This window comes from Streptomyces sp. NPDC030840 (genome assembly GCF_055572015.1).
The window spans coordinates 311,290-368,960 of the sequence record NZ_JBVIEE010000005.1; the positions used below are offsets into that span (position 1 = coordinate 311,290).

The 57,671-nt window shown below is 70.1% G+C and carries 43 protein-coding genes and 3 pseudogenes (2 of these 46 only partly in view); 31 read left to right on the top strand and 15 right to left on the bottom strand.

Annotated features, from left to right (window positions below; translation table 11 throughout):
- From ACZ49J_RS14285 to ACZ49J_RS14300, 4 genes are all read left to right on the top strand, one after another.
- Positions 1 to 28, top strand: partial view of a beta-L-arabinofuranosidase domain-containing protein gene (locus ACZ49J_RS14285; RefSeq protein ID WP_467447978.1) — the 3' portion only. Its footprint begins 2,279 nt before the window's first position; the window shows 28 of its 2,307 coding nt (coding positions 2,280–2,307); the start codon falls outside the window, past its left edge; its stop codon occupies positions 26 to 28.
- 211 nt (positions 29 to 239) lie between these two features.
- Positions 240 to 1,601 (top strand): glycoside hydrolase family 43 protein, encoded by a 1,362-nt coding sequence (locus ACZ49J_RS14290; protein WP_467447979.1) that lies wholly within the window; start codon positions 240 to 242, stop codon positions 1,599 to 1,601.
- A gap of 686 nt (positions 1,602 to 2,287) precedes the next feature.
- The gene (locus ACZ49J_RS14295; protein ID WP_467447980.1) at positions 2,288 to 5,131 is read left to right on the top strand and encodes an RICIN domain-containing protein; all 2,844 of its coding nucleotides are present in this window, start codon (positions 2,288 to 2,290) and stop codon (positions 5,129 to 5,131) included.
- Between the two features lie 29 nt (positions 5,132 to 5,160).
- A complete protein-coding gene (locus ACZ49J_RS14300) occupies positions 5,161 to 6,873 on the top strand; it encodes a ThuA domain-containing protein (protein WP_467447981.1) in 1,713 nt (570 codons plus the stop codon).
- Positions 6,874 to 6,949: 76 nt separating this feature from the next.
- Here the strand turns inward: ACZ49J_RS14300 and ACZ49J_RS14305 are convergent, their stop codons facing one another.
- From ACZ49J_RS14305 to ACZ49J_RS14315, 3 genes are all read right to left on the bottom strand, one after another.
- Entirely contained in the window at positions 6,950 to 8,242 is a 1,293-nt protein-coding gene (locus ACZ49J_RS14305) for a ricin-type beta-trefoil lectin domain protein (protein WP_467447983.1), read from the bottom strand.
- A 74-nt stretch (positions 8,243 to 8,316) separates the two neighbouring features.
- Positions 8,317 to 9,810: an arabinofuranosidase catalytic domain-containing protein gene (locus ACZ49J_RS14310; RefSeq protein WP_467447985.1), complete on the bottom strand. Its 1,494-nt coding sequence runs from the start codon at positions 9,808 to 9,810 to the stop codon at positions 8,317 to 8,319.
- Between the two features lie 71 nt (positions 9,811 to 9,881).
- The gene (locus tag ACZ49J_RS14315) at positions 9,882 to 13,436 is read right to left on the bottom strand and encodes a ThuA domain-containing protein (RefSeq protein WP_467447986.1); all 3,555 of its coding nucleotides are present in this window, start codon (positions 13,434 to 13,436) and stop codon (positions 9,882 to 9,884) included.
- A gap of 664 nt (positions 13,437 to 14,100) precedes the next feature.
- On the opposite strand from ACZ49J_RS14315, the gene ACZ49J_RS14320 reads away from it, so the two are divergent.
- The 6 genes from ACZ49J_RS14320 to ACZ49J_RS14345 all read left to right on the top strand — a co-directional run bounded on the left by ACZ49J_RS14320 (position 14,101) and on the right by ACZ49J_RS14345 (position 22,073).
- On the top strand, positions 14,101 to 15,612 hold the full coding sequence (locus ACZ49J_RS14320; protein ID WP_467447988.1) for a sugar ABC transporter ATP-binding protein: 1,512 nt from the start codon (positions 14,101 to 14,103) through the stop codon (positions 15,610 to 15,612).
- The gene (locus tag ACZ49J_RS14325) at positions 15,609 to 16,580 is read left to right on the top strand and encodes an ABC transporter permease (RefSeq protein ID WP_467447991.1); all 972 of its coding nucleotides are present in this window, start codon (positions 15,609 to 15,611) and stop codon (positions 16,578 to 16,580) included. Before ACZ49J_RS14320 ends, ACZ49J_RS14325 begins: the two co-directional genes overlap by 4 nt.
- 1 nt (position 16,581) lies before the next feature.
- Positions 16,582 to 17,568, top strand: a complete 987-nt coding sequence (locus ACZ49J_RS14330; protein ID WP_467447993.1) for an ABC transporter permease — start codon at positions 16,582 to 16,584, stop codon at positions 17,566 to 17,568.
- An 8-nt stretch (positions 17,569 to 17,576) separates the two neighbouring features.
- Positions 17,577 to 18,749, top strand: coding sequence for a substrate-binding domain-containing protein (locus tag ACZ49J_RS14335; protein ID WP_467447995.1), 1,173 nt, complete (start codon positions 17,577 to 17,579; stop codon positions 18,747 to 18,749).
- A 4-nt stretch (positions 18,750 to 18,753) separates the two neighbouring features.
- Positions 18,754 to 19,632 (top strand): sugar phosphate isomerase/epimerase family protein, encoded by an 879-nt coding sequence (locus tag ACZ49J_RS14340; protein ID WP_467447996.1) that lies wholly within the window; start codon positions 18,754 to 18,756, stop codon positions 19,630 to 19,632.
- A gap of 137 nt (positions 19,633 to 19,769) precedes the next feature.
- Complete coding sequence (locus tag ACZ49J_RS14345; RefSeq protein ID WP_467448278.1) at positions 19,770 to 22,073, top strand: RICIN domain-containing protein; 2,304 nt, start codon at positions 19,770 to 19,772, stop codon at positions 22,071 to 22,073.
- 58 nt (positions 22,074 to 22,131) lie between these two features.
- Here the strand turns inward: ACZ49J_RS14345 and ACZ49J_RS14350 are convergent, their stop codons facing one another.
- Positions 22,132 to 22,902 (bottom strand): FadR/GntR family transcriptional regulator, encoded by a 771-nt coding sequence (locus ACZ49J_RS14350; RefSeq protein WP_467447997.1) that lies wholly within the window; start codon positions 22,900 to 22,902, stop codon positions 22,132 to 22,134.
- Between the two features lie 159 nt (positions 22,903 to 23,061).
- Here ACZ49J_RS14350 and ACZ49J_RS14355 point away from each other — a divergent pair, with 159 nt between their 5' ends.
- The 11 genes and pseudogenes from ACZ49J_RS14355 to ACZ49J_RS14405 all read left to right on the top strand — a co-directional run bounded on the left by ACZ49J_RS14355 (position 23,062) and on the right by ACZ49J_RS14405 (position 34,480).
- Positions 23,062 to 24,333 (top strand): ABC transporter substrate-binding protein, encoded by a 1,272-nt coding sequence (locus ACZ49J_RS14355; protein WP_467447998.1) that lies wholly within the window; start codon positions 23,062 to 23,064, stop codon positions 24,331 to 24,333.
- A 184-nt stretch (positions 24,334 to 24,517) separates the two neighbouring features.
- The gene (locus ACZ49J_RS14360) at positions 24,518 to 25,318 is read left to right on the top strand and encodes a carbohydrate ABC transporter permease (RefSeq protein ID WP_467448279.1); all 801 of its coding nucleotides are present in this window, start codon (positions 24,518 to 24,520) and stop codon (positions 25,316 to 25,318) included.
- The gene (locus ACZ49J_RS14365; protein WP_467448000.1) at positions 25,318 to 26,145 is read left to right on the top strand and encodes a carbohydrate ABC transporter permease; all 828 of its coding nucleotides are present in this window, start codon (positions 25,318 to 25,320) and stop codon (positions 26,143 to 26,145) included. Before ACZ49J_RS14360 ends, ACZ49J_RS14365 begins: the two co-directional genes overlap by 1 nt.
- 3 nt (positions 26,146 to 26,148) lie before the next feature.
- Positions 26,149 to 27,351, top strand: coding sequence for a mandelate racemase/muconate lactonizing enzyme family protein (locus ACZ49J_RS14370; protein ID WP_467448001.1), 1,203 nt, complete (start codon positions 26,149 to 26,151; stop codon positions 27,349 to 27,351).
- Positions 27,348 to 27,665 (top strand): SDR family oxidoreductase, encoded by a 318-nt coding sequence (locus ACZ49J_RS14375; protein WP_467448002.1) that lies wholly within the window; start codon positions 27,348 to 27,350, stop codon positions 27,663 to 27,665. The genes ACZ49J_RS14370 and ACZ49J_RS14375 overlap by 4 nt, the downstream gene beginning before the upstream one ends.
- Positions 27,666 to 27,727: 62 nt before the next feature.
- Entirely contained in the window at positions 27,728 to 28,681 is a 954-nt protein-coding gene (locus ACZ49J_RS14380) for an RNA polymerase sigma factor (RefSeq protein WP_467448003.1), read from the top strand.
- Between the two features lie 480 nt (positions 28,682 to 29,161).
- Entirely contained in the window at positions 29,162 to 29,281 is a 120-nt protein-coding gene (locus ACZ49J_RS14385; RefSeq protein WP_467448004.1) for an endo-1,4-beta-xylanase, read from the top strand.
- On the top strand, positions 29,278 to 29,664 hold the full coding sequence (locus ACZ49J_RS14390; RefSeq protein WP_467448005.1) for an endo-1,4-beta-xylanase: 387 nt from the start codon (positions 29,278 to 29,280) through the stop codon (positions 29,662 to 29,664). The genes ACZ49J_RS14385 and ACZ49J_RS14390 overlap by 4 nt, the downstream gene beginning before the upstream one ends.
- A 154-nt stretch (positions 29,665 to 29,818) precedes the next feature.
- The gene (locus tag ACZ49J_RS14395) at positions 29,819 to 31,300 is read left to right on the top strand and encodes an RICIN domain-containing protein (RefSeq protein ID WP_467448006.1); all 1,482 of its coding nucleotides are present in this window, start codon (positions 29,819 to 29,821) and stop codon (positions 31,298 to 31,300) included.
- Between the two features lie 82 nt (positions 31,301 to 31,382).
- Positions 31,383 to 31,541, top strand: a pseudogene (locus tag ACZ49J_RS14400) (gfo/Idh/MocA family oxidoreductase); the annotation flags it as partial.
- Between the two features lie 83 nt (positions 31,542 to 31,624).
- Positions 31,625 to 34,480, top strand: coding sequence for a glycosyl hydrolase family 95 catalytic domain-containing protein (locus tag ACZ49J_RS14405; protein ID WP_467448007.1), 2,856 nt, complete (start codon positions 31,625 to 31,627; stop codon positions 34,478 to 34,480).
- A gap of 130 nt (positions 34,481 to 34,610) precedes the next feature.
- Here the strand turns inward: ACZ49J_RS14405 and adh are convergent, their stop codons facing one another.
- From adh to xylB, 5 genes are all read right to left on the bottom strand, one after another.
- Positions 34,611 to 36,134: an aldehyde dehydrogenase gene (gene adh / locus ACZ49J_RS14410; RefSeq protein WP_467448009.1), complete on the bottom strand. Its 1,524-nt coding sequence runs from the start codon at positions 36,132 to 36,134 to the stop codon at positions 34,611 to 34,613.
- Between the two features lie 55 nt (positions 36,135 to 36,189).
- The gene (locus tag ACZ49J_RS14415) at positions 36,190 to 37,491 is read right to left on the bottom strand and encodes a winged helix-turn-helix domain-containing protein (RefSeq protein ID WP_467448010.1); all 1,302 of its coding nucleotides are present in this window, start codon (positions 37,489 to 37,491) and stop codon (positions 36,190 to 36,192) included.
- Positions 37,492 to 37,616: 125 nt separating this feature from the next.
- On the bottom strand, positions 37,617 to 38,216 hold the full coding sequence (locus tag ACZ49J_RS14420) for an N-acetylmuramoyl-L-alanine amidase (RefSeq protein ID WP_467448011.1): 600 nt from the start codon (positions 38,214 to 38,216) through the stop codon (positions 37,617 to 37,619).
- Positions 38,217 to 38,522: 306 nt separating this feature from the next.
- Complete coding sequence (locus ACZ49J_RS14425; RefSeq protein ID WP_467448013.1) at positions 38,523 to 39,734, bottom strand: ROK family protein; 1,212 nt, start codon at positions 39,732 to 39,734, stop codon at positions 38,523 to 38,525.
- Between the two features lie 111 nt (positions 39,735 to 39,845).
- Positions 39,846 to 41,291 carry a xylulokinase gene (xylB, locus tag ACZ49J_RS14430; protein ID WP_467448015.1) on the bottom strand — a complete coding sequence of 482 codons (1,446 nt, stop codon included), beginning with the start codon at positions 41,289 to 41,291 and terminating at the stop codon, positions 39,846 to 39,848.
- A 251-nt stretch (positions 41,292 to 41,542) separates the two neighbouring features.
- On the opposite strand from xylB, the gene xylA reads away from it, so the two are divergent.
- Positions 41,543 to 42,709: a xylose isomerase gene (xylA, locus tag ACZ49J_RS14435; RefSeq protein ID WP_467448018.1), complete on the top strand. Its 1,167-nt coding sequence runs from the start codon at positions 41,543 to 41,545 to the stop codon at positions 42,707 to 42,709.
- 300 nt (positions 42,710 to 43,009) lie between these two features.
- Here xylA and ACZ49J_RS14440 read toward each other — a convergent pair whose 3' ends face one another.
- A complete protein-coding gene (locus ACZ49J_RS14440; protein WP_467448019.1) occupies positions 43,010 to 44,275 on the bottom strand; it encodes an SWIM zinc finger family protein in 1,266 nt (421 codons plus the stop codon).
- Positions 44,272 to 47,064, bottom strand: coding sequence for a DEAD/DEAH box helicase (locus ACZ49J_RS14445; RefSeq protein WP_467448022.1), 2,793 nt, complete (start codon positions 47,062 to 47,064; stop codon positions 44,272 to 44,274). Before ACZ49J_RS14445 ends, ACZ49J_RS14440 begins: the two co-directional genes overlap by 4 nt.
- A 291-nt stretch (positions 47,065 to 47,355) precedes the next feature.
- Between ACZ49J_RS14445 and ACZ49J_RS14450 the strand changes: the two genes are divergently transcribed.
- Positions 47,356 to 47,544: a hypothetical protein gene (locus tag ACZ49J_RS14450; RefSeq protein ID WP_366824747.1), complete on the top strand. Its 189-nt coding sequence runs from the start codon at positions 47,356 to 47,358 to the stop codon at positions 47,542 to 47,544.
- Positions 47,545 to 47,584: 40 nt separating this feature from the next.
- Here ACZ49J_RS14450 and ACZ49J_RS14455 read toward each other — a convergent pair whose 3' ends face one another.
- The 3 genes from ACZ49J_RS14455 to ACZ49J_RS14465 all read right to left on the bottom strand — a co-directional run bounded on the left by ACZ49J_RS14455 (position 47,585) and on the right by ACZ49J_RS14465 (position 49,602).
- Positions 47,585 to 48,448, bottom strand: a complete 864-nt coding sequence (locus ACZ49J_RS14455) for a hypothetical protein (RefSeq protein ID WP_467448023.1) — start codon at positions 48,446 to 48,448, stop codon at positions 47,585 to 47,587.
- A gap of 135 nt (positions 48,449 to 48,583) precedes the next feature.
- Entirely contained in the window at positions 48,584 to 48,880 is a 297-nt protein-coding gene (locus tag ACZ49J_RS14460; RefSeq protein ID WP_467448024.1) for a hypothetical protein, read from the bottom strand.
- Positions 48,881 to 49,002: 122 nt separating this feature from the next.
- Complete coding sequence (locus ACZ49J_RS14465; RefSeq protein WP_467448025.1) at positions 49,003 to 49,602, bottom strand: class I SAM-dependent methyltransferase; 600 nt, start codon at positions 49,600 to 49,602, stop codon at positions 49,003 to 49,005.
- Positions 49,603 to 49,753: 151 nt separating this feature from the next.
- Here ACZ49J_RS14465 and ACZ49J_RS14470 point away from each other — a divergent pair, with 151 nt between their 5' ends.
- The 5 genes from ACZ49J_RS14470 (at position 49,754) to ACZ49J_RS14490 (ending at position 54,973) form a co-directional block, all read left to right on the top strand.
- Positions 49,754 to 50,527, top strand: a complete 774-nt coding sequence (locus ACZ49J_RS14470) for an MHYT domain-containing protein (RefSeq protein ID WP_467448028.1) — start codon at positions 49,754 to 49,756, stop codon at positions 50,525 to 50,527.
- 50 nt (positions 50,528 to 50,577) lie between these two features.
- Positions 50,578 to 53,250: a sensor histidine kinase gene (locus tag ACZ49J_RS14475; protein ID WP_467448029.1), complete on the top strand. Its 2,673-nt coding sequence runs from the start codon at positions 50,578 to 50,580 to the stop codon at positions 53,248 to 53,250.
- Positions 53,247 to 53,684 (top strand): roadblock/LC7 domain-containing protein, encoded by a 438-nt coding sequence (locus tag ACZ49J_RS14480; RefSeq protein WP_467448030.1) that lies wholly within the window; start codon positions 53,247 to 53,249, stop codon positions 53,682 to 53,684. The genes ACZ49J_RS14475 and ACZ49J_RS14480 overlap by 4 nt, the downstream gene beginning before the upstream one ends.
- A 19-nt stretch (positions 53,685 to 53,703) precedes the next feature.
- Positions 53,704 to 54,117: a DUF742 domain-containing protein gene (locus ACZ49J_RS14485; RefSeq protein WP_467448282.1), complete on the top strand. Its 414-nt coding sequence runs from the start codon at positions 53,704 to 53,706 to the stop codon at positions 54,115 to 54,117.
- A gap of 250 nt (positions 54,118 to 54,367) precedes the next feature.
- Entirely contained in the window at positions 54,368 to 54,973 is a 606-nt protein-coding gene (locus tag ACZ49J_RS14490; RefSeq protein ID WP_467448031.1) for a GTP-binding protein, read from the top strand.
- Positions 54,974 to 54,982: 9 nt separating this feature from the next.
- Here ACZ49J_RS14490 and ACZ49J_RS14495 read toward each other — a convergent pair whose 3' ends face one another.
- Positions 54,983 to 55,411, bottom strand: a complete 429-nt coding sequence (locus ACZ49J_RS14495) for a PPOX class F420-dependent oxidoreductase (RefSeq protein ID WP_467448032.1) — start codon at positions 55,409 to 55,411, stop codon at positions 54,983 to 54,985.
- Positions 55,412 to 55,504: 93 nt separating this feature from the next.
- Here ACZ49J_RS14495 and ACZ49J_RS14500 point away from each other — a divergent pair.
- From ACZ49J_RS14500 to ACZ49J_RS14510, 3 genes and pseudogenes are all read left to right on the top strand, one after another.
- Positions 55,505 to 55,900, top strand: a pseudogene (locus tag ACZ49J_RS14500) (roadblock/LC7 domain-containing protein); the annotation flags it as partial.
- A 221-nt stretch (positions 55,901 to 56,121) separates the two neighbouring features.
- Positions 56,122 to 57,156 (top strand): DUF6397 family protein, encoded by a 1,035-nt coding sequence (locus tag ACZ49J_RS14505; RefSeq protein WP_467448034.1) that lies wholly within the window; start codon positions 56,122 to 56,124, stop codon positions 57,154 to 57,156.
- A gap of 164 nt (positions 57,157 to 57,320) precedes the next feature.
- Positions 57,321 to 57,671, top strand: a pseudogene (locus ACZ49J_RS14510) (response regulator) (its annotated part continues 240 nt past the right edge of the window); the annotation flags it as partial.

Consider the following 57,671-nt stretch of genomic DNA (forward strand, 5'->3'; position numbering starts at 1 on the left):
CAACCGGTGGCGCATCGTGAGGAACTAGGGCCTGTCCCGGGAGTAGATCTTGACCCTTCTCCGCGCTCGACGCTTCGGCCCTTGTTCGGTATGGCGAACGCGCCGGGATCGGGTCGCACCGCATCGACAGTCCGCACAGCCTCCGACGGGTCAACCAGAACCGCTTACTGATCTCGAACAATCACGTCCCCTGCCACGGCGATCGGCCAAGCGGACTGGTCGCGCCCCTGGAGGAAGAGTTGAACAGAACCGTAAGAACGCTGCTCGCCCTGCTGGGCCCGCTGCTGCTGCTGCTCCTGCTGGGTGTCCCCGCCCTTCAGGGCGCCGCCTCCGCCGCCGCCCCGCCGGCCGGGCAGACCACGCGGTACACGATGACCGCGTTCACCAACAGCAGTGAGTCGAACATGTATGTGTACGACTCGCCGGACGCCACCGGATTCACCCTGCAGAAGGGCCCCGCCTACACCCCGCCGTCCGGTCTGATCCGGGACCCCAGCATCATCAAGCACACCGACGGCTACTACTACATCACTTACACCACCAACTGGACCGGGAGCACGATCGGTTTCGCCCGGAGCGCCGACCGGGTCAACTGGACGTTCCTGTACAACTACACGATCCCGATCAGCGGGCTGACCCGTACCTGGGCGCCCGAGTGGTTCATCGACACCGACGGCAGTGTCAACATCATCATGTCGCTGACGGCGGCGAGCACCGCCACCCACTTCACCGCCTACAAGATCACGGCGACCAACTCCGTGCTGACCACGTGGTCCGCGCCCACCCAGCTGTCCGGCATCGGCCCGAACTACATCGACACCTTCATCGTCAAGATCGGCTCCACGTACCACGCGTTCACCAAGAACGAGACGACGAAGTACATCGAGTACGCCACCGCCTCCAGCCTCACCGGCCCCTACACCATGCGGAAGACGGGCGACTGGGCCGGATTCGGCAGCTGGGTCGAGGGCCCTGCCCTGGTCCAGCTCGACAACGGGGGCTGGCGTATCTACTTCGACGGCTACCGCGCCGGGAAGTACTGGTACAGCGACAGCTACGACAACTTCGCCACCTGGTCCACGCCCGCCGAGGTGCCCGGGCTGACCGGCTTCATACGCCACGCCACCGTGCTGAAGGAGACGGTTCCCGGCGGCGTCACCCTGCCCACGAACACCACCAGGTCGCTGCAGTCGGTCAACTTCCCCGGCCGGTACGCCGTGGTGCGCTCCGACAGCCTCGGCTACATCGACCCGGTGAATGCCTCCAGCAGTACCGCCGTCAAGCAGAGCGCCACTTTCACCGTCGTGCCCGGCCTCGCCGACGCCAACTGCTACTCCTTCCGCGACTCCTCCGGCCGCTATCTGCGCCACTGGGACTTCCGGGTCCGCTTCGACAGCAGCAACGGCACCGACACCTTCAACAAGGACGCCACCTACTGCGCCCGCCCGGGCACCGCCTCCGGTTCCGTCCGCCTGGAGTCGTACAACTACCCCGGCCGCTACCTGCGCCACTACAACTACGCGCTGCGCGTGGACCTCCACCAGAACACCGACACGTTCCGCGCCGACAGCTCCTTCACGGTGGTCAGCCCCTGGGCCTGACCTGCCCGACCCCTGCCGTGCCGTCGCGGACCCCACCCCCACGGCGGCGCGGTCTTCACACCCCGGAAGGGCTGCCACGGCTTCGTCCGGCGGCGGACCTGCGCATTCGGTGGCCATGGACAGCTCGTCGGAGTCGTTTGCCCGGGTATGGTGCGGATCCTTCTCTGCCTGGGCGGCCGCTCGGCGGCAGGTAGCGGTCGGCTCTGCGTAACCGCTCGTGCTCCCGGCAGGGCAGCGGCAACGGCCTGCGCTGCCATGCATGAAGCCTCAACGCTGATGCCGCAGGGCGATGCTCGGCCGGGTTGTCGGGGCAGGCAGCGGCGATCAAGCACCCGTCTGCGTCCCGCCCATCCGGGACGGGGACGGCCCCGAGTCCTGACAGGGCTGGGGCCCTTCGTAACCTTTCTCCACCACAGACCGAAAGCCTGGCTGGTCCTGAGGGAAGTGTGGACGCAGTGGGCTGAAGTCTTCTAGCCTTGGCGGCAGACCATCACGGTCGTCGATGTGACCCGGCAGCGCGGTAGCCATCGACTTCTCCTGTATCCGAGCTGTTGCCCCCGCTCGGCGTAGTGGCCTGCTGAAGCACACCTGGCGGGCCGAAGCGGCGACATCCCGCTACGGCATCGGCGCGGCAGCGCGCGCCCCAAACTTGGCAACCACCTGTTCAGGAAGGGGACTGCATTGTCATGCTCATGTTAACCAAGAGGGCCGCAGCCGCGCGTTGGCCGGCCATCGGATCGGCTCTGCTCCTGGTCGCGGCGGCTCTCGTCGCGACCTTGTCCAGTGCGACCCCGGCCTCGGCGCACCCGATCAACGCCGCCGACTTCCAGCAGGTCCAACTGGCCCGCGGGGTAGCGGAGGTCGGTGAGCCGATGTCGCTGGCCGTACTCGCCGACCGGTCGGTGCTGCACACCGCCCGTAACGGGACCGTGCGCCGCACGGATGCGGGCGGCACCACCACGGTGATCGGCACCATCCCCGTGTACACGCACGACGAGGACGGCCTGCAGGGCATCGGCGTCGACCCGGGTTTCGCCACCAACCGGCACATCTACCTCTACTACGCCCCGCCCCTCTCCACACCAGGAGGCGACGCACCGACCACCGGCGGCAACTGGTCGGCGTGGCAGGGCGTCAACCGGCTTTCCCGGTTCACGCTCAACGCCGACTTCACGCTCAACCAGTCCAGCAAAGTGGACATCCTCGATGTGGCGGCCGACCGAGGAATCTGCTGCCACGCCGGCGGAGACATCGACTTCGACGCGGCGGGCAACCTGTACCTGTCCACAGGCGACGACACCAACCCGTTCGAGTCAGCCGGGTATTCCCCACTCGACGAGCGGACCAACCGCAACCCGGCGTTCGACGCGCAGCGCACCGCCGCCAACACCAACGACCTGCGCGGCAAGATCCTACGGATCAAGGTGAACGAGAACGGGTCGTACTCGATCCCGGCAGGCAACCTGTTCCCGCCCGGTACGGCCAGGACCCGGCCGGAGATCTACGCGATGGGCCTGCGCAACCCGTTCCGGATGAGCGTCGACAAGGCCACCGGCGTCGTCTACGTCGGCGACTACGGTCCCGATGCCGGCTCCACCTCGGCGCGCGGGCCGCAGGGCCAGGTCGAGTTCAACCGCATCACGGGCCCGGGCTTCTATGGCTGGCCGTACTGCACCGGCACGAACACGGGCTCCGAGACGTACGCCGAGTGGGACTTCGCCACCAACACGGCAGGCGCGAAGTACAACTGCTCGGGCGGGCCGACGAACAACTCGTCCCGCAACACCGGCTTGAGCACGCTGCCCCCCGCCAAGGCCGCCTGGATCCGCTACGGCGGCGATGCCGGCAGCCCGCCGGCGTTCGGCGGCGGCTCGGAGTCGCCGATGGCTGGCCCGGTGTACCGGTACGACCCCGACGTCAGCTCGCCCACGAAGTTCCCGCAGTCGTTCGACGGGCAGTTCTTCGCCACGGAGTTCGGCCGCGGCTGGATCAAGCCGATCCACCTCAACGCCGACGGCTCCCCGGGGACCATCGACAGCTTCCCCTGGACCGGCAAGCAGGTGATCGACTCGGCGTTCGGCCCGGACGGCTCCTACTACGTCCTGGACTACGGCGCCGGGCTGTACCAGGGCGACCAATACTCCGCCCTCTACCGCTTCGACTACGTCGGCGCCGGCAACCGGGCGCCCACGGCGATGGCCGGCGCCAACCGGACCTCCGGCGCGGCGCCGTTGACCGTGACCTTCTCCTCGGCCGGCTCGTCCGACCCCGAGGGCGGGGCACTGACCTATGCGTGGAGCTTCGGTGACGGCACCACCTCCACCGCCGCCAACCCGACGAAGACGTACGACACGAACGGCGACTACACGGCCAGGCTGACCGTGCGCGACCCGCAGGGTGCCACCGGCACCGCCGACGTGCGGATCACCGTCGGCAACACCGCGCCGACCGTGACCATCGACAGCCCCGCCGCGGGGGAGATCTTCGCCTTCGGCGACACCGTGCCGTTCCGTATCACCGTGACGGATCCGGAGGACGGCACGGTCGACTGCGACAAGGTGAAGCTGACGTACATCGTCGGTCATGACAGCCACGGCCACCCGATCACCTCGAAGACCGGCTGCTCGGGCACGGTCACCATCCCGGTCGACGGTGAGCACGACGACGCGGCGAACATCTTCGGGGTCTTCGACGCCGAGTACACCGACAACGCCGGGCTCACCACGCACAAGCAGCACATCCTGCAGCCGAAGCACCGGCAGGCCGAGCACTACAAGACATCGTCCGGTGTCGCCGTCCTCGACAAGTCGACAGCCGAGGGTGGCAAGTCCGTCGGTGACATCGAGAACGGCGACTGGATCGCGTTCGAGCCGTACAAGCTGAGCAACGCCACGTCGTTCAGCGCCCGGGTGTCGTCAGCCGGCGCGGGCGGCAGGCTGCAGGTTCGGGCCGGCTCGCCGACCGGCACAGTCCTCGGCTCCGCCACGGTCCCGGTCACCGGCTCGTGGACGAACTTCACCACCGTGGGCGGCTCGATCTCCGGTGCACCGCCCGGCACCACCACGCTCTACCTGACCTTCGCCGGCGGCTCCGGATTCCTCTTCGACGTCGACGCGTTCACTCTCGATACCGGCGGCGGCCCGGCACCCGGCACGGGTCCGATCGTGGGGCTCGCGGACAAGTGCCTGGATGTCCGTAACGGCAGTTCGGCGGACGGGACGGCGGTGCAGATCTCCTCGTGCACGGGCTCGGCGGGGCAGCGGTGGACGGTGATGCCGGGGTCGACGGTCAAGGCGTTGGGCAAGTGCCTGGACGTCAGCGGCAACAGCACGGCGGACGGGGCGAAGGTCCAGTTGTGGTCCTGCAACGGTGGCGCCAACCAGAACTGGCAGGCGCACCCGGACGGGTCGCTGCGGAACCCGCAGGCGGGCAAGTGCCTGGACGTGTCGGGCGCCAACTCCTCCGACGGCACCCTCGTGCACCTGTGGACCTGCAACGGCGGAGCCAACCAGAAGTGGACCCTGCCCTGATTTCTGTCACCGAGAAGGGAGCGACGGACATGCGCAGACACCCCCGAATGCTGCTGAGCGGGGCGGCCACGACACTCGCCGCCCTGGCCTTCCTCGCACAGCCCACACCCGTCAGTGCCGCGGACACGTCCTACGACGTCCTCGTGTTCTCCAAGACGGCCGGTTTCCGGCACGACTCGATCCCGGCAGGGATCCAGGCCATCCGGGACCTCGGCGCGGCGAACAGTTTCACCGTGACGGCCACGGAGGACGGCAACCAGTTCACCACCGGCAACCTGAGCCGTTACGAGGCGGTGGTCTTCCTCAACACCACCGGCGACGTCCTGAACGACGCCCAGCAGTCGGCGTTCCAGTCGTACATCGGCTCGGGCGGCGGCTTCGTCGGCGTCCACTCGGCCGCGGACACGGAGTACAACTGGCCGTTCTACGGCGAGCTGGTCGGCGCCTATTTCGCCTCGCACCCAGCTGTCCAGCAGGCCAACGTCAAGGTGGAGGGGCGCGCTCACGCGGCGACCGCCCACCTGCCGCAGACCTGGACCCGCACCGATGAGTGGTACAACTTCCGGACCAACCCCCGTACCACCGCGCGCGTGCTCACCACGCTGGACGAGTCGTCGTACTCGGGCGGCTCGATGGGCGCCGACCACCCGCACACCTGGTGCAAGACCTACTCGGGGGGCCGGTCCTTCTACACCGGCGGCGGGCACAGCCAGGCGTCGTACGCGGAGCCGGCGTTCCGGGCACACCTGCTCGGCGGCATCCGGTACGCGGCAGGCCGGACCAAGGCCGACTGCCGGCCCGAGACCGGCTATACGAGCCTCTACAACGGCTCGACCACCGGCTGGTCGCAGGCTGGCCCGGGCGGCTTCACCAACTCGGACGCCACTCTCGCCTCGCACGGCGGCATGGGCATGCTCTGGTACAGCGCCCGGCAGTTCACCAACTACTCGCTGAAGCTGGACTGGAAGATGCCCGGCGACGACAACTCCGGCGTGATCGTGGGCTTCCCACCGTCGAGCGACCCGCAGTCGGCACTGAACAACGGCTACGAGGTCCAGATCGACGCGACCGACGCGCCTGACCGTACGACCGGCTCGATCTACGCCGTCAAGGCCCCGGACACGGCTGCCCGGGACGCGGCGCTCAACCCACCGGGCGAGTGGAACACCTTCGAGTTGCTGGTGGAGGGCGAGCGGCTCCAGGTCTGGCTCAATGGCGTGAAGATCAACGACTTCACCAACACCGACCCCGCCCGCTCGCTCGCCGGCCACGTCGGCATCCAGAACCACGGCACGGGGGACGACGTGTCGTTCCGCAACGTCCGGATCAAGGAGCTGGGCGGCAGTCCGCCACCCACCCCCGGCACGGGTCCGGTCGTGGGGCTCGCGGACAAGTGTCTGGATGTCCGTAACGGCGGCTCGGCGGACGGGACGGCGGTGCAGATCTCCTCGTGCACGGGCTCGGCGGGGCAGCGGTGGACAGTGACGCCGGGGTCGACGGTCAAGGCGTTGGGCAAGTGCCTGGACGTCAGCGGCAACAGCACGGCGGACGGGGCGAAAGTCCAGTTGTGGTCCTGCAACGGTGGCGCCAACCAGAACTGGCAGGCGCACCCGGACGGGTCGCTGCGGAACCCGCAGGCGGGCAAGTGCCTGGACGTATCGGGTGCCAACTCCTCCGACGGCACCCTCGTGCACCTGTGGACCTGCAACGGCGGAGCCAACCAGAAGTGGACCCTGCCCTGAGCTGACGCGGCACGCTGGTCCCGTCCCTGTGAGTGAAGGCGGCACGTGACCTCACGTGCCGCCTTCACTCGTGCGCCTATGCTCGCGTCCAGCGCTGGTTGGCGCCGTCGTGGCAGCTCCACACGATGACCGCGGAGCCGTTTGCGGTGCCTGCGCCGTTGACATCCAGGCACAACCCGTTCTGACCGTTGCGGATCGTGCCGTTGCTGTTGAAGACCCACTGCTGGTTGGCGCCACCGTTGCAGTCCTGGATCTGCACCCGCGTGCCGGCGGCGGCGTCGGCCGGGACGTGCACGCACTTGTTCAGCACCTGCAGCGCCGCACCGTTCTGGGTGAACTGCTGGTTGGTGTTGCTGTGGCAGTCCCAGATGATCATTGGTGTGCCGTTGGCCGCGTTCGCGCCGTTGACGTCCAGGCACCGGCCCGAACCCTCGTTGCGCAGCCGGAACGTGGTGGGGTTCGGCGGCGGGGTGGGCGTCGTGTCGTCGAACTGCGTGAAGAAGTTCCACACCACCGCCCGGGTCCACGACCTCTCACCCGGTTCGAAGTCGCCGGCCGATCCATCGACAGGACCGGGCGTATGACCCGCGTCGAACGCCGCCCATGCCACGGGGTAGCCGGCGCGGCACCCCGAGTAGGTCGTGACGACATGCGTGAGGCTGCCCCGTGCCGGCTCCGGCGGGTTCTGGGGAGTGCAGCCGTTGTTCCGCACGAACCTGTCACGCAGCGAACGGCCCGTGGAGATCGGGAGCACCGGGTCCCGCAAGCCGTGCAGTCCGATGTACGCGACCGGCTGGGTGCCGCCGTTGCACCCGCTCAACTGTCCGCCCGCGTAGACGGCGACCGCGCGGAACACTGTCGGCCGGGCGCACGCGAGTGCGAAACTCATGCCACCTCCGTAGCTGAAACCCCCGGCGAAGCGCTGGTTCGTGTCGACACACAGGCCCGCCTCGATCTGCCTGATCATGTCGTCCACGAAGGTCAGATCCTCGCCATTGGAGTTGGCCCAGCCGTTCCCGAGGCCCTGGGGCGCGACAAAGATCGTGCTGTCGTTCGAGAGCGCCCGCAGGCCGTAGTACGACCAGGAGTATCCGCTGGTTCCGCCCGAGTCGACGTCGCCCGCCGTCCCGCCGTTCCAGTGGAAGCCGAAGACCATTCGGTACGGGCGGTTGTTGTCGTAGTTGGCGGGCACCCGCAGGATGTAGTTCCGATTCCTGCCGCTGCTCTGGATCGAGTGCGGACCGCTCGACAGCGTGGGGGGCTTGCCACATCCGGCGCTCGCGGCGCGGGAGGGGGCCTCGGCGGCGGCAGCGGATGTCAGCGTGATGCCGCTGATGCCGGCCGCGGCGAGTAGGAGCGTGGTGGCCATGGCGATCAGCGTGCGCCATCGGTGACGGTTGTTGCCTGGTCGCATCACGTTTCTCCATTCATGGATGCAGCGACTCAGCGGTATCCGGCGGCGATGATGTTGGCCTGTACCGCGTTCTCGGTCGCGTCGGACGGGTATCCGGACACCATCGCCCCCTCGTAGAAGGTGCCGGCGCTGAGGTTCGCGCCGCCGCCGGGCTTGCAGCAGTCACCACCGCTGCCGAGGATGATGGCGCCCTGCTTCTTCATGGGGCTGTAGCCGGGCGGCAGCGCGCCGTCCCAGAGCGTGGTCAGGCTTCCGCTCTGGGCGTTTCCACCCTTGAGGGCGAAACGGCTCGTCCCGTTGTTCTTCAACATCGCCGTCACGAACTTGCTGGTGAAGGCCCGCTGGTTCGTGTTCCAGGTCTGACTGCCACCGGAGTAGAGCCCCCATTCGAGGTCGGCCTGGACCCATGGGCCCCTGCCGGCACACCCGCCGAACCAGCACTGGGTGCTGAAGTTGATCGCGTCCATCGCCCCGGCCGCGTCGGCCGCTCGGGTCGTCTCACTGTTGCCGTAGTCGAAGCAGCAGCCGCCGTTGACATGGGTGCCGCTGGTCACCATGTACATGCCTTCAGGGGCGCTGCCGGTCGGCACGCCGGTCAGGTGGCCGTCCCGCCAGTAGCTGTTGCCGGGGTTGATGTAGAGCGAGTAGGCCTTGCTGCCGCCGACCGCCAGGGACTCCGACGTCGCGATCGCCGGGCGGCTCTGGCTGGAGCCGGGAACCACACTCGATCCCTGGTACCACAGGTCGTTCCCGCGGCCGGACTGGTCGTAGACGACGGTGATGACACAGGTCGTCCCCGCGCAGAACGAGTCCTGCGTCGCCGCGTCGGCGGCGCCACCCGCGCTAAGGACGCCGATGTTCCGGGTCGTGCTGTCGGACGAGCGCCGGACCTGGTAGAGGTTGCCGTTGTAGGTGCCGTAGAGCGCTCGTACGGTGCTGTGGGCGGCGATGCAGGGGGTGCCGCCTGAGGCGTAGATGTCGCACGTTCCCGCGCCGCCCGGCACCGGCGGGTCCGGCGGCGCGGTCGGCGAGTTCCACTGCTGGTTGGTGCCGCCGTGGCAGGACCAGAGGGTGATCCTGGTGCCGTTGGCGGTGCCTGCGGCGTCGGCGTCGAGGCACAGTCCGGACTGGACGCCGGTGATGGTGCCGTTGGGGTTGACGTTCCACTGCTGGTTGTTCTGGCCGTTGCAGTCCCAGATGATGACGGCGGTGCCGTTGGTGGTGCCGCGTCCGCTGGCGTCGAGGCACTTGTCGCCGTTGACGGTCAGTTGTTTGCCGGCGGTGTAGGTCCAGGTCTGGCCGGCCGCGCCGGTGCAGTCCCAGAGTTGGGTCTGGGTGCCGTTGGTGGTGCCGGCGCCGGGGACGGTCAGGCAGCGGCCGGACTGCGCGCCCACGACGGGGGCGCTCTGCCCGGGCTCGATCGGTGCCGCCACCGCGGTGGCACCGACGCCAATCAGCACCAGGGCGGCGCCCAGCGCGGACAGCCGTCCGTACCGGCGGGGCCGAGGTATCCGAAACACCATGGTGGTTCCTCACCTGTTCGTAGGGAGGGATGCCCGGCGCGCGACCGCGCCGGGCATCCCCTCAGGACGGGCTATACGGCGGTGAACCGCCACTGTTGGTTGGTGCCGCCGTGGCAGCTCCATTGCAGGAGTCGTGCGCCGTCGGCCGTCGAGCCGCCGTTGACGTCCACGCACAGTCCACTGGGGAGGCTTTTCACCGTGTACACACCCGCCGTGCTGGTCGGTGTGACGAGGAACTTCTGCGCGTTGCCGTTGTCGCAGGTGGACTGCTGCAGGAACGCGCCCTGGGCGGTGGATCCGCCCGTGACGGAGAGGCACTTGCCGCTGTGCAGCGCCTTCAGGTGGACGGCGCCGCCACCGGCGTCGACGGCCTGCCACTTCTGGTTGTTGCCGCCGGTGGACGGCCACTGGACGACCTGGGCGCCGTCAGCGGTCGAGGCCTCGTTGACGTCCATGAACTTGCCGCTGTGCTGCGCCGCGACCGTCCAGGTGCGACCGGCCACGCCGCCACCACCGCCGCTGCCCGGTTCGCCGACCCCGTTGCCGCCGAAGGTGAGTGAGTCGAGGTCGAACCAGTTGTTCGAGCTGCCCTTGAACACCAGGTAGAGCGGGTGCGAGCCGGAGAGATCGGCGGTGTTCACCGCCGACGTGGACTGGTAGGTGTTCCAGCCGCCGGTGCTGGGCACCGGTGTCGTGGCCAGGAGTGTGCCGGTCGGGGAGTCGGCGCGCAGTTCGATCGATCCGCCGCCGCTCGGCGACGACAGGCGGTACTTCACGCTCGTGATGCCCGACAGGCTCATCGGTTTGAACGCGATCCAGTCGCCGTCGGAGATGTCGCCGACCCGCTTGCCGCTCTCCGCGTCGGCCTGCTCGACGATCCGCACACCCGACTGGTCCGTGTAGAACTCGGCCTGCTTGTGCTTGGGCTGGAGGATCACTTGGGCGTAGCCGGTGAGCGGGTTCGCACCGCCGGGGCCGCCGTCGTCGGTGTAGCGGGCGTTGAGGACGTAGTACAGGTTGGCACCCTCGGGGTGCCCGCCGAGCAGCGACGTGTCGATGGTGCCCGAGCACCCCGGATGGTCCGTGGTCTCGTGCTGGTGGTCGTCGTGGCCGAGGGCGGGGTTGACGAGCACCTTGGCGCAGTCGACGGGCGCGCCGCCGGGGTCCGAGACGGACACCTTGTACGGGACGCGGTCGCCGAAGTCCAGCATGCCGCCGTCGGACGGAATCGTGATGGTGACGGTCGGTGCGGTGTTGCCCACGGTGATCGGCACGTTGGCGAAGGCCGTCCTGCCGGTGTTGTCGGTGACCTTGAGCTGGGCGGTGTAGTTGCCGTTGGCGGTGTAGGTGTGTGACGGGTTGGCCGCCGTGGACGTGGTGCCGTCGCCGAACGTCCAGTGGAAGCTGAGCGTGCTGCCCGGATCCGGGTCCGTGGACCCCGCGCTGCTGAACTGCACGTTCAGTGGCGCGTCCCCGTTGGTGGGCGTTCCGGTGGCTTTGGCGACCGGCGACCGTCCGCCGTGGTTGTAGTCGATGCGGTAGAGACCCGAGTCGTTGTTGCCACCGCCGAAGTTGTTGCCCCATTCGAGCACGTACAGCGAGCCGTCGGGCCCGAACTCCATGTCCATCGGCTTGAGGAACTTGGCGGCGGGCATGAAGGGGTTGGTCCGGGTGACCGCGGTCGCCGAGTCGAAGTGGACCTCCTTGACGGTGTGGCGCGACCACTCGTAGAAGAAGTGGACCCCGTCGTAGTAGGGCGGGAACTTCGTCTCGGACGGGTTCGCGGCGTTGTAGCGGTAGACCGGTCCGCCCATCGGCCCCGAGCCGCCGGAGCCGAGTTCGGGGAAGTTCGGCGAGACGCCGTAGCCGTACCACATGTTCGGCGCGACGATCGGCTTGAGGCTGGTCAGGCCGGTGTTGTTCGGCGAGTTGTTGACCGGCGCGTTGCAGTTGAACTTGGGGCCGACGACGCGGGTGTCCGGGTTGTAGGGCGCGTAGGCCTGGTTGTCGCCGTGGCAGAAGGGCCAGCCGTAGTTGCCCGGGGACTTGATGACATTGAGCTCGACGAGCCCTTCCGGGCCACGGTTGGTCGTGGGCGGGTTCCGGTCCGGGCCGTAGTCGGCCAGGTAGACCCAGCCGTTCTCCGGGTCGATCGAGAAGCGGAACGGGTTGCGGAAGCCCATCGCGTAGATCTCCGGCCGGGTCTGCGCCGTGCCCTGCGGGTAGAGGTTGCCGGCCGGGATGGTGTAGCCGCCGCCCGCCGACGGCCGGATGCGCAGGAGCTTGCCCCTCAGGTCGTTGGTGTTGCCGGCGGTGCGGGCGGCGTCGAGGTTGGCCTTGCCCGGCCGCCAGTCCAGCGGGGCGTAGCCCTGCCAGTTGGAGTCGAGGTTCGGTGGGACGTCGTCCCCGGTGCCGATGTAGAGGTTCTTGTCGGGGCCGAACTCGATGTATCCGCCCGTGTGCCCGGGCTCGGCGAACGTGCGGTCCCGGGTCGCGGGGATGTCGATGATCGTCACCTGGCTCGACATGTTCAGGGTGTCGCCGGTGAGCGTGAACCGGGAGACCCGGTTGATGTCGTTCGGGACTCCGGCCGGGGAGTGATACAGGTACACGTAGCCGTTGTCGGCGAAGTCGGGGTCGAGTGCCAGTCCGGTGAGGCCGTCCTCGCCGCCGGTGTAGACGCTGAGCGTGCCGGCTGTCACCGTTCTGTTCGTGGTCGGTTTGAAGATCTTCAACTGCCCGGACCGCTGGACGTAGAGCACCCGCCCGTCCGGGGCGACCGCGAGGGCCATCGGGTCCGCGGTGTTGTCGTCGAGGGTGCGCTTCTCGAAGTTGCTCCACACGGTGCCGCCGCAGTCGCCTGGCTCCTTGCCGGCCGCCCACTTGACGCCCCCGAGGACGTGGTTGCGGAAATGGGTCTCGCTGTAGGCCGCGCTGGTGTGCCCCATGCCGGTGGCCCACACGCGGCCGCCGCCGGTGTTGCGGCACCAGGAGATGGGGTGGTCCGGCCCCATGGCGCGGGGACCCGGGTTGTACGTGCGCTCGTCCGCGGTGACCAGGACATGGACGTCGCCGCGGGGGTTGCGGTCGAAGTTGTACCACTCCTCGCTGCGGTTCCAACGGTCCGGCAGGCCGGCCGTCGACGGGTGCTTCTTGTCCGCGACGATCGCGGTGCCGGACAGCACGCCGGGGGAGTGCTCCGGCATGTGCGCGCCACCGTTGATGGTCTGGTCCCACCACGGGTACTCGTTCTCGATGCCCATGTCTGTGGCGTTGTGGATCGCGACGATGCCCTTGCCGCTGGCGAGGTAACCCTCCACCGCCTGACGTTGGGCGGCCGTGTTCCACACCATTCCCGAGGTCTGGAACATGATGACCACGTCGAAGGTGGCGAGGTTCGCGGGGGTGAAAACGCTCGAGTCCTCGCTGTGCACCAACTCGAAGTTGTTGGCCGCCGCCTGCTCCCGGAACATCGTGAGGCCGGCGGGGATCGAATCGTGCCGGTAGCCGGCGGTCTTGGTGAAGACCAGGGCTCGGAAGGCCGGCGCCGCTGACGCCGGTTGGGCGACGACGAGCGACAGGAGCACGCTCGCGATCGCCCCGAAGATTAATATGATGCGACGCATGCCGTCTCCTATTTCGGCGGAGCAACGATGGCATGACCACGGGCACGCGCCGGCCGCACCTCGGATGCGCCGGAGTGCCTGAGCGCGTCGTAGGCGCGCGTGTGCCGTCAGCTCGTCGTCCCGTCCGCCGTGACGGGCAGTCAAGTCCCTACGGAAGAGATAGGGCGTCACGCCAGATGCGACCGTCTCCCGTGGTCTGCCGGCCAGCATGCAGCGGCGTATCGCAACAGTCAATATGGTTCGGGTGCGGCCGATTCCATAACACGTTTTTGCGCGGCAATCGTCGTGGTTCGGCGCGCGACTGTCGTCGGGCCGTTTCCATAACACATTTTTCCAATCAATCTTCATGGTTCGGCGCGCGACTGTGGACGGGCCGATTCGATAACAGGTTTTGGCGTATCGATAGCTGTCGACTTATCGTCGGCCCACATTGAGCAGCTCGAACCGCGAACGTCCTCCACGGTGATGTCCGGTGGTATTGCCAGGCGCTCATCGAGGCATTTACCCTCGGGGCCGCAATGTCGCCATCGCGTCCGGCGAAAGTTCGCGGCTTATTCGACGACAGCTCGCGAGCGGGAACTGTCACTCCATGCCGGCCGCACCCGAACGCTTCAGCTATCGGTGACGCAATCCTGCTGACGACGCGAATGCAGAGGTTCCCACGATGTCTGGCCTGCTGCCGACGCCGCTGCTCGCTCTGCGAGGCATCGGCAAATCGTTCCTCGGCGTGCGGGTGCTCGATGGCGTCGACCTCCAGGTCCGGCCCGGCGAGGTGCACGCGGTCGTCGGCGAGAACGGCGCCGGCAAGTCCACGCTCATGAAGGTGGTGTCCGGCGTCCACCCGCCCGACGAGGGAACGGTCGAGTTCGCCGGCGTACCGCGGACGTTCCGCAGCCCGCGTGAGGCCCAGCAGGCCGGTATCGGCATCGTCTACCAGGAACTGACCCTGCTGCCCGAGCGCACCGTCGCGGAGAACGTCTGTCTGGGCCGCGAGCCCCTGCGCCGCGGGCTCGTCGACCGCAGGGCGATGCTCAGCCACACCGCGGAACTCCTCGCCTCGATCGGGGAGGGCTCGTTACCGCCCGACACACGCGTGGGACGACTTGGCGTGGCGCAACAACAGGTGGTCGAGATCGTCAAGGCGCTCGCCCTCGACGCGCGGCTGCTCATCATGGACGAACCCACCGCGGCTCTCGCCGACCACGAAGTCGACCAGCTCTACGCGCTCGTACGGCGGCTGCAGAAGCACGGGATGGGCGTGCTGTACGTCTCGCACCGCCTCAAGGAGGTCTTCGACCTGTCCAGCCGGATCACCGTGCTCAAGGACGGCCGGGCGGTGGCCACCTTGGACACCGCGGACACCAGCGCCGATCAGCTGGTGCGCCACATGGTCGGCCGCGAGCTGTCGAGCTACTACCCCGATCCGGCGAAGCCGCAGGAGCTGGGCCCGGTGCGGTTGACCGTCCGGGGCGGAGGCAACCGGAAGCTGCGCGGCATCGACCTACGGCTGCGCGCCGGCGAGGTGCTCGGCGTCGGCGGCCTGCAGGGCTCCGGCCGGTCGGCGTTGGCCCGCGCACTGTTCGGCGCCGCACCGTTCAGCACCGGCCAGGTGACCGTCGACGGAGCGCCGGTCCGGCTGCGCTCGCCCCGCGCCGCGATGCGGGCCGGTATCGCCTACGTCTCCGAGGACCGCAAGGGCGAGGGGATCGTCGCCGAGCAGTCGGTGCTCGACAACGCGCTGTTGGCCGTCCGCGCCGTCCGCCCGGGCCGGGCCGGCCGGCGTGCCCGGACCGCGCGGGTCCGTGAGCTGCTCGCGGCCGTTGAGCTTCGCGCCGCGGGGGAGGACCAGGAGATCCGTTTCCTGTCCGGGGGCAACCAGCAGAAGGTCGTGCTGGCCAGGTGGCTCGCGCTCGCTCCGAGGATCCTGCTCTTCGACGAGCCGACCCGGGGCATCGACGTGGGCGCCAAGTCGGCGATCCACGATCTCGTCCGCCGGCTGGCCCGCGACGGCGCCGCCGTGCTGATGGTCTCGTCCGAGCTGCCCGAGCTGCTCGGCATGAGCGACCGGATCATCGTCATGCGCGACGGCCGGATCGCCGGCGAGCTACCCGCCGGCGCGACAGAGGAGGATGTCGTCGCCCTGGCGGTCGGCACCGTGGGGGAGGCGGCCGGATGAGCGGCCCGCTGTCCCTGCCGGCCCGGCGGACCCCGCCCGGCGTGTTCGTCGCCCTGGTCCTCACTCTGGCGATCGGCTGGCTCATCGTCACTCTCGATGGTGGCCGGCTGTTCAGCCTGCCGACGACGGTGAGCCTGCTGCACGTCGCCGCCGGTCTGGGCCTCGTCGCGGTCGGCCAGACGCTGGTCATCGTCGGGGGCTCGCTGGACCTGTCCGTGGCGTACGTGGTCAGCCTGAGCACCCTCGTCGCCGCCGAGAGCATGGCCGGTGACGACGGGGCGCTGCTGCCGGCGATCGGCCTGACGCTCGCCGTCAGCGCCACGATCGGCCTCGTCAACGGCCTCCTCGTCACCACAGCGCGGATCAACCCCTTCATCGCGACCGTCGGCGTCGGACTGCTGCTCAAGGGATACCTCGACAACGGATACGACGGCCCCGCCGGCAAGACCGCACCCGCCCTGGTGCAGGGCCTGGGGTACCAGCGCATCGGCCCGGTGCCGCTGTCGTTCCTGCTGCTGCTCGCCGTCGCCGCCGCGGCCTGGTTCGTGCTGACACGCACCCGCTTCGGCCACCACCTGATCGCCGTGGGCGGTGACCCGGAGGTCGCCCGGCTCTCCGGCGTGCGCACCAGCCGGATCCTCGTCACCGCCCATGTGCTGTGCGCCCTCTGCGCCGGCCTCGCCGGGGTCTACCTCGCCAGTCGGCTCGGCGCCGGCGCACCGAGGGTGGGCACCGAGGGACTGTACGACCTGGAGTCGATCGCCGCGGTGGTGCTCGGCGGCACCGCCCTGGCCGGCGGACGCGGCGGCGTCGGCGGCACGGTCGGCGGCGTGCTGCTGCTCGCGAGCATCGACGCCGTCTTCAACCAACTCGAGGTCGACGTGTTCTTCAAGCAAGTGATCCGTGGCGTGATCATCATCGCGGCGGTCGCCGTCTACGCCCGCCGGGCGATGCGAAAGGCGTCATAGCATGCGGATCGCGCGCCCACAGCGGCTCCTCACGTTCCGCTCCGGCGGTCTCGCACCGATCATCGTGATTCTGGCGGTGTTACTGGTTCTGCTGGCCGCCCGCCAACCGGACTTCCTTTCGCCGCCGTCGCTGATGTCGTTCCTCGGCCGCTCCGCGCCGATCGTCCTGCTCGCCGCCGGCCAGTACTTCGTCATCGTCTCCGGCGAGTTGGACCTGTCCGTCGGCTCTCTGGTCACCGCGCAGGTGGTCGTCGCCGCCCGGCTGATCGACGGAGATCCGTCGGCCGGCTGGCCCGTCGCCGTGGTCCTGCTCGCGTTCGGCATCGTCGTCGGCCTCGTCAACGGCCTCGTCACCACGCGGCTGCGGGTGCCTTCCTTCATCACGACCCTCGGGATGTTCCTGATCCTCGTCGGTGCCGTGTACCTGTGGTCCGACGGTGCCCCGAAGGGCGGCCTCTCCGAGGGGTTCCGCCGTCTAGGCCGGTCGGCGTTCGAGGACGTGCCCGCGCTGGGCCGGATCCCGTACGCCCTGGTCATCCTGCTGGCGGCGGCCGCTCTGGCGCTGGTGCTGACACGTTCGGACTTCGGCCGCACGCTGGTCGCGGTCGGCGGCAACCCGCGGACCGCCGAGCTGAGCGGCGTGCGCGTGTGGCGCGCCAAGACCATGGCGTTCGTCCTCAGCGGGCTCGCCGCCACGCTCGCGGCGGTCCTCATCGGCGGGTACAGCGGAGTGTCGTTCCAGGCCGGTGCCGGCCTGGAGTTCGGCGCGATCACCGCGGCGGTCCTCGGCGGTGTCGCTCTGGGCGGGGGCCGCGGTTCGGTCGTCGGCGCGATGCTGGGCGCGCTGACCCTCGAGACGCTCTTCACGCTCATGAACTTCTACGGCGTCTCCGGCGCCCTCAGACCGACTGTGCAGGGCGCGATCATCCTGCTCGCCGTGGCGGCGGCGTCCTTCCGTTTCCCGTCCAGACAAAAGGGGATTCAGTGAGGCATTCCATGACGGTGCTGGCCGTGAGCACCTTACTGGTGCTGGCCGGCTGCGCCACCGACGAGCCCACCACCGGCGCATCGGGTTCGCCCTCCGCGGGCAGCGGGTCGGGCACCGGCAAGCAGTCGAAGTTCTTCGTGCAGGCCGACTACGCGGAGCAGCTCGCGCTCCTGGATGCCGCGCCCACCGGGCCGGCCGGCAAGCCCTGGGAGCAGGCGCTCAACCCGGCGATGGTGGAGACCGCGAAGTTCAAGAAGCCCGGCCCGTACAAGATCTGCTTCTCCAACGCGGGGCTGAACAACCCGTGGCGCCAGGTCGGTTTCAAGACCATGCAGGCCGAGGTCGACACGCACCGCGGCCGGATCTCCGAGTTCGTCCACGTCGATGCCGAAGGCAAGGACCAGAAGCAGATCGCCGACATCAACGACCTCCTCGGCAAGGGCTGCCACGCGCTCATCGTCTCGCCGAACACCACCGCGACGCTCACCCCGGCCGTGAAGGCCGCCTGCCAGAAGGGCCTGCCGGTCATCGTCTTCGACCGCGGCGTCGACACGACCTGCCCGGTGACGTTCATCAACCCGATCGGCGGCTACGGATTCGGCCACGTCGCGGCGGAGTTCGTCACCCAGAAGATGAAGCGGGGTGGCAAGGTGCTCGCGCTGCGCATCCTGCCCGGCGTCGACGTGCTGGAGACCCGTTGGTCCGCGGCCAAGGTCGCCTTCGACAAGGCGGGCGTCGATGTCGTCGGCGTCGAGTTCACCGACGGCGACCCGGCCAGGACGAAGAAGATCGTCAACGACTACATCCAGCGGTACGGCACGATCGACGGCGTCTGGATGGACGCCGGGGCGGTCGCGGGCGCGGCGGTCGAGGCGTTCGAGGACGCCGGCAAGCCCGTGCCGCCGATCAACGGCGAGGACCAGCTCGACTTCCTGAAGCTGTGGAAGGACAAGAAGCTCACGGCGATCGCCCCGACCTATCCGACCTATCAGTGGCGCACCCCGGTCATCGCCGCGCTGAAGATCCTCGACGGCGAGCGGGTGCCGAACCCGTGGAAGCTGCCACAGCCGACCATCACCCAGGACAACCTGGACGAGTACGTCGACCCCACCATGCCGCCGCTGCACTACGCGATGTGCGGCTGCACCGACCTGCCCGGCTACCCGCGGCGCTGGAAGTAGTCCGGTGTACACCATCGGTGTCAACCCGTGGGTCTGGGCCTCGCCGGTCGACGACGAGGCCATGGCCGAGCTGGTGCCGCGGATCGCCGCGTTCGGTTTCGACGCGGTCGAGCTGCCGATCGAGCGACCCGGCGACTGGGACCCGGCCCGCACCCGGGACCTGCTGGCGGCGTACGGCCTGCGCGCGGTCGGCGTCTGTGCCGTCACCTCGCCCGGACGTGATCTCGTGAACGCCCCGCCGGAGGCCGTCGCCTCCACCGTGGCGTACCTGAAAACGTGTGTGGACAGTGCGGTGGCCGTCGGCGCGCCCTGCGTCGGCGGCCCGGTCTACGCCGCGGTGGGGCGGACCTGGCGGATGTCACCGTCTGAGCGCGCGGCCTGCTACGCGGACGTCCGCCGCGCCCTGCGGCCAGTGGCCGACCACGCGGGGGAGCGGGGCGTGAGCATCGGCGTGGAGGCCCTCAACCGCTATGAGACGAGCGTCGTCAACACGGTCGAGCAGGCGGTGGAGCTGATCGACGGCCTGCCCGGGAACGTCGGTCTCATGATCGACACCTATCACATGAACATCGAGGAGGCCGACCCCTGCGAGGCGCTCGTCACGGCTGGTCCGCACATCAAGCACGTCCAGGTCAGCGGAACCGACCGCGGCACCCCGGGCGCCGACCACTTCGACTGGCCACGCTTCCTCGCCGGCCTGGCCAGGGCCGGCTACGGCGGCGCGCTGTGCATCGAGTCGTTCACCGCGCAGAACGAGGCCATCGCCACCGCGGCCTCGATCTGGCGGCCGCTCGCCCCGTCGCAGGACGCCCTGGCCCGTGACGGGCTGTCCTACCTCCGCACTGTCCTCCATGGACTGGAAAACGCTCCCTTGACCGGGTGATGGGGGAGGGGTCGCTTCTGCCGTCATCCCCTTTGGCCCGGGAACCGCCACAAGGAGAAAACGTGTTCACCACTCTCACGATACGAAGGCGGCTTCTGGCCGGAGCCGCCACAGTCGGTTTGACCGCGACCGCCGTGATCGCGTCCCCCTCGCCCGCATCCGCAGCTCCCCTCACTGTGTACGTCTCGCCGTCCGGCACCGGCACTGACTGTTCCAGCGCGCGGCCGTGCTCACTGACAGCCGCGCAGGCGGCGGTGCGCTCGCTCAACGACGCCATGTCGGACGACATCGTGGTGCAGTTGGCCGACGGTGTGTACCGACTTTCCCAGCCCTTCCGGCTGACGGCGGAGGACTCCGGCTCAGGCGGTCACACGGTCGTGTGGCAGGCCGCCCCCTCGGCGCGTCCGGTGATCAGCGGTGCCCGGGCGGTCACCGGCTGGTCGGTGGCCGACGCAGCCAGGAACATCTGGAAGGCCGACGTGCCCGCCGGTCTCGATGCCCGGCAGCTCTATGTCGACGGCGCCGTCGCCACCCGGGCACGCACGCAGGTGAACAGGGCCGATTTCACGGCCTCCAGCGCCGGACTGAGGTTCTCGGGCGGTGCGCTGAGCTATCTGAACAACCTGGCCGACCAGAGCCGGATCGAGGTGGAGGGCGTCAACTCCTTCACCGACCGGTACTCGCCGGTGCAGAGCATCAGTTCGAACTTCATCACGATGCAGCAGCCGGCGTGGAACAACAACAACTTCGGCTACGACACCCTCATGCGGCCACACCGGGCCGGTCCGTTCTACCTGTCCAACGCGTACGAGTTCCTTGACTCGCCCGGCGAGTGGTACCTCAACCCCAGGGCCGGAGCCTTGTACTACATCCCCCGGGCCGGGCAGAACATGAGCACCACCGACGTGGAACTGCCGACGCTGCAGTCGCTGGTGAACGTCGGGGGCACGTACAGCGAGCCGGCGCACCACATCACGTTCAGCGGGATCACCTTCACCGGTACGAGCTGGCTGGGTCCCAGCAGCAACCAGGGTTACGTGGACCAGCAGACCGGCGCGTACCTCGCCGGCAACTGGAGCTGGCCGGGCTTCGACTCCTGCCACAACGGCTGCACGCAGTTCGAGGCCGCCCGGCCGCACTGGTCGCAGATGCCGGCCGCCGTGCAGGTCTCCGCCGCCAACACCATCACTTTCAGCGACTCCCGGTTCGTCAACCTGGGCCAGACGGCCATCGGCATCGGCAACGACGCGGGCGCGCACGCCAGCGGCGTCGGCCTGGGCGCCGGCAACATCACGGTGACCCGGTCGGAGATCGCCCGGAGCTCAGCCGGTGGCATCCTCGTGGGCGGCGTGCGCGCCGACGCCCACCACCCGAGCGACCAGCGCATGGTCAACAGGGACATCACGATCAGCAACAACCGCATCCACGACCTCGGGGCGGACTACCGGGGCGTCGTCTCTGTCCTGACCACGTACGTCACCAACAGCACCGTCGCCCGGAACGAGGTCTACAACATGCCGTACTCCGGCATGTCGATCGGGTACGGCTGGGGCGCCAACGACGCGGGCGGCAGCAACCACTATGCCAACCGCGGCCTGTACAACTACCAGCCGCGCTACACAACGCCGACCACCGCGTCCAACAACCGGCTCATCGGCAACTACATCCACGACGTCATGCAGCAGATGAACGACGGTGGCTGCATCTACACGCTCGGATGGAACCCGGGCGCGCAGATCAGCCGGAACTACTGCCTGCGGACCAACGGATACTTCGGGGTGTACTTCGACGAGGGCTCGAAGTACTACAAGGCCACCAACAATGTCTTCTCGAACACCGGTACATGGGCGACAGCCAACTACTGGGGTGGCGAGAACATGGGGAACTGGACCGTCACCGACAACTGGTCGACCAACGGCAGCACGAACGTGACCAACGGGGACCGCGGCAACGTGGTCTCCGGCAATGTCACGGTCACCAACGGCAACTGGCCTTCCGGTGCCCAGGACGTGATGGCGTCCGCCGGACCGCAGGACACCACCCCACCGCCGACCACGGCTCAGCAGATCGTGGGCGCGCAGTCCGGCCGCTGCCTGACCGTCCCCGGCGCCGGCACCACCAACGGCACCCAGACCCAACTCTGGGACTGCACCGGCGCGGCCGGCCAGACCTGGACCTACACCGCCGGCAAACAACTGACCGTCAACGGCGACAAGTGCCTCGACGCCAGCGGACGCGGCACCACCAACGGCACCGCCGTCATCATCTGGGACTGCAACGGCCAGAACAACCAGCAGTGGAACGTCAACCCCAACGGCACCATCACCGGCGTCCAGTCCGGACTGTGCCTCGACGCCGACGCCGCAGGCACCGCCAACGGCACCAGGATCACCCTCTGGTCCTGCCACGGCGGCACCAACCAGCAGTGGGCACAGCGATAGCGGAAGGGGCGTCGGCCTCGCTCGCGGCAGACTCGTAGGCCGCCGGCGAGGCTGGTCTCTAACGCCGCAGCCGGGTCGGCTCGCCCGGCCCGCTGCGGCGCACCACCCACGCATCGGTGATGTGGGCGAACATCGCCTCGGCCGCACCCCTGGGGTCGTGCGCGGCGATCCGCTCGTAGATGCGCCGGTGACCGTGGTTGGACGCGACGCAGAGGGCGCGGCCGGTTCGGCCCGTGTAACGGGCAGAGTTGATGACCTGACGCTCCAGCGAACGGACCACGGCACGGCCGATGCGGTTCCCCGACGCCTGCATGACGGTGTCGTGGAACGCCCGGTCCTCTTCCTGGTACGAAGCGGGGTCGTCGACGAGTTCGTCCATCCGCTCCACCAGACTGCGTAGCCGGTCGATCACCTCGGCGTTCGCCAGACGGGCGGCGACGTTGGCCATATCGGACTCCAGCACGCGCCGGGTCTCGACGAGGTGATCGAGGATCGCCAGGCTCTCGTCTTCGGCGATCGTCGCGCCGAGGACCAGCTCGTCAAGCATGTTCCACATCGCCGGCGGGGTGACCATCGTGCCGGCGCCCTGGCGGACCTGCACCAGCCCCTTCTCCTGAAGTATCTTCACCGCCTCGCGGACCACGGTGCGGCTGACCGAGAAGGTCTCGCAGAGCACGGGCTCAGGGGGGAGCGACGAACCGGACGGATGGACTCCACGGACGATCCGCTCCACCAGCTCAGCCGTGACCGCGGCGGCGAGGTTCGCCGGGCGCCGGCTCCAGCCGGGAGCCTCGGATGCCTCTGCGGATGACTGCGGTACTGCCGTCATGGCACCCCCCGGGACCCGTGTCGTACCACGGATGCTCGCCTACTATACGGCATCCCTGTTGACGTCATACGTCATACGAGTTACATACGTAATACGAGTTGCGTTCCTCCTCAACCTCAATCGCCGGACAGCCGGCCACCTCAGGAGAGTGGGGCAGCAATGAAGCAGCGAACACTGTGGTCGGCGACCCTGGTTGCCGGGCTCGTGGTCTTAGCCGGCTGCGGAAGCGCCTCCGACCCGGATTCGGCGCCCGGTGGTTCGAAGGGCAGACTCGTCGTCTGGGACTGGAAGTCCGGCGACGCCACGGCGTCCTCCTACGTCAAGAAGGCCAAGGCCCACTTCGCCCAGCGGCATCCCGGCGTGACGGTCGAGTTCGTCGCGCAGCCGTTCGAGCAGTACTACACCCTGCTAGGGACCGCCCTCCAGGCCGGCAAGGGACCGGACGTCATGCTCTTCAACGGCGGCGGGCAGATCCGCGACCGGGCGGACTCTCTTCTGCCGTTGGACGAGTACGTCCGTGATGACAGGAAGCGGCTGGCCGGGTGGGAGGCCTTCACCAAGGACAGCAAGACCTACGCCGCTCCGGTGACCTTGCAAGGTCACCCGATCTACTACAACAAGTCGCTCTACCGGAAGGCAGGGCTGGATCCGGAGCAGCCGGCCACCAGCTGGGACGAGTTCGTCGCCGACTGCCGGACCATCACCAAGGCGACCGGCGCCAGGTGCTTCGCGCAGGGCAACAAGGAAGGCATCGGTATCCAGTTCTTCCTGTCCGGGCTCGGCTCGGGCGTCCTGTCGCCCACGGAGTACGACGACTGGATCGCCGGCAGACGGGACTGGTCCTCACCGGCGGTCAAGCGGATCTTCTCGCTCTGGAAAGAGGCCGACGACAAAGGCCTGAACAACGACGGGGCGAACTCGACGGCGATGTTCAACGACGCGTTCGCGGTGTTCCAGTCCAACAAGGCAGCCCACGTCATCGGGTTGATGTCGGACACCGGGCACTGGAAGGACTTCGCCGAATTCCTCGACGCCGACGATGTCGGCGTCATGAAGTCGCCGGTCGTCACGGCCGGTGCCACACCGAGCCTTCCCTACGACGGCGGCATCGGCTACGCCGTCGCGAAGTGGACCAAGGAACCCAAGGCCGCCGCCGACCTGGTGCGCTCCCTGACCTCGACGGACGCGCTGAAGTCGTTCCACGCCGACGCGGGCGCCATCGCGGCCGACCGCACCGTGGACGTCTCGAGCGGTGGCCCAGCCGTCGCCACCATCGTGTCCGAGATCGACCGTGGCAAGCCCGCCCTGCACGTGGCCCTGCCGTCCAAGACCGTGGACCTGATGGGGCGGCTGTCCCAGCAACTGCTGAGCGGATCGGTCACGGTCGACGCGGCGGTCGAGCAGCTGGCGGCATCCGACCAGGCGGGCTGAGGCCATGTCACCCATTGGTTCGTCGGCCCGCGCTGCTCAAGCAGGGCGGACCGACGGGGCGCCAGCAGGTGAGGCGGTAGGTGGCCGCGGCCCTGCGCCGAAGTCTCCGCGAGTCCGGGGCGGCCGGCGCGCCGACCGCCTCGCCCCCTACATCCTGGTCGCTCCCGCCGTCCTGATCATCGTGGTGCTCCGGCTCTGGCCACTGGGACTGGGTGTCAACTTCTCCTTCACCGGTGACGGCGAACACAACGGCGCCGCGGTGGGGTTCGACAACTACGCGGAGCTCATCGACGACCCGCTGTTCCGGACCGCGCTGTGCAACGTCGGACTGCTGGTGCTGCTGCTGCCGGTCGCGGTCGCGATCCCGGGCCTGCTCGCCACCTTCATCTATCTGCGGGTCCCAGGACACGCGATCTTCCGGAGCGTCTACTTCTTCCCGGCTGTGCTCTCACCGGTGATCGTCGGCGCGATCTTCAACCTGCTCCTGGCCTTCGACGGTCCGCTGAACGCCGTGCTCGGCGGCTCGGGGCTCGGCCCGGTGGACTGGCTCGGCGATCCCGACGTAACCATGTTCACCGTCGTCGGCGTGCACATCTGGGCGACGTCAGGGATGGCGCTGGTGGTGTTCCTGGCCGGGTTCTCGACCCTGGACCCCGCGCTCCTGGACGCCGCACGGGTCGACGGCGCCTCGCTCGCCCGGATGATCTGGCACGTCATCATCCCGGGTCTGTCCCGCACCATCCAGTTCGTCGTCGTCACCACGATGATCGGGATGCTGACCTCGATGTTCGGGCTGCTCTACGTCATGACCAGTGGTGGCCCGGAAGGGTCGACCTATCTGCCGGAGTACTACATCTGGGTCCAGCAAGGGCAGATGAGCCGCCCGGCGCTCGCGTCGGCCGCGTCCACCCTCCTCTTCCTCATCATGCTGGTCGTGGGCCTGCTACAGGTCGGCCTGCTGCGCCGGGCGGGGAGGGAGGACTGATGTCCCGCCTGGGACCGAGCAGATGGCTGGTCGCCGTGCCGATGGCGCTCCTCGCCCTGGCCACGATCTACCCGCTGCTGTTCACCGCCAACGTCGCGATGAAGACCCGCCGGGAGTACGTCCTCGACCGGTTCTCCCTGGCAAGAACGCTGAGGTGGGACAACCTCAGCACCGCGTGGAACAGCGACGGCATGGGACGGTACTTCCTCAACTCCGTGATCGTGGTGGCCTGCGCCGTGGCGCTGTTGCTGCTCATCGGGTCCATGGCCGGGTTCGCGCTGGCCCAGGTGCGGTTCCGTGGCTCGTCCGCGCTGACTCTGGTGTGCCTCGCGGCACTGTTCATCCCCTTCCAGGTGATCATGGTGCCGCTGGCCAGGCTCATGGCCGACGGCGGTCTCATCGACACCTATCCGGGGCTGGTCCTCGCCTACGTCGCGCAGTTCCTGCCGTTCACCGTCTTCCTGATGACGAGCTACTACCGAGCGGTGCCCACCGAACTCGTCGACGCCGCACGGATCGACGGCAACACCCTGTACGGCGTCTACCGGCGGATCATGCTGCCGATGGGCGCTCCGGCACTGCTGTCGGTGGGCATCCTCGACGCGCTGTTCTGCTGGAACGACGTGCTCATCGCGCTGCTGATGATGCCGTCGGCCGACCATCGCACCCTGATGGTGGGCATCACCTCACTGCGCGGCCAGTACTCCGCCGACATCCCCACCTTCGCAGCCGGCGTCCTGATCGCCGGGCTACCCGTGTTGGTGACCTACCTGTTCCTGCAGCGCCAGATCGCCGACGGCGTGACGGCCGGCGCGACGAAGGGCTGACGCATGCGCATCACCGGGTACAGAACTCTGACGACGGCACAGCGATGGGGCCGACCTGTCGGTGACGCCAACGGCGTCTACGCCGACGGCGTCGTGCCCGTGCCGGTCGTCATCGTCGAGACCGATGAGGGGATCACCGGAGTCGGCCTGGGACCGCACGTGGAAGCCGAGGCGATCTTCGCCGCCATCGACGGCCAGGACCCGCGCGCGGTGACCGCCCTCTACGACCGCATGCTGCGGCACACCTTCAAAGCCGGGCATGCCGGCGTGGTGTTCGGCACGATCGGCGCGTTCGACACGGCGTTGTGGGACATCAAGGCACAGGCCGTGGGTGAGCCGCTGTGGCGGTTGCTCGGAGGCAACGACCGCACGGTCCACGCCTACGCCTCCGGCCTGGACATCGGCCTCACCGACGACGAGCTCGTCGCCACCTACCAGGTGTATGCCGAACGCGGGCTGAGGGCGGCGAAGCTCAAGGGCGGCCTGGACATCGAGCGTGACCGGCACCGGCTGTTGCTCGTACGCGAGGTACTGACCGAGGCCGCGCACGGGAGGCGACCAGGGCTCATGCTGGATGCGAACGAGTCGTGGAGCCGCAAGCAGGCGGTACGCCACGTCGGTGAACTGGAACGCGTACTCGACCTGACGTGGATCGAGGAGCCGGTCCGGCGCTGGGACGCCGACGGCCTGGCCGCTGTCAGCCGTGGCGTACGGACGGCGGTCGCCAGTGGGGAGAACCTCACCGGCCTAGAGCAGTTCCGCCCGCTGATCGCGGCGGGAGGTGTCGACATCGTCCAGACGGCCGCGGTCTGGGGAGTCACCCACTTCCTGCGTGTCGCCGCGCTGGCGCACGCCTACGACCTGCCGGTGAGCCCGATCGGCAACACGCCTGTCGCGCTGCTGCACGCCGCGACGTCGGTGCCCAACCACCTCGTCAGCGAACTACAGGGCCTGCAGCCGCCGATCGGCGTCGCGATGGACCTGCACGTCGAGGACGGCGCCTTCGTGCTCGGCGACACGCCGGGCCTGGGCATCCGGATCGACGAAACGGTGATGGCCGCGGCCCGTCAGCGAGCGGCACACGCACCCGACGGACCGCACATACGGCCGGAGCAGGCCGGCCGGCGGCTGCTCGCGGTCACCCCTGGACCATGCCGATCCACCGCGGAAGGGACGTTCGACACCATGGGGATGGAGGATCGATGAAGACGGTTGTCTACCGCGGGGCCCGCACCCTCGAGACCGAGAGCCGGGGCGCCGAGGCGCCGGCCCTGGCGAGGGCGTGGGGCGGGCGCGGCGTCGACGTCAACGCCATCGCACCGGGCTGTATCGCCACCGACGATGCCGAGGCGCTATGCCCGGACCTCCGGCGCAACCAGGCGATCCTTGGCCGGATCCCGGCCGGTCGCCGGAGACGCGCCGACGATCTCGCCGGGGCCACGGTGTTCCTCGCCTCCCCGGCGTCGGACCATGTCCACGGCATCGTTCCTCCCGTTGACGGCGGATGGCTGGGGCGATGATGGGCCGATTACCAGCTGGCTGCGCCCGAGTCGATCGTGTGTGTGAACCCGGGGGTGGCGACGTGCGCGGCACCTGGGGCGGCCTCGCCCGAGGCAACGTGTACGGGCTCGTGATGCGAGCTGGCCGAGCCGACGAGACGAGCCTGGTCGTCGCCGCACAGGCCGGCGATCCACGAGCGCTCGACGACCTGGCCGCGACGTACCTGCCGCTGGTGTACACGATCGTGCGCAGGGCACTGGGTGAGCTTGCGGACGTCGACGACGTGGTGCAGGACACGATGCTGCGGGCACTTCCCGAACTGCGCACGTTGCGCGCCCCGGAGTGCTTCCGGCCCTGGCTGGCCACGATCGCGACACGGCAGATCAGCACCCATCTGCACCGGCGGCAGGCGGACGCCGAACGGACGGCCCCACTCGACGAGATGACCGACCCGCCGGACGCCGACGCCGAGAACCTGGCCCTGATCCACGTCGAGCTGTCCGGTCACCGCCGAAAGACCGTACGCGCCAGTCGATGGCTCGACCCGGACGCCCGGGCGCTGCTGTCGCTGTGGTGTCTGGAGACCACGGGCCGGCTGACGCGGGCGGAGCTCGCGGCGGCGCTGGGAACGAGCGTGGCTCACGCGGGTGTGCGCATCCAGCGGATGCGCAACCAACTGGAGCTGAGCCGGTCACTCGTCGCCGCGCTGGAAGCCAGCCCCCGGTGCCCACTGCTGACCGCCGCGCTGGGGGGCTGGGACGGCGTACCGAGCACGCTGTGGCGTAAGCGCATCACCCGGCACACCCGATCCTGTGCGGACTGCGGCCGGGCCGCCGACGAACTGGTACCCCTTGACCGGCTGATCGTCGCCTTGGCGCTGCTCCCCGTCCCGCTGGCGCGATCGGCCACGGTGCTCGACCAACCCGCGCTCGCCGGGGCGACAGGGAATGCCGTCGTGAGGGGAGCCGAGCCGGCCGAGGTCGGCTCCGGGCCGGTTGCCGGCGTCAAGGCCGGGTTACTCGGCCAGCTCGCCTGAGCGCCGCTGGAGCCGGCACCCGAGTCTTCGCGTACGGCGACGACGCCGTGCTTTTCGGCACTACGGTGACTGCGACTGTTTGAGCCGACCGCCAATAACGAAAACTGCCGCGATTCACACGCGTCCGTCATTCCGATTCACCGTCTGAAATGGTTATGCGGGGTGGTCGTCAATAGTCCCGCTTCTCCGCTTGGTTGCACGATGGCTCAGGCCCAAATACATCGACGGTTCCCTCTTGAATGGACCACGGCAATCTGCCAATGTTCTAGTCGTCGACGTATGACGTTCCCCCTTCATGACCTGTGAAAGTGGAAGTCGAAAAACGAAAGGCGGCGGTGATGAACGAATTCGTGCACTCGGTCGATCCGCCGCGGCGGCCCCGGACCCGAGCGATCCTGCCCCTGCTGTTGGCCCTGCCGGCCGGGTCGGTCGGGCCGGCACGGTGCCACTGTTCGCGGGCACCGCCGAGCTCTCAACCGCGTGATCAACAGCGCCGTCGCCGAGAATGAGACGAAATGGGACGCCACCGAGCCGCAGCGGGATGTCTTCAACTACAGCGGCGGTGACCGCATCGTCAGCCATACCCGCCCAACGGCATGAGCGTGCGCGGACACACGCTGCTCCGGCACGCCCAGCAGCCCGGCGGGGCGCTGGGCCTGTCCGGCGGCGACCTGCGCAACGCCGCCATCAACCACGTGACGCGGGTGGCTGCCCACTGCCGCGGGCAGATTCACGCCTGGGACGTGGTGAACGAGGCGTTCGCCGACGGCGGTAGCGGGGTAGCGGCGGTCGGCGTGACGCAGTACGCCACACCTGGCGACGGAGCCGAGCCCGTTCGCCCGCTCCCACAACGCGACGTTCTCGGGCCCGGCGTGGACCCCGGGGACTTCCTTTACCAGGGCATGGACCAACTCCCCCTGCTGACCGGAGATCCGGGCGAAGCCGGGGAGCGAGGCTTCCCAGGCGCCACGGCAGCGGCATGACGCTGACATGCTCGCTGCGCGAGTGATCTGGGAGGGGGCCGGCGCGGAGAGGGCAAGCTCCGCGCCGGCTCGGCCGGCTGCCGCCAGGCGGCCTGCATCAACGGGTCCCGCACAGCGCAGACGTGACCACACCGCCAACCGGGAAGGCACGACCATGCCCCACACCCATCGCCGGCGCCACCTCGCCCGGGCGCTCGCCTGCATCCTGACCGCTCTCAGCGCGCTCGCGGTCGTCGAGCACCAGAGCGCCTCGCCGGCCGCCGCCGACACCGCCCAGTTCCGCGGCGTCAACTGGGCCCGGCTCGGTGACAACTTCCACGGTGGACCGCTGGTCCTGCACGGGTTGAGCGGCTCCGACAGCTACGAGACGGTCGTGGCGAAAGCCAACGCCATCTACACCGGCTTCGAGAACAACCTGGGCGCCAACACCGTTCGGCTCCCGATCAACACTTACACAGTCGGGACGAGCTGGTGGAGCGCGTACGCGGGCGCGATAGACGCAGCCACCGCGAAGGGATTCAAGGTCGTCCTTTCCTACTGGGACGACGGGGTGGCCGCGCGCGACGGTCGCATCGTCAACCCGAGCGCCTTCGACACCATGTGGAACACCGTGCTTGCCCGGTACGGCACCAACGGCCTCGTCTACTTCGAGCCGATGAACGAACCGGGCGGGCACAGCGCCGGCGAGTGGGCGAACCTGGTGAGCAACTGGATCAACAGCCACCCGTCGATTCCACGGAACCGCGTCTTCGTCAGCGGCGCCGGCCTGAACACCGACATCAAATCCATGTGCGCCGACCGCCGCCTTGACGGGACGTTCCTGTCGCTGCACCACTACACGTTCTTCAGCGGCGCGAAGACCTACGACCAGTGGGTGGCGTACCTGCGGAACGCGATCGGCTCCTGCGCCGACCGCACTGTCGTCGACGAGTTCGGCGCGCCGATGGATACCGGGCTGAACTACCACGACGCCGGCAGCACCGACAACTTCGTGCGCTACTTCCGGGCCACCACCACGGTGCTCCGGGAACTGGGGATCGGCTCCATCTACTGGCCCGGGCTGGGCGGGAAGATACGCGCCGGCCAGGGCGACGACTGGTATGCCATGCAGAAACTGCACGGCACCGGTACCAACCTCACCCTCAGCACCCCCAGCCCCAGCGGCCGCGAGCGCCTCAGATACGGCTGGGGCCTGGACGGCGACGTCCCGGCCCCGGCCAGTCTGCTGCGCGCCGTCAGCACCGGGCGCTGCCTCGACATCCCCGGCGGGACCACCGCGAACATCCAGGTCCAGGTGTCCACCTGCGCCAACACGGTCGGCCAGCAGTGGACCTTGACGGCCGGCGGACAGATCACCGCACTTGGGGGCCAGAAGTGCCTGGACGCCTACAACAGCGGGACGACGAACGGCACCGTGGTCGGTACGTGGGCGTGTAACGGCGGCGACAACCAACGCTGGACGGTGGGCGCTGACGGCACCATCCGCAGCGTGCGCCCCGGCCTCTGCCTCGACGTGAACACCGCCACCTTCAAGGTGCAGCTATGGACCTGCTGGGGCGGCGACAACCAGAGATGGCAGATCCAGAACACTGACGCGCGACGCGACGCCCGACTCGGTGGGCACGGTGGACGGTGACCGCCGGCCGCGGTCGAGCCGATGGCAACAACGACGCCACAGTAGACGGTCTGCCGGCAGCTCAAGGGTCGTTCTGTTCTGCGAGGCGACGAGGTTCGCCACCGGGCGCAAGAACGCGCTCCGCGTGGAGACCAACGGGTCGCTCGGCTCGGTCGCCTTCGACCTGGAGCGCCTCAACGAGCTGGAGTTCCACGACGCCACCGGGCCCGCGGTCGAGCAGGGATTCACCCGGATCCTCATCTGACCGAGGGCTGGCGTTCGTTCACCGATGGTTTGTCATCACCGAAGTCAGTGACCTGCTCCAGTCCGTGAAGGGAGAACGAGATGTCCGATGTGACACGCAGACGGTTTCTCGCCGCCGGGGCGGCGGCTGGAGCAGGGATCGTGCCCGGTGGGTGGACGGCCTTTGCCAGGGGCGGCTCGGCCGCGCCGCCGGAGGTTCGGGCCGCCGACGACCTCGCCCTGTGGTACGACAAGCCGGCCGGCGCGGACTGGCTGCGGGCACTGCCGATCGGCAACGGACGCCTCGGCGCGATGGTGTTCGGCAACGTCGACACCGAACGGCTGCAGCTCAACGAGGACACCGTCTGGGCCGGCGGTCCGTACGACTCCGCCAACACCCGCGGCGCGGCCAACATCGCGGAGATCCGACGGCGGGTCTTCGCGGATCAGTGGGGGCCGGCGCAGGACCTGATCAATCAGACGATGCTGGGCAGCCCGGCCGGACAGCTGGCCTACCAGCCGGTCGGAAACCTTCAACTCTCCTTCGGCAGCGCCAGCGGTGCGTCGCAGTACAACCGGACGCTCGACCTAACCACCGCCACGGCCATCACGACCTACGTGCTGAACGGCGTGCGGTACCAGCGTGAGGTGTTCGCCAGCACACCCGACCAGGTGATCGTGGTCCGGCTGACGGCCGACCGGGCCAACTCCATCGCCTTCAACGCCACATTCGACAGCCCACAACGGACCACGGTGTCCAGCCCGGACGGGGCCACGATCGCCCTCGACGGCATCTCCGGCACCATGGAGGGCATCGCCGGGCGGGTCCGGTTCCTCGCCCTGGCCCACGCCGCCGTGACGGGCGGCACGGTCAGCAGCTCGGGTGGCACGCTGCGGGTCTCCGGCGCCACCAGCGTGACGGTGCTGGTGTCGATCGGCTCCAGCTACGTCGACTTCCGGAAGGTCGACGGCGACTACCAGGGGATCGCGCGGAGCCACCTCAACGCTGCCCGCGACGTCGGCATCGACGAACTACGCAGCCGGCATCGCGCCGACTACCAGGCGCTGTTCAACCGGGTGTCGGTCGATCTGGGACGTACGGCGGCGGCCGACCAGCCGACCGACGTACGGATCGCACAGCACGCGCAAGTGAACGACCCGCAGTTCTCCGCCCTGTTGTTCCAGTTCGGCCGGTACCTGCTCATATCGTCCTCGCGGCCGGGCACCCAGCCGGCGAACCTGCAGGGCATCTGGAACGACCAGATGGCTCCGTCCTGGGACTCGAAGTTCACCATCAACGCCAACCTGCCGATGAACTACTGGCCCGCCGACACGACGAACCTGTCCGAATGCTTCCGCCCGGTCTTCGACATGATCAACGACCTGACCGTGACCGGCGCCCGGGTGGCCCAGGCGCAGTACGGCGCCGGCGGCTGGGTGACGCATCACAACACCGACGCGTGGCGGGGCGCCTCGGTCGTCGACGGAGCGCAGTGGGGGATGTGGCAGACCGGCGGCGCATGGCTGGCCACGCTGATCTGGGACCACTACCTGTTCACCGGTGACATCGACTTCCTCCGCTCGAACTATCCGGCCCTGAAGGGCGCCGCCCAGTTCTTCCTCGATACCCTGGTCGCCCACCCGACGCTCGGACACCTGGTCACCAACCCGTCGAACTCTCCGGAACTCCCTCACCATGCGAACGCCACCGTCTGCGCGGGGCCCACCATGGACAACCAGATCCTGCGCGACCTCTTCAGCGGCGTCGCCCGCGCCGGCGAAGTCCTCGGCGTCGACGCCACCTTCCGCGCTCAGGCACTTGCGGCCCGGGACCGGCTGGCGCCGATGCGGGTCGGCTCCAGGGGCAATATCCAGGAGTGGCTGGCCGACTGGGTGGAGACCGAGCGGACTCACCGGCACGTCTCCCACCTGTACGGCCTGCATCCGAGCAACCAGATCACCAAGCGCGGGACACCCCAGTTGCACGAGGCCGCGCGGCGGACGCTGGAGCTGCGCGGTGACGACGGGACGGGATGGTCGCTCGCGTGGAAGATCAACTTCTGGGCGCGGTTGGAGGACGGCGCCCGGGCCCACAAGCTGATCCGGGACCTGGTGCGGACGGACCGGCTCGCGCCCAACATGTTCGACCTGCACCCACCGTTCCAGATCGACGGCAACTTCGGCGCCACCGCGGGCATCGCGGAGATGCTGTTGCAGAGCCACAACGGCGAACTGCACGTGTTGCCGGCGCTGCCGGCCGCCTGGCCCACCGGTCGTGTGAGCGGACTGCGCGGCCGGGGCGGATACACCGTCGGCGCCGAGTGGAGCAGCGGCCGGACCGAGTTCGTCGTCACACCCGACCGAACCGGTGCCGTCCGGGTGCGCGGTCGGATCTTCACCGGCGACTTCACGCTGAAGGACGATTCGAGCGGCGAGCCGGTCCAGCCGAAGCGGCTCGAGGCCGATCTCATCGAGTTCGCCGGCCAGGCCGGCAAGACCTACCGCGCGTCCGCACTCAGGTCGGGGTCGCCGGTGGAGGCCGGCGTGGCCTATCGGCTGGTGGCCCAGCACAGCGGCAAGGCCGCCGACATCAACGGTGCGTCCACGGCCGCCGGTGCGCGGCTGATCCAGTGGCAGATCACCGCCGGCCTCAACCAGCACTTCGAGTTCCTGCCCTCCGACGGCGGGCACTACAAGATCCGCGTGGGGCACAGTGGTCTGGTCCTGCAGGTCGCCAGTAGCAGCAGCGGCGCCGACATCACCCAGCAGCCGGATGCGAACGCCGCTGACCGGCAGTGGCGGATTGTCGACCACGGCGGTGGCGTGATCAGTCTGGTCAACCGGCAGAGCGGCCTCGCCCTGGACGTGTGGGAGGCCTCCACCGCCGACGGAGCCCGCATCTCCCAGTGGGCAGCCACTGGTAGCACCAACCAGCGATTCCAACTCCACCGCATCTAGCCTGGGCGAACTGCGGCCGGACCAATCATCGGCGCCGGTCGCGGGCTGCGGGACAGGTTCGTCAGGAACAACAGCTGTACTCCCCAGAACCCGCCGGAGCCCGCGCCGGGCAGCCGCCTTTTTCGTGCGTCTAGAAGAAGCCCAGCTTCTTCGGTGAGTAGCTCACGAGCAGGTTCTTCGTCTGCTGGTAGTGGTCCAGCATCATCTTGTGGGTCTCACGGCCGATGCCCGAGCCCTTGTAGCCGCCGAAGGCGGCGTGGGCCGGGTAGGCGTGGTAGCAGTTCGTCCAGACGCGGCCCGCCTGCACGGAACGGCCAGCGCGGTAGGCGGTGTTGACGTCCCGCGTCCACACGCCCGCCCCGAGGCCGTACAGCGTGTCGTTGGCGATCTTCATCGCGTCGTCGAAGTCGTCGAACGACGTCACGGACACGACCGGCCCGAAGATCTCCTCCTGGAAGATCCGCATGCGGTTGTCGCCCTCGAAGATGGTCGGCTGGACGTAGTAGCCGCCCTTCAGCTCGCCGTCGTGCTCGATGCGTCCACCGCCGGTCAGCACCCTCGCGCCCTCCTGGCGGCCGATGTCCAGGTAGGAGAGGATCTTCTCCAACTGGTCGTTGGAGGCCTGGGCGCCGATCATCGTGTCCGTGTCGAGTGGATGCCCGGGCTTGATCAGCTCGGTGCGGGCGACCGCCGCCTCCATGAACTCCGCGTAGTGCCCGCGCTGCACGAGCGCCCGCGACGGGCAGGTGCACACCTCGCCCTGGTTGAGCGCGAACATCGTGAAACCTTCGAGCGCCTTGTCCCGGAAGTCGTCGTTCGCCGACGAGACGTCGTCGAAGAAGATGTTCGGCGACTTGCCGCCCAGTTCGAGCGTGACCGGAGTGATGTTCTCCGAGGCGTACTGCATGATCAGCCGCCCCGTGGTGGTCTCGCCGGTGAATGCCACCTTAGCCACGCGTGAGCTCGACGCCAGCGGCTTGCCTGCCTCCACACCGAACCCGTTGACGATGTTCACCACCCCCGGCGGCAAAAGATCGGCCACCAGGTTCAGCCAGTAGTGGATCGACGCCGGCGTCTGCTCGGCAGGCTTGAGGACGACCGCGTTGCCCGCCGCCAGCGCGGGCGCGAGCTTCCACGTCGCCATGAGGATCGGGAAGTTCCACGGGATGATCTGCGCGACCACGCCGAGCGGCTCGTGGAAGTGGTACGCCACCGTGTCGTCGTCGATCTCGGAGAGCGAACCCTCCTGCGAGCGGATCGCCCCCGCGAAGTAGCGGAAGTGGTCGATGGCGAGCGGGATGTCGGCGGCCAGCGTCTCCCGGACCGGCTTGCCGTTCTCCCAGCTCTCCGCGACCGCCAGCTTCTCCAGGTTCGCCTCCATCCGGTCGGCGATCTTCAAGAGGATGTCGGAACGCTCGCCCACGGACGTGCGTCCCCACGCGGGCGCCGCCGCGTGCGCCGCGTCCAGCGCCCGCTCCACGTCCTCGGCCGTCCCCCGGGCGATCTCCGTGAACGGCTGACCGTTCACCGGACTGGGGTTCTCGAAGTACCGCCCAGTGGCCGGCGGCACGTACTCCCCGCCGATGAAGTGGTCGTAGCGCGCCTCGTACGAGACGATCGCGCCGTCGGTGCCGGGCGCTGCGTAACGCGTCATGGTGCCTGCCTCCCGAGAACGCGCTGCCCGCCGTTGGGCAGCTCTCGCCGCGAGGCTAGGAACACCTACGTTGCGACAACGTTGCGGTGCCGGGTGCCCACCCCGGCGGTGACGCCAGTTCGGACTCCAGCTCCTCCAGGCGCGCCCGCACCGCGGCCGTCGGACGGACGGCTGCCAGTGCGCGCCATACGTCGAGGTCGTCCTCGCCCCAGGGTGCGTGCGCCCAGTCCGCCAGCAGGTCGGGATCGCGGCGGGCGACGAGCGCCCTGCGCAGCCCGTCGGCCAGTCGCTGCCGAAGCCGCACCACCGCCGGTGCCTGCGAACCCGGCAGCAGGGGACCGCCGTACGCCGTCGCGGCCCCCGTGACCGCGCCTGCCTCCAGCCTCCGCTCCACGACGGCCACATCGGACTCGACCGGAACCATGAGCCGGTACGGCCGCGACCCCAGGAGCGCGGGGCCGAGCAGCCTGCGCAGCCGGGCCAGTTCCGCGCGCAGGGTCACCGGTGTCACCGACTCGTCCTCGTACAGAGCGCACAGCAACTCGTCGCCGGTCAGCCCCTCCGGGTGACGGGCCAGCAGCACCACGATCTCGCTGTGGCGACGGCTGAGCCTGATCCTCCGGCCGTCCACGACCAGGTGTGCCTCGTCCCGGCCGAGCGCCGTCAGGCCGAGCGCCCCGGCGGCTGCCGGCTCGGACGGAGTGAGCAGCGCGAGCTGGGACTCCGCGGCGCGCGCCACCGCCTGCACGAAGCCCAGGCTGTGCGGATGCGCGAGCCCGTCCCCACCGGTGATGTCCACCGCGCCGAGAACCCGGCCGGTGCGCGGATCGTGCACCGGCGCCGCCGCGCACGTCCACGGCTGCACCCGCCGTATGAAGTGCTCCGCCGCGAACACCTGCACCGGCCGGTCCACGGCGACCGCCGTACCCGGCGCGTTGGTGCCGACCGCGCTCTCGGCCCAGCGCGCACCGGGGACGAAGTTCATCCGGTCCGCCCGCCGCAGTGTCGCCGGATGCCCCTCGACCCACAGCATCCTGCCCTGTGCGTCGCACACCGCCAGCAGATGTTCGCCGTCCGCCGCGAAGGTGCCCATGAGCTCCCTGACCAACGGCATCACCCGCGCCAGTGGATGCTCCGATCGGTAGCTACCGAGGTCCCCGTCCGTGAGCTCCACGCTCGCGGTGCCGTCCGGGCCGACTCCCGCCCTCGCCGAACGCCGCCACGAGTCGGCCACCACGGAACGCACGGGTCGCTCCACCGTGCCCGCCTGGGTGAACGTCTCATGTGCCCGGCGCAGTACTCGCACTCGCTCGATGGGGTCGGACCCCGGTTCCAGGGCCACCCATGGATCGGTCAATTCGGCCTCCCTGGAAGGCGACGCGGCTCGCACCCCCCATCGTCGTCCTCACCACGAGCCCCGACAAGTTCCTCGGCCATCACCTCCGACGCGGGTCTGGGTGAGTGACTGGTCCCGTCGCTGGGTCAAGCGGAGGTGACCAGCCCCATGTACCGCTCCCAGTCCCAGTTCGGCCCGGGATCCGTGTGGTCGGAGCCCGGTACCTCGTGGTGGCCGATGATGTGCGCCCGGTCCTTCGGGATGCCGTACCTGGCACAGACGGCCGCGGTGAGTTCGGCCGACTGCCGGTACATCGCGCCGGTGAAGTAGGAGGGCTCGTCCACCCAGCCCTCGTGCTCGATCCCGATGCTGCGCGTGTTGTAGTCCCAGTTGCCCGCGTGCCAGGCGATGTCGCGCTCCCGCACGCACTGCGCGACGGACCCGTCCGCCGACCGGACGAGGTAGTGGGCGGACACCTGCTTGCCCGGGTCCTGGAAGATGGTCAGCGTCTTCCTGTACGTCGTCTGCGTCACGTGGATGATCACGTAGTCGAGGGAGTGGCTCGTCGGGCGCTCCGCAGCCGTGTAGTTGAACGCGCTCGCGGGCTGCCATGTGGCGAGCGGGTAGTCGAGAGCCTGCGGTTGCGCACCGGCCCGGGGATCGGGCAGTAACGAGTAGGGGACCGCGGCGAGGGCCGCGCCCTTCAACAGCCGTCGCCGGCTGGTGGACGATCTGGCTCGCTCCATGGTGATTGCCTTTGGTGGTTGGTGGTTGGTGGTTGGTGGTGGGTGGGGTGAGGGATGAGGGATGAGGGGGGAAGTGAGGCGGCGGCTCGTCTCCATGGCCATGTGACCCCCCGATGCGCGATCCCCCGTTTCGAGCGAACACGCAGTCACCGCCAGGGCGGGTTGCGCCTCGCGTGAATCAAGGTACGGCGCCTTGCGATCAGGCAGGAGAAGCATGCCGATGTCGGTGGACAACACCGGAATTGTGGATAACCTCGTCACCCGCAGGGGGAAGCCGCCGGGGAAGTCCCCAGTTGGCCCTGTCGGTCATGGTCGCCCGGCAGCCACCGAGACCGGATCGTCCAGCACGCCCCGCACCACCGCGTGTGCCGCTCCCAGCAGCGGGCCCTCAGGACCCAGCCGCGACACGGTCACGGCGCAGGCGGGGCCTGCCGTGCGGCGGGCCAGCTCCCGTTCCAGCGACGGCAGCAGCCAGGGTGCGAGGCCCGCCAGCGCGCCGCCCAGCACCACCGCCTCAGGGTCCAGCAGGTTGACCGCACCGGTCAGTGCGATACCGAGCGCTGTTCCGGCGCCGCGCAGGGCACGCCGTACGTCCTTGTCGCCTCGCGCGGCACGTTCGGCCAGCAACTCGACACGGTGTTCTCCCGGCGCCAGGCCGGCTGCCCGCAGGACGGCCTCCTCACCGGCGTACTGCTCCAGACACCCGCGCCCGCCACACGCGCACTCCGGTCCTTCCGGACGGACCGGCACATGTCCCAACTCGCCCGCGAAACCGCGGACTCCGCGCAGCAGCCGGCCGTCCACGACCACCGCGCCACCGATGCCGATCTCCGCGGAGACGTGCAGGAAGTCGCGCGGGGTTCCCTCCCCGAGCCAGAGTTCGGCGAGGGCGCCGAAGTTCGCCTCGTTGTCCACCGTCAACGGCAGGCCGCCGGACAACAGCGCGCCGAGGTCCGTGTCGTGCCAGTCGAGGTTGGGGGCGCGCACCACCGTGCGGGCATCGCGTGCCACCAGGCCCGGTACGGCGACCGCGAGGCCCGCGGGCCACAGCTCCTCCTGGTCCGCCGCGGCGACGACCTGTTCCACCAGCGCCGTCAGTTCACCGATCACGGGCTCGGGCGAGCGGCCGCGGTTGACGCCGTGCCGCACGGCCCGTGCCCGTACCTCGCCCCGCAGGTCGACCGCGCACACCGCGAGGTGGTCGACGCCGATCTCCGCGCCGATCCCGGCCGGGCCGCGCCCGCTGAGGGCGAGTGCGGAACCGGGCCGGCCCACCCGGCCGGGCCGCTCGGGCCCCAGCTCCTCCAGGAGGCCCGAACGGATGAGCTCGTCGACCAGCGTGGACACGGCTGCCCTCGTCAGGCCGATGCGCGAGGCGACGGCGGCACGGGACAGCGGCCCCTCGGCGTTGACGGTGTGCAGCACCCGGGAGAGGTTGCGACGGCGCATGCCCTGCTGGGTGTCGGGCAGCCGGCGCCCTGGACTCGTGGGGTGGGCCTCGTGCAGCGGTGCGGTCATGCCTCCGTCAGTCCTCGTCCGGCCGTCCCCTTCGTGAGGGGCCGAACCCGTCAACGGGCCCTTCCCCTGGGGCTGTCCTTGTTGGGCACCTCCATCGGGAAGGAGGCCCCGTCAGCGCTTGTCGGGCTCTCGCTCCAGCAGCGGCGCCGCGTCGGAGAGTACCCCGGCGATCCTGGTCAGCGTCGCCTCGTCCCGCTCCACCTGGCCCAGGACGGGCCCGCGCGCGGTGTCCCAGCGGCGGGCGACCGCCGCCGGGTCCTCGCCGGTCAGGAGCCCGGCCGCCTGCGCGGCCGCGCCGAGCGCGACCAGTTCCTTGGCCTCGGGCACCTGCACGGGGCGCCCCGACAGTCGCCGTACCGTCTGCTGCCAGGCCGTTCCCCGCGCGCCCCCGCCGATGAGCAGCAGCGGCGCGGAACGGTCCGCGTCCGCGTCGAGGACCAGGTCCAGGGCGCCGAGCAGTGAGTGGACCGCGCCGTCGTACGCGGCCTGGAGGAGCTGTCCGGCCGTCGTGTCGTGGCGCAGACCGTGCAGCAGGCCCGAGGCGTGCGGCAGGTCCGGGGTGCGCTCGCCGTCCAGGTAGGGGAGCAGGGTCACGCTCGTTCCGGGTTCGACGGCCTCGCGGTCCAGGCCCAGCAGCTCGGCCACGCGGTCGACGGCGAGCGTGCAGTTCAGGGTGCAGGCCAGCGGCAGCCAGTCCCCCCGGGCGTCGGCGAAGCCCGCCACGGTGCCGGTGGGGTCGGCGGGGCGCCGCGTCGAGACGGCGTACACCGTGCCGGAGGTGCCGAGGCTCAGCACCGGCGTGCCGGGACGCAAGCCCAGTCCCAGCGCGGCGGCCGCGTTGTCGCCGGTGCCAGGGGCGACCAGGGTGCCCTTGGAGAACGGCAGATCGTGGGTGTCCCGCACGGTGCCGGCCACCTCGCCCGGCCGGACCACACGCGGCAGCAGCGCCGGGTCGAGCCCCACACGGGCGAGTGTCTCCTCGTCGTACGCCTCCGTCCCGGACGCCCACCACCCGGTGCCGGACACGTCACCGCGGTCCGTGGTGCCCTGCCCGGTCAGGCGTTCCGTGAGGTAGTCGTGCGGCAGGCGCACGGCGGCTGTCGCACGGACCGCCTCCGGCTCGTTCTCCGCGAGCCAGGCCCACTTCGTGACCGTGAACGAGGCTCCGGGCACGCTTCCGGTGCGCTCCGCCCATGCCTTCGCGCCTCCCAGCTCCTCCACCAGGCGGCGGGCCTGCGGTGCCGAGCGCACGTCGTTCCACAGGAGCGCCGGACGGACGGGCTCGCCCTGGGCGTCGAGCGTGACGAGCCCGTGCTGCTGTCCGCCGATCGACACCGCGGCGGCCTCGTGCGCAGCCTCCCCGCACTGGTGCAGCGCCGCACACAGCGCGTCCCACCACTGTCGCGGGTCACTCTCCCGGCCCGCCCCGGAGGAGACGGTGTGCGGTGCCTGCCCGCTCGCCACCACCCGGCCGGTCGACGCGTCGACGACCAGGGCCTTGGTGGACTGGGTGGATGTGTCCACCCCGACGACGAGTGGACCCTCGGCTGCTGACATCGGGCTCTCCCTCTTCCGCGGCTCGCGGGGTCTGTCCTGTTCCTGGAGTCTTCCGGTACCTGGAGTCTTCCTGTTCCTGGAGTCTTCCGGTACCTGGGGGCTTCCGGTACCTGGCGTCTCCCGGGCCGCACGGCCCGGCTGTCACACGCAGTCTCCTCGAGGAGACACGTCGTCTCTTCCCAGAGATGCCTCCGCATACTAATTTGTTAACCGCCATGACGAAATAGTCGGAGCGAGCAAGGAGCCGCGGCATGAACTACCAGCCCACCCCCGAGGACAGGTTCACCTTCGGCCTGTGGACCGTCGGCTGGCAGGGGAGGGACCCGTTCGGTGACGCCACCCGGCGTGCCCTCGACCCCGTCGAGACGGTGCGGCGTCTGTCGGAACTCGGCGCCTACGGTGTGACCTTCCACGACGACGATCTGATCCCCTTCGGGTCCTCCGACAGCGAGCGCGAGGGACACATCAAGCGCTTCCGGCAGGCCCTCGACGCGACCGGCATGACCGTGCCGATGGCCACCACGAACCTCTTCACGCACCCCGTCTTCAAGGACGGCGCGTTCACCGCCAACGACCGCGACGTACGCCGCTACGCGCTGCGCAAGACGATCCGCAACATCGACCTTGCGGTCGAACTGGGCGCGAAGATCTACGTCGCCTGGGGCGGCCGCGAGGGCGCCGAGTCGGGCGCCGCCAAGGACGTGCGCGCCGCGCTCGACCGCATGAAGGAGGCCTTCGACCTCCTCGGCGAGTACGTGACCTCCCAGGGCTACGACCTGCGCTTCGCGATCGAGCCCAAGCCGAACGAGCCCCGCGGTGACATCCTGCTCCCCACGGTCGGCCACGCCCTGTCCTTCATCGAGCGCCTCGAGCGCCCCGAGCTGTACGGCGTCAACCCCGAGGTGGGCCACGAGCAGATGGCCGGTCTCAACTTCCCTCACGGCATCGCCCAGGCACTGTGGGCGGGCAAGCTTTTCCACATCGACCTCAACGGCCAGTCCGGCATCAAGTACGACCAGGACCTGCGCTTCGGAGCGGGCGATCTGCGCTCCGCCTTCTGGCTGGTCGACCTCCTGGAGAACGCCGGTTACGCGGGCCCGCGCCACTTCGACTTCAAGCCGCCGCGGACCGAGGACCTCGACGGCGTGTGGGCGTCGGCCGCCGGTTGCATGCGCAACTACCTCATCCTCAAGGAGCGGGCGGCCGCCTTCCGCGCCGACCCCGAGGTCCAGGAGGCCCTGCGCGCCTCACGGCTGGACGAGCTGGCCCAGCCGACGGCGGCCGACGGCCTGAAGGCGCTGCTCGCCGACCGTACGGCCTTCGAGGACTTCGACCCGGAGGCGGCCGCCGCGCGCGGGATGGCCTTCGAGCGGCTTGACCAGCTGGCGATGGACCACCTGCTGGGTGCGCGCGGCTGACACGCCCTGGTGCCGTGGAGGGAGACGTGAGGCGGGTTCTGCTCGCGTCCCCCTTCCGACAGCCGGCGGGCACCGTGCGCGGCACCCTCGCGCAGTACCCGGACCCGCGCGGCCACAGGATGGGGATCGATGACGTCACCTGCACTCGCGCCGCTGACGCCGTACAGGCGGCCCGTGGCTGCGGGCGGGTCGTCCTCGCGGGCGGCCCGCCCGGACTGCACCGGCGCCGACCGGAAGCTCACGAAGCCGCTGAAATGAGCGACACTGCCGCGCGACCGCTCCGCGTGCCGGTCCCCCGGCTCATGCCTCGCCGCCCGCCGAAGCCTTCGCCGTGGCAGGGTCGTGGGCTGCCGGGCCGGCGGGCACCCAGTGGCCCTGCTCCTCCCGGTACGGCCACCAGCGGCCGTCCCGGCCGAGACGGAGCTGGGTCGAGGCGCCGATCACCGTCCAGCGGTTTCCGGCGGCGCTCAGCCACGGCCGGTCGTCGTCGTCCCAGGCCGATTCCAGGGCGGCACGCGCGCGTGCGAGCGATTCCGCCTGCGGGAGCCACTCGTCCTCCAGTACCGACAGCGCGGCCGTACCCCCGTACCGCCAGGCGCGCACGGCGATGTCCAGCCGCTCGCGATCGCGCCCCGTCCCCTCGGCCAGACGCCCGGTGATCGCTGTTCCAAAAGCGTCCGCCGCGAGCCGGACGGCATCCTCGGAGAGCGTCAGTTCCTCCTCGATCGCGTCCTGTCCGTGCCCGGGCGCCAGAGCCGCGAAGAGCAGCCTGTGGGCCTCCGCCGCGGCCCGTGCCGCGAGAAACGTCAGAGCGGCCGGGTCGACGCCGGGGGCGGGCGGGGTCTCGGTGTCCAGCGAAGGCGGGAAGCCGGGCTGCGCGGGCAGCTCGGGGCGCGAGGGAAGCGGCGGGAGGACGCCGCCGCTCGCGTACGCCTCGGCGGCGTCCACGCCGTTCCGGGGGGCTTGCTCGGAGGGCGTGGGCTCCTCGTCGCCCGGGACGGCACTGCGCACGTGCAGGTCGTCGAGCACCTCGCGCTCACCGCGCCCGCGCATCAGCAGCAGGACGAACGGATCCTGGTCCAGCAGCCGCGCCATCTGGTAGCAGAGCGCCGCGGTGTGTCCACAGTGGTCCCAGGCGTCGCAGTCGCATTCCGGCTCCAGGTCGCCCAGCCCCGGCAGGAGTTCCACCCCGGCGTCGGCGGCGTCCTCGACGAGATGCGGTGGCATCTCACGGTCGAGCAGGGCAGCGATGTGCCCGGCCCGTTCGACGGCCAGATCCAGGAAGCGGTCCCACTGTTCCACGGACAGCTCCTGCAGCAGGACGTCCGCACGGTGCGCCGTGCCGTCGCGGTCCCGGACGACGGCCGTGATGCGCCCCGGGCGAACCGACACGGCTCCCACGGCCCCCGCCCGCGCGAGCCCGCGGCCGGTCTTGACCTGCGAGGAGTCCAGGGCCGTGTCCTCCAGGGCCTTCAGCCATGCCTGCCCCCACCAGGTCTGGGCGAAGCCCCGCCCGCGCGCGGGCGCCAGCGCGGCGAACGTGCGCTCGGTGTCCTGTTCCCTCATCGTGTGCCCCCTCGCAGCTCCACCAGGTCGGCCAGTTCGGCGTCGGACAGCTCGGTGAGCGCCGCCTCGCCCGAACCGAGCACCGCGTCGGCCAACTCCCGCTTGCGCAGCAGCATCTCGGCGATGCGGTCCTCGACCGTTCCCTCCGCGATCAAGCGGTGCACCTGGACGGGCCGGGTCTGACCGATGCGGTACGCGCGGTCGGTCGCCTGCGCCTCCACGGCCGGGTTCCACCAGCGGTCGTAGTGCACGACGTGCTCGGCCCGGGTCAGGTTCAACCCGGTGCCGGCGGCCTTCAACGACAGCAGGAAGACGGGGATGTCGCCGTCCTGGAACCGCCGCACCATCGCCTCGCGCTCCTGGACCGGCGTCCCGCCGTGCAGGAACTGAGACGACACGCCGCGCGTGGACAGATGCTGTTCGATGATCCGCGCCATCTGCACGTACTGGGTGAAGACGAGGACGCTCGCCTCCTCGGAGAGGATCGTGTCGAGCAGCTCGTCCAGTAGTTCGAGCTTCCCCGACCTGCCCTCGATTCGCGGCTGCTCCTCCTTGAGGAACTGTGCGGGGTGGTTGCAGATCTGCTTCAGCCCGGTCAGCAGTTTCACGACCAGTCCGCGCCGGGCCATGTGGTCGGCACCGGAGATCTCGGCGAGGCTCTCGCGCACCACGGCTTCGTACAGCCCCGCCTGCTCCTGTGTGAGTGACACGGCACGGTCGGTCTCGGTCTTCGGCGGCAGTTCGGGCGCGATACCGGGGTCCGACTTGCGGCGGCGCAGCAGGAACGGCCGCACGAGCCGGGCGAGACGCTCGGCCGCGGCGGGGTCCTGGCCTGCTTCGACCGCCCGCGCGTACTGGGCGCGGAACGTGCCGAGCCGGCCGAGCAGCCCAGGTGTCGTCCAGTCGAGGATCGCCCACAGCTCGGAGAGGTTGTTCTCCACGGGCGTGCCGGTGAGTGCCACGCGCGCGCGTGCGCCGATGCCGCGTAGGTGCCTCGCCGTGGCCGAGTACGGGTTCTTCACGTGCTGCGCCTCGTCCGCGACGACCATTCCCCAGGTGACCTCGGCCAGCCGCGGTGCGTCGAGGCGCATCGTGCCGTACGTGGTGAGCACGAACTCGTCGTCGGCCAGACCCTCCAGGTCGCGACTTGAGCCGTGGAAGCGGCGCACGGGGACACCCGGTGCGAACTTCTCGATCTCCCGCTGCCAGTTGCCCATCAGCGAGGTGGGGCAGACCACGAGCGTCGGGCCGGCGGCCGACGGGTCGGTCCGGCGGTGCAGATGCAGGGCGATGAGGGTGATGGTCTTTCCCAGGCCCATGTCGTCGGCCAGACAGCCGCCGAGCCCGAGGGAGGTCATGCGGGCCAGCCAGTTGAGGCCCCTCAGCTGGTAGTCGCGCAGCGTGGCGGCGAGGGTGGCGGGCTGTCCGACGGGGCCCTGCCCCTCCGGCTCCGCCAGCCGCTCCCGGAGCGTCGCCAGCCAGCCCGTGGGGTGGACGTCGACCCGGAGTCCGTCGATCTCCGTCGAGCCCGTGAGGGCCGCGCCGAGGGCGTCGATGGGTGTGACCTTGCGGTCCTGCTGCGCGCGGGCGCGGCGCAGCTCCTCGGGGTCCACGAGGACCCACTGGTCACGCAAGCGCACCATGGGGCGGTTCGCCTCGGCGATACGGTCCAGCTCCTGCCGGGTCAGCTGCTGGTCGCCCAGCGCGAACGACCAGTTGAAGGCGAGCAGCGCGTCGGCCGAGAGGAACGACGGCGTGTCCGACTGCGTGGTGGCCGGGTCCTGCCCGTCCTCCGGCGGCCCGATGACCGCGCGGGCGGTCAGGCCGCGCGCCAGCTGCCTGGGCCAGTGCACGTCGACGCCCGCCCCGGCCAGGAGGCGGGTGCCCTCGCCGAGCAGTTCGGTGACCTCGTCGTCGGCGAGTTCCAGGGAGTCCGGTACGGTCGCGGACAGCAGCGGCGTCAGCGGCGACCAGGCACGGGCCGCGCGCCTGAGCGTGAGCAGCGCGTCCATCCGCGCGCGGGGACCGAAGGCGTCGGTACCGGCCCACACCGCGGAGGCATCCGCGACGAGCGCGGGGTCGCCGGCGCTGTGGACCTGCGGCACGACACGGAAGGACAGCCGCGTCCCGTCCGGCACGTCGGGTGCGAGCCCCGGCACCTCGACCCGCAGGGAGAGGCGGACGCCGGCGTCGTGTCCGGCGGCGACATCGGCCGCCCAGGCACGCTGCTCGGGCACACGCTGCGGCTCCGAAGCTGCGAACGCCGGGTTACCCGCCGCGAGTGCCGCGGCGGGGGAGCGGGGCAGCGCGTCGGCGACCGCGTCGAGGAAGGCGCGCACCAGTCGCTCCGGGTCGGGGAGCCGTAACGGCTCCGCACCGTCCAGGGGCACCGCGTGGGCCTCGGGCGGCATCGCGGCGGCCAGGTCACGCACTCCCTCCATGTCGTCGGCCCCCAGCGGGCCCATGCGCCACTCGTCGTGGTCGGCCGCGGACAGGCCGGGGAGCAGCAGCCCCCGCGCGGCAAGCCGCAGCGCGAGCACGGTGGCCGCACCCCAGAACGCGGCCGCCCGGTGTGCGGGGGCGGTGGCACGCGCGCGCGTGAGGATCGGCAACGCGGCCCGTACCGGCAGCAGGACAGCGGGTACGGTCACCGCCTCGACGTCCTCGCCGACAGGCACGACGACCGTCATTTCGCCGGTGGAGCCGGCGGTGACCACGGGGGGCGCCGTGCCGTCGAGCCGCCAGAAGGCGACCTGGCCGGTACGGGCCGGGTCGGCGGGCACGAACACGGCACAGCAGCAAGCGAGTTCGGCGATCTGCGGTGGCGTCGGGGTGGGACTTGTCTGCTCGGCGATGGCGTATTCCTCAAATTTGACTACCCGAGTCGGAGTCGCCGAGGGTACAGCACCGCGAGCGCCCTAAGGGAATCATGAGAGAGTGATGTGGGTCACCCTTCATGGCCCTAAGGGATTCATCAGGGTTCCGTCAGGGGCGCGTCAGGGTCAGGGGCTGGAACTGCCCGAAGGGCGGACCCGTTCTCAGGGCAGAGAGCGGCAGTGGCCGCGAAGGAGGCGACGAAGATGTCGAAGAACGCGAAGATCGCCGCAGGGGGCGCGGCGGTCGGGATCATCCTGTTGATCTTGCTGCCCTTCCCCTTCTGGGCCAACCTCCTGATAGTCCTGGGGATCCCGACAGCCGCATATCTCATGCTGGACCCCTCGCAGCGGCGCAGGCTGCGCCGTGTCTCGCGCAAGGAGCTCGGCCGCTGAGGCGTCACCGGCCCGCGGTGCGGGCCGGTGACCGGTGGGCTCAGTTGGGGCGTACCGCGATCTTGTCGAGGGACTCCAGAAGGCCGGGGAGCTCCGGGCCCCGGCCCACCGGCAGCACCTCACCGGGCTCCTCGTCGATGAGGAGGAACGCGATGTCGTCGGTCCTGGCCACCATGGACCAGCCGGGACCGTCGGCGCGGAGGGTCCGGGCGTCACCCGGCGCGAAGGACGAGCGAACGCGTCCCAGTGGCGGCGGTGTGTCCACGTAGGCGCGTGCCTCGGCGAGGACTCGGCGGATATTGCTGCGGGTGCTGCTCTGCCCTGCGCCGTCCTCGGACGGTGAGGTGCCACCCTCGGTCGCCGAAGCCGCGCCGGACGCGTCGCCGCCCTGGCGGTTGACGAACGCGTCGTCGCCGAGCTGCTCCCGCCAGATGGCCCACTGCAGAGCGATCTCGTCGGCTCCCAGACGGCGCTGGGCAGGGCCCCAGACCTCGGTGTCCGGCGGGCACAGGGGTGGCCGTTCGGCGATCTCCGGCGGGGGGTCGTGCGGAGCGGGCACGCCGGGCGCCGCCACGGCCACCGCGAGGGGCCAGCCGGGCAGCGCGGCCACGACCGATCGCTCGTCCGGCGACAGGTCGTACTCCATGCCGCAGTCCCACGACGCGATGGCCACGGCCACCAGCGACACGTCGTCCACGACGACCGTCCAGCGTGCCCCGTCGCCGTCCTGGCCCAGCACGAGGCCGTAACCGTCGGTGAGCGGTGCGAGGCCGAGCGCCGCGCAGGCCGCCGGATAGTCGTCGCCCAGCACGCTGGGGAACTGCGCCGGTGTCAGCAGTACCGCGGTCAGTACATACAGCGCGTCGTCCCCGGCGGCGACGGCGTCCTCGTCCGTCCCGGCCATCCCAGCCTCCCCATCGCTCTCGTCCGTCGGCGCACCATAATGCGCCCGGAAGGCCGTTGTCACGACGGCGGAGCCCCGGACAGCGCCGCGGTCGCCCTGGGGACCGGGACGAATCGGCCGTACGCCGCCACTCGGTCAGGCGGCCGGCAGGCCGAGGAGGTCGCGTGCCACCCGCTGGGGCGACTCGTCGCGCTCGCGCGCCAGCGCGATGACAGCCCGGCACGCCAGTTCGCTCACCCCGAAGGAGAGCGCCTCGGGTGACACCCACGCCGCGGCTTCGTCGATCCGGTCCTGATCGTCCTCCGCGCACGCCGCGACGTACACCGCGGCAGCCTCGAAGAGGTTGTGCCCGCGCTTGTCCTCGCCGGTGCCGACGACCGCGCGCTCGGAGCCGCCGAATCTGCCGAAGTACTTGCGGAGCCTGCTGAACATGTGGGACGCCTTCCCCCTGCGGTTGATGTCACTGATCGTTCAAGTGCTCATGTCCAACGTAGGGTTGCGACGCCGGCGGCAGAAGAGGGACTACCCGGTGGAGCGCTTCGGCCGCGGGTGGATCAGCCGGCTCGTTCGGCCAGTGCCAGGAACCGGTCGTCCTCGTCCGCGTAGGACGTCATCCGCCAGCCCGCCCCAGCGAGCAACGGCCGCAGGTTGCCCTCCGCCCGCAGGTCGTCCGGGGTGAGCTGCCGGCCCTGACGTGCCGCCAGCGCCGCCCTGCCGATCGGGTGGAAGAGCGCCAGCGTGCCGCCGGGCCGCACCACCCGTGCCAGCTCCCGCAGGTTGTCGGCGGGACGGGGCAGGTGCGCGACGAGTCCCGCCCCGAACACGGCGTCGAGCGACTCCGCGCGCAGGGGCAGGGCGGCCGCATCGGCGAGGAGCAACTGCCCGTGGCGATCCCGTCCGGCCCGCACGGCGGCCTCCAGCATGGCCGGTGTCAGATCGGCTCCGACGACGACCCCGGAGGGCCCCACGGCGGCACGCAGGGGCGGCAGGGCCCGTCCGGTTCCGCAGCCCGCGTCGAGGACGCGATCGCCCGCACTCAGCCCGAGCTCTGCGACCGCTGCCGCGTACGCCGGGCCGTCATCGGGGAACCGCGTGTCCCAGTCGGCGGCGCGTGCGGTGAAGAACTCCTGGACGCGTGTGTGGTCGTTGCGCATGTTCGAATGATCCCTCACCCGAGCGGAGGCCGACGCGGTGCGCATGTTCGAGCGTGACGCGATCGTTCCATCCCAGATATGCGTCATATTGCACCAGCTTTCGAAACGTGCTCCCCTTGTGCGCCCTTGTGCGGACTAGCGTCCCTGGGCCATGGGACACCTGGACCACGCCGCCTTCGGCTGGCTGACGCCCGTGCTGTCGTACGTGATGGCCTGCACGGGCGCCGCCCTCGGGCTGCGGTGCACCGTTCGCGCGCTCGGGGCCACCGGGAGGTCGCGCCGCAACTGGCTGGTCACCGCGGCCTCCGCGATCGGCACCGGCATCTGGACCATGCACTTCGTGGCCATGCTGGGCTTCAGCGTCGGCGGCACCGAAATCCGCTACGACGTGCCGCTGACGATCCTCAGCCTTCTCGTCGCCATGGCCGTCGTCTGCGCGGGAGTCTTCGCCGTCGGGTACGGCCGGAACCGTACCCGCGCGCTGCTCCTCGGCGGGCTCACGACAGGACTCGGCGTCGCGAGCATGCACTACCTGGGCATGGCGGCCGTGCGCCTGCACGGCGACGTGAGCTACGACCCGGTGCTCGTCGCGCTCTCCGTGGTGATCGCGGTGGTCGCGGCGACGGCGGCCCTGTGGGCCGCGCTCAACATCAGTTCACCGGTCGCCGTCACCGCCGCCTCCCTCGTCATGGGCGGTGCGGTGAGCAGCATGCACTACACCGCGATGCTCGCGGTGAGCGTGCGTGTCGTTCCCTCCGGCGAGGTCCTGCCCGGGGCCACGGCGATGCAGTTCATCTTCCCCCTCGCCGTCGGCCTCGGGTCCTACCTCTTCCTGACCTCGGCGTTCGTCGCGCTGTCGCCGACGGCCGGGGAGAGCGAGGCGTCGGCGTCCGCGCAGCGCCCCGTCGAGACCGCCGCTCACTGAGGCGCGCGACCGCTGCTCGGGCACTTCTGACCACCCTGATCGAGGAGGCCATGCGTACACCCCGCAGGACCCCTGCAGCCGGCATCGAGCCGTCGGCGCGGCCCCCGGCGCGTGGCCGCCGTGCTCACGCGGGCCCGCCCGCCGATGAGCGCCCCGGCCCCGACGCCGGCCTGAGCGCAGCATCTTCCGGCCCGCGACGCTCGTACATACGCCCGCGCGTACGCCCGCGCACCGTACGGGCCAAGATCGTCTGCTTGCTGATGGTGCCCGTCGTCTCACTGCTCGCCCTATGGGCGTACGCCACCGTCAGTACCGCCCAGGACGTCTCCCGCCTCCGGCAGTCGCAGCGCGTCGACGCCTCCGTGCGCGCCCCGGTCGCAGCCGCCGTCGCCGCGCTCCAGGCCGAGCGCACCGCAGCCGTGCGCCTGGCCACCGGCCCCGCCCCGGGACGGGAGAGCGAATTCGAGGAGCTGGCGGAGCGCTCGGAACGCGCCGTCGCCAAGCTGAGGCTGGGCGACCGCCACACCGTCGCGGACGGCGCCGAACTGCCCACCGGGGTCGCCGAGCGCCTGAATGCCTTCGTCACCGGGGCCGAGCAGCTGCGCGCGCTGCGGACCACCGTGGTCGACGGACGCGCAGGCTGGCGACAGACGTACACCCGCTACACGGCGGCGATCGTGAAGGCCTTCGGGGTGGGAGGAGCCCTCACCGGCGTCCAGGACGCCGAGCTCGGCTCCGACGCGCGTGTCCTGCTCGAGTTCTCACGCGCCGGCGAGGCACTGGCCCAGGAGGACGCCGTGCTCGCCGGCGCCCGGCTCACCGGAGCACTCGACGGTGAGCGGCTGCGGCTGTACACCGGCGCCGTCGAGACCCGTCGCACCCTGACCGGCACAGCCGTGGCGGACCTGCGGGGACCCGACCGGACCGCTTGGAGCGGCCTCGTCAAAAGTGGCGCCCACGCGGCCCTGACAAGACTCGAGGACCAGGTGCTCGCGGCCCACCCCGGCGCGAGGGCCGCGGGTGCCGTGTCCGAGGACGACTGGAACACGGCGCACGCGCGCGTGCAGGACGCCATGCGGGCGATCGAGACGGGCGCCGCACACGGCGTGGCGGACCGGGCCGGCCCGTTCACACGCGGCCTGCTCACTCCGGCCGGTGCCGCGGTCCTCCTGGGGCTCGTCGCCGTCGCCGCGTCACTCGTGATCTCAGTGCGCATCGGACGCGCCCTCGTCGTCGAGCTCGTGAGCCTGAGGAACAGCGCCCTGCAGATCGCCCGTCGCCAACTTCCCGAGGCCATGCGCAAGCTGCGCGCGGGGGAGGAGATCGACGTCGACGCAGAGGCCCCGCCAGGGAAGCCCGCCGAGGACGAGACCGGACAGGTCGCCGAGGCCCTGGGTATTGTGCACCGGGCCGCCCTCCGAGCCGCGGCCGAACGCGCCGAGCTGGCCGGCGGCATCTCCGGGGTCTTCGTCAACCTCGCCCGCCGCAGCCAGGTCCTCGTGCACCGCCAGCTGACCCTGCTGGACAGTATGGAGCGCAGATCCGAGGACCCGGACGAACTGAGCGACCTCTTCCGGCTGGACCACCTCACCACGCGCATGCGGCGGCACGCGGAGAGCCTCATCATCCTCTCCGGGGCGGCCCCCGGCCGTGCCTGGCGCATGCCTGTCTCGCTGACCAACGTGGTCCGTGCGGCCGTCTCCGAAGTGGAGGACTACGCGCGCGTGGAGGTACGGCAACTCCCGGAGGCGCAGATCGAGGGCACCGCCGTCGCCGACCTCACCCACCTCCTGGCCGAACTGGTGGAGAACGCCGCCCAGTTCTCCCCACCCCACACACGCGTGCGCGTCACCGGTGAGCCGGTCGGCAACGGCTACGCAGTGGAGGTCGAGGACCGCGGCCTCGGCATGGGCAAGGAGAAACTCGCCGAAGCCAACCGGCGCATCGAACAGTCCGAAGCCCTCGACCTGTTCGACAGTGACCGGCTCGGTCTGTTCGTGGTCAGCAGGCTCGCGTCCCGGCACGACATCAAGGTCCACCTGCGGACCTCGCCCTACGGCGGAACCACCGCGGTCGTCCTGCTGCCGACAGCCCTGCTGCGCCCGGGCGCGGCGGAGCGTTCACCTCGTCCGGCCGTGGACGCCGGGCCCGCCCCGGACGCAGGGCACGCCCGGGCCGCAGGGCACGCCCGGGCCGCAGGGCACGCCCGGGCCGCAGAGCAAGCCGTGGGCACTGGCCAGGCCGTAGGCGGCCGGGCCGTGGATACCGGGCAGGCCGCTGACCGCGCCTGGGCGCGCCCACCGGCCGCCCCTTGGCAGGAGCCGCTCCAGCAGCCCGCCGAGCGGCCGGCGCTGGTGGCTCCCGTGGCGTCCGCCGTGGAGGAGGGCTCGGCGGCGGACGCCACACCCACGACCACGACGCCCCCTGAAGTCGCCACCTTGCGCCCGCACCGCACCGTCCAGGACACCGAGGGGCCGGGCGAACTCCCGCGCCGGGTGCGGCAGGCGCACATGGCGCCCCAACTGCGCGAGCAGCGCCCCGACCCACCGGCACCCAACCTCCGAGACCTCGGGGCCGACGAGCGCACCCCCGAACTCGTACGCGACCGCATGGCGGCCTACCGCGCCGGCTGGATGCGCGGCGGAGGCAGGGCCCCCGGCCGCCGTGACACCCTCCCCGGCCCCGTGGCGGGCGGCGACACCAGCGAAGGAGACCCCGCATGATCCAGGACCCGAGCACCAGAGCCGCCCAGCCGTCCGGCGAACTCGACTGGCTGCTGGACGACATGGTGCTTCGTGTCGGCGACATACGGCATGCCGTGGTGCTGTCGAACGACGGGCTCGCCATGGGCGCGTCCACCGGTCTGCAACGCGAGGACGCCGAGCACCTGGCCGCGGTCGCCTCCGGCTTCCACAGCCTGGCCAAGGGGGCGGGTCGCCAATTCGGCGTCGGTGGTGTCCGCCAGACCCTGGTGGAGATGGACGACGGCTTCCTGTTCGTGGCAGCGGCCGGCGACAGCTCCTGCCTCGCCGTCCTCACGGCCGTCACCGCCGACATCGGTCTGGTGGCGTACGAGATGGCGCGCTTGGTGAAACGTGTCGGCGAGCATCTGCGCACACCCTTGCGCGCCGCCGCGCCTCCGCCGGTCACCGGGTGACCGAGGACGACCCGTGCAGATGACCGAGGACGGGCCGCGCGCCCCGCAACCGCCGCCGGGCAGCCAGTGGTACGACCACGAGGCCGGACCGCTCGTCCGCCCGTACGCCATGACGGGCGGACGCACCCAACCAGGCCCCACGGGCGTGCCGTTCGACCTCATAGCCATGGTCACGCTCACCTCCGCGGCCCCCGGCGCCGACGACACCTCACTCGGTCCCGAACACCGGGCGATGATCGACCTCTGCCGGGCCGAGACCCAGTCGGTCGCCGAGCTCGCCACGGGCGCCGACCTGCCCTTGGGCGTGGTGCGCGTGCTTCTCGGTGACCTACTGGAGTGGGGGCACGTCGCCGTCAGCCGACCCGTGCCTCCCGCGCAACTGCCGGACGAGCGCATCCTGCGTGAGGTGATCGAGGGACTGAGGGCTCTGTAGGTGATCTGAAGATGAAGATGAAGATGACGACGCCTCGACTTCCTCGCTGTCCGTGCGCGGAACCTGGCAGAACCCGCTCGTGCGCAGACTTCCGCACGCGTTCAATCCGCGAACGAACAGCAGCCGGTCAGATCGGTCAACATGCGATCGAACGCCCCGAAAGGTATGAGGAGTTGCCATCATGCTGACTTCGTGCGCACGTACCCGTGCCGACCGCACACCGCACTTTGACTCCTGAGAGAAGTGATCAATGGTCTCCGAGCATTCCGACGCGACAGGCGGGGACACGGCTGCCCTGGCGCTGAAGATCCTGGTCGCCGGTGGTTTCGGCGTGGGCAAGACCACCCTTGTGGGGGCGGTCAGCGAGATCAGACCGCTGCGCACCGAGGAACTGCTGAGTGAGGCGGGCCGCTCGGTGGACGACACGGGCGGTGTGGACCAGAAGGTAACCACCACCGTGGCCATGGACTTCGGGCGCATCACCATCAGATCAGGACTGTCGCTCTACCTCTTCGGCACTCCGGGCCAGGACCGGTTCTGGTTCCTGTGGGACGAGTTGGCGCAGGGCGCCCTCGGCGCGGTCGTCCTCGCGGACACCCGCCGACTGGCGGACTGCTTCCCCGCGGTGGACTACTTCGAGCACCGGCAGATCCCGTTCGTGGTCGCCGTCAACTGCTTCGCGGGCGCCCACACGTACGGCGCGCACGACGTGGCGCGCGCCCTCGACCTCGACCGGGGAACGCCTGTGGTCCTGTGCGACGCCCGCGACCGCGACTCCGGGAAGGAGGTGCTGATACGGCTCGTCGAGTACGCCGGGCGGATGCACACCGCCCGGCTGCTCGACTCCGTGGGCTGACAGCGGTTCCTAGTCGGCTACACGCGCGTACGCGAGAATCTTGTCCAGCCGTACACGGACGAGGAGTTCACCCGGAACACCGTTACGGGCCCCGAACTCCTCGGCGCGGTCCTCGCCCATGTAGCGTGCGCCGATCCGTGTGGCCCAGTGCCGGACCTCGTCAAGGTTCTCGGACAACTCGGCCGTCCCCTCCACGACGACGAAGTCGTACGGGGGCCGGTCGTCGTCCACGCACAGGGCGACCCGGCCGTCCCTGGCCAGATTGCGCCCCTTGACGCTGTCCTTCCCGGTGTTGAAGACCAGGTCGTCACCGTCCAGCACGAACCAGATCGGGGTGACGTGGGGCCGCCCGTCAGCACGGACGGTCGAGAGTTTGCCGGTGCGGGTCCCGTGTGAAACGAAGGCCCGCCATTGCTCGTCGGTCATCTTCTGTGCCATGGCTCCATCCTGCTTGCTCGTGCGGCGGTGGTGGGGAAGGCTGATTCGCCGGATCCTCCAGCCAGGGGGACAACACCACGGGGAGAGCTGAACATGCCGCAGAACGCGGGACTGAGCCGGCTGTTGGACGACCTGACCGAGCGTGTGGAACAGGTCCAGCACGCCATGGTGCTGTCCAGCGACGGGCTCGTGAGGGGCGCGAGCACGGGATTGAGGCGCGAGGACGCCGAACACCTCGCCGCCGTCTCCTCCGGACTGCACAGCCTCGCCAAGGGATCCGGCCGCCACTTCGGCGCCGGGCACGTGCGTCAGACGATGGTGGAGTTCGACGACGCGGTGCTGTTCGTCACCGCCGCGGGCGAGGGCAGCTGCCTGTGCGTGCTCAGCGCCGCGGACGCCGACATCGGGCAGGTCGCCTACGAGATGACCCTGCTCGTGAACCGTGTCGGAGAGCACCTCGACGTGGACGCGCGCCATCCTGAACGCGGACAACCGCCACGCGTACAACCCCCACGCGAGCAGCATCAGCGTGAACAGCCTCAGCGCGAACAGCCTCGACGTGCGCGGCCTTGAGCCTCTGACCTGCTAGGTCTCCCGGCCCTGCGGAGTTATCCACAGGCAGGCGGTGATGTCCGGCAAAGCGGCTACGGTCTTTTCCGAAGCGGCGCAGAACCGGCGCCCGGCACGTCAGCACACGGGGGAGAACCGTCATGTCCGGCAACACCGCCACCCAGTCCGTCAGGCACTCCGTAACGCAGTCCGTCACGCCCACCCTGCCCGCCACGCCGGCTCGCCCCCGGGTACGCGGCAGGTCACTCTCACAGAACCATGCCGCGCGGGAACTGGGGCTGAAGCGGCGAGAGTTCGACCTCGCCGTCCACCTGGGATGTATCCGGACGGCCGTTGACGAGGGAGGCGGAGGTACCCGGGTCACACGGGCGGAGCTCGATCGACTGAGGTCGGAGAACGGCTTTCTCGAAGCGCTGAGGGAGCGTGTCCGGGTGGTGGGCACGACGGAGGGCGCGGCCCTGATGGACGTGACGAGCGCCCGGTTCACCCGCCTCGCCCGCCTTGGTCAGGTGGCTCCGGTCACGTTCCATCTCAACCGCTACAGGGCGGTGGTGTGGCTGTATCTGGCGGAGGAACTGCGGCAGTTCGCCGCGGACGAGAAGAACGCGCCGATGCTGCGCGGACGTACGCCGCAGCATCTGCGGGGCCAGTTGGACACCGGCCTGGACCTCCGCCCCCGCAACTGGCGAGGACGCCGGCTCGGATCCCTGCTGCGCCAGGCCGAGGACTCCTGGGCGCGAGCCGCGGCCGTGGCGTCCCTCCTCGACCCCGTCCAGGTCGCGGAGATCGTCCCGGACCCCTACGAGCGCGCCTACGTCAACCGCCTCCGACCTCCGCAGCCGGCCCATGGCGCGCCCGGGTCACCGGCCGCGCAGGTCGCCACGAGGATCACCACGGCCCAGGACCCCGACGAGATCGACTGGTTGCGGTCTGATCTGCGGCAGACCGTGGGCGAGGCCCGGGAGCACCGGCCGGCGCCACGGCCCGGGCCGAAGGCTCCGCCGGAGGATGAGGCACGGTTCGGGGGGCCGGTGCCTCTGCCCGTGGCGCGGGCGTCGGGTGCCGCACGGTCCGCAGGACTGTCAGGTCAGGCGTCGCGCCGGCCCGGCCAGGCTCCGGGGAAACGGCGGGGCCTGCTCGGATGGCTGCGTCGCGGAAACCCTGGCCGCCCCTGAAGTGGCTGCTGTCCTGGGCAGCCCCACTTCGCACAGGAGTCACCGCCGTACCCCGTTGGCCGCGATGCATGCCCACTCGATCGTTGCGCGACCGGGCTTGCGGGCGCTCCCTGTGCGCCCCCTCGCACCCCGATGGCTGGATCTTCCCGACCAGGGACGGTCGCATGCGCCAACAATGGGCACGCGCTCAGAGGGTGGGAGCGGTGAACGGGGAGTTGGAGGGGGCGACGTTGATCCGGGTGTTACTGGTGCACGACGCGTGTCTGGTGCGGTCGGTCCTGGCGGAGTGGCTCCGCCGCGAGCCCGACTTGGAGATACACGACGTGTCGGGGCGCGACGCGCCCCGACGGGTGAGGGCCGTGCGGCCGCATGTCTGCGCGGTGGACCTGGATTCCGCGGACGCCTCCGGGGTGCCTGGGCTCACCGAGCTGCGCGGTGCGGGTTCGGACAGCGCCGAGCCCAGGTTGCTGGTGCTTGCGCAGGCAAACAGACCCGGGCTTCTGAAGCGCGCGGCG

Excerpts from the sequence above, each read along its gene's own strand:
- xylB (WP_467448015.1), bottom strand. The coding sequence starts at position 41,291 with ATGTCAGCAGCCGAGGGTCCACTCGTCGTCGGGGTGGACACATCCACC.
- ACZ49J_RS14320 (WP_467447988.1), top strand. The coding sequence starts at position 14,101 with ATGTCTGGCCTGCTGCCGACGCCGCTGCTCGCTCTGCGAGGCATCGGC.
- ACZ49J_RS14305 (WP_467447983.1), bottom strand. The coding sequence starts at position 8,242 with ATGGCCACCACGCTCCTACTCGCCGCGGCCGGCATCAGCGGCATCACG.
- ACZ49J_RS14390 (WP_467448005.1), top strand. The coding sequence starts at position 29,278 with ATGAGCGTGCGCGGACACACGCTGCTCCGGCACGCCCAGCAGCCCGGC.
- ACZ49J_RS14355 (WP_467447998.1), top strand. The coding sequence starts at position 23,062 with ATGAAGCAGCGAACACTGTGGTCGGCGACCCTGGTTGCCGGGCTCGTG.
- ACZ49J_RS14335 (WP_467447995.1), top strand. The coding sequence starts at position 17,577 with ATGACGGTGCTGGCCGTGAGCACCTTACTGGTGCTGGCCGGCTGCGCC.
- ACZ49J_RS14455 (WP_467448023.1), bottom strand. The coding sequence starts at position 48,448 with ATGGCCGGGACGGACGAGGACGCCGTCGCCGCCGGGGACGACGCGCTG.
- ACZ49J_RS14405 (WP_467448007.1), top strand. The coding sequence starts at position 31,625 with ATGTCCGATGTGACACGCAGACGGTTTCTCGCCGCCGGGGCGGCGGCT.
- ACZ49J_RS14295 (WP_467447980.1), top strand. The coding sequence starts at position 2,288 with ATGCTCATGTTAACCAAGAGGGCCGCAGCCGCGCGTTGGCCGGCCATC.
- ACZ49J_RS14470 (WP_467448028.1), top strand. The coding sequence starts at position 49,754 with ATGGGACACCTGGACCACGCCGCCTTCGGCTGGCTGACGCCCGTGCTG.
- ACZ49J_RS14330 (WP_467447993.1), top strand. The coding sequence starts at position 16,582 with ATGCGGATCGCGCGCCCACAGCGGCTCCTCACGTTCCGCTCCGGCGGT.
- ACZ49J_RS14460 (WP_467448024.1), bottom strand. The coding sequence starts at position 48,880 with ATGTTCAGCAGGCTCCGCAAGTACTTCGGCAGATTCGGCGGCTCCGAG.
- ACZ49J_RS14370 (WP_467448001.1), top strand. The coding sequence starts at position 26,149 with ATGCGCATCACCGGGTACAGAACTCTGACGACGGCACAGCGATGGGGC.
- ACZ49J_RS14485 (WP_467448282.1), top strand. The coding sequence starts at position 53,704 with ATGACCGAGGACGGGCCGCGCGCCCCGCAACCGCCGCCGGGCAGCCAG.
- ACZ49J_RS14480 (WP_467448030.1), top strand. The coding sequence starts at position 53,247 with ATGATCCAGGACCCGAGCACCAGAGCCGCCCAGCCGTCCGGCGAACTC.
- ACZ49J_RS14465 (WP_467448025.1), bottom strand. The coding sequence starts at position 49,602 with ATGCGCAACGACCACACACGCGTCCAGGAGTTCTTCACCGCACGCGCC.
- ACZ49J_RS14300 (WP_467447981.1), top strand. The coding sequence starts at position 5,161 with ATGCGCAGACACCCCCGAATGCTGCTGAGCGGGGCGGCCACGACACTC.
- ACZ49J_RS14475 (WP_467448029.1), top strand. The coding sequence starts at position 50,578 with ATGCGTACACCCCGCAGGACCCCTGCAGCCGGCATCGAGCCGTCGGCG.
- ACZ49J_RS14505 (WP_467448034.1), top strand. The coding sequence starts at position 56,122 with ATGTCCGGCAACACCGCCACCCAGTCCGTCAGGCACTCCGTAACGCAG.
- ACZ49J_RS14490 (WP_467448031.1), top strand. The coding sequence starts at position 54,368 with ATGGTCTCCGAGCATTCCGACGCGACAGGCGGGGACACGGCTGCCCTG.
- ACZ49J_RS14325 (WP_467447991.1), top strand. The coding sequence starts at position 15,609 with ATGAGCGGCCCGCTGTCCCTGCCGGCCCGGCGGACCCCGCCCGGCGTG.
- ACZ49J_RS14310 (WP_467447985.1), bottom strand. The coding sequence starts at position 9,810 with ATGGTGTTTCGGATACCTCGGCCCCGCCGGTACGGACGGCTGTCCGCG.
- ACZ49J_RS14450 (WP_366824747.1), top strand. The coding sequence starts at position 47,356 with ATGTCGAAGAACGCGAAGATCGCCGCAGGGGGCGCGGCGGTCGGGATC.
- ACZ49J_RS14425 (WP_467448013.1), bottom strand. The coding sequence starts at position 39,734 with ATGACCGCACCGCTGCACGAGGCCCACCCCACGAGTCCAGGGCGCCGG.
- ACZ49J_RS14495 (WP_467448032.1), bottom strand. The coding sequence starts at position 55,411 with ATGGCACAGAAGATGACCGACGAGCAATGGCGGGCCTTCGTTTCACAC.
- ACZ49J_RS14365 (WP_467448000.1), top strand. The coding sequence starts at position 25,318 with ATGTCCCGCCTGGGACCGAGCAGATGGCTGGTCGCCGTGCCGATGGCG.
- adh (WP_467448009.1), bottom strand. The coding sequence starts at position 36,134 with ATGACGCGTTACGCAGCGCCCGGCACCGACGGCGCGATCGTCTCGTAC.
- ACZ49J_RS14350 (WP_467447997.1), bottom strand. The coding sequence starts at position 22,902 with ATGACGGCAGTACCGCAGTCATCCGCAGAGGCATCCGAGGCTCCCGGC.
- ACZ49J_RS14395 (WP_467448006.1), top strand. The coding sequence starts at position 29,819 with ATGCCCCACACCCATCGCCGGCGCCACCTCGCCCGGGCGCTCGCCTGC.
- ACZ49J_RS14440 (WP_467448019.1), bottom strand. The coding sequence starts at position 44,275 with ATGAGGGAACAGGACACCGAGCGCACGTTCGCCGCGCTGGCGCCCGCG.
- ACZ49J_RS14375 (WP_467448002.1), top strand. The coding sequence starts at position 27,348 with ATGAAGACGGTTGTCTACCGCGGGGCCCGCACCCTCGAGACCGAGAGC.
- ACZ49J_RS14420 (WP_467448011.1), bottom strand. The coding sequence starts at position 38,216 with ATGGAGCGAGCCAGATCGTCCACCAGCCGGCGACGGCTGTTGAAGGGC.
- ACZ49J_RS14315 (WP_467447986.1), bottom strand. The coding sequence starts at position 13,436 with ATGCGTCGCATCATATTAATCTTCGGGGCGATCGCGAGCGTGCTCCTG.
- xylA (WP_467448018.1), top strand. The coding sequence starts at position 41,543 with ATGAACTACCAGCCCACCCCCGAGGACAGGTTCACCTTCGGCCTGTGG.